We start from the raw sequence: 57,001 nt of genomic DNA on the forward strand, positions 1-57,001 counted from the left end.
CGGGCGGCGGGCGGCAACCTACGGGGTAGAGTCGACTGTCAGTCGACTATCGCGCGCAGCGCGGGCTTCCAGGCGGTATCGCCAACAGCAGTCGACTAACAGTCGACTCTACCCCGTCGGGTGCCCAAGCCAGACGAATGCCCCCCCCGTACACATGCTCCACAGGCATCACCTCATGCCCGCGCAGCATTCTGCGGCGCACATCACCACCCGTAGCATCAAGCCATGCCCAGCCCACCCGCCGATCCCACCGCACCGCTCGTCGCCATCGTTGCCTGCCACGGCCAGGGCCTGTTCGAGTTCGGCTGTGCGGTTGGCCTGTTCGCGCCGGTGCGGCCGGAACTCGGCGTGGCCTGGTATCGCACCCAGCTGTGCGCGGGTGAACCCGGTGCGCTGCGCATGCTTGGCGGAACGCAGGTGCAGCTTCCCTACGACCTCAGCACAGTTGATGACGCCGACATCATCGTCATTCCCGGTTGGCGCGAGCCCAGCGAGCGCCCACCGCAGGCACTGCTCGATGCACTGGTCCGTGCCCACGCACGCGGCGCGCGCATCGCCTCGATCTGCTCCGGTGCCTTCGTGCTGGCCTGGGCCGGGCTGCTCGATGGCCGCCAGGCCACCACCCACTGGCGCCTCACCGAAGCGCTGGCACGCGAGTTCCCACACATCGATGTGCGGGAGGATGCGCTGTACGTGGATACCGGCAGCATCATCACTTCGGCCGGCTCGGCCACCGGCATGGACATGATGCTGCATATGGTGCGCAAGGATTACGGTGCGCGCGTGGCCAATCTGGTGGCCGAACGGCTGGTACTGGCGCCGTGGCGTGATGCCGAACGCAGCCAGCGTGTCAGCCGCGCCATTCCCCATGGCGAGCCCACCCGCCTAGCAAAGCTGATGGAATGGATGCGCCGCAACCTGCGCGAGCCGCACTCGCTGGGCAGCCTCGCCGAGCAGGCCGCACTCAGCCAACGCACCCTGCAGCGGCAGTTCCTGGAGGCCACCGGCCTGTCGCCCATCGACTGGCTGATCCGCGAGCGCGTCGCCTACGCCCGCGAGCTGCTGGAAACCACCGATCGGCCGCTGCAGTGGATTGCCGAGCAGGCTGGATTTGGTTCGCAGGAATCGTTCCGTCGGCACTTCCGGGGCCAGGTCGATGCGAGCCCTACCGAGTACCGCAGCCAGCATCGCGGCGGTGTTGGCGCGGATCGGCTGGTGGGCTGCTGATCCAGCTCAGCGCTCTCCAGCGCCACGTGAGAAAAGGCTCACGGCGGACGGTGGAGACCCACGTATAGTGATGGGCGTCACACGAAGCCCCTTCCATGCTCCACGCATTTGCTTACTCCAGCCACATGTCGGCTGGGCTTTCCGATGAAACCCTCCGCCAGATCGTCTCGGGCTCTGCCGCGTTCAATCGCCGGGTGGACGTTACCGGAGCGCTGCTCGTCGACGGGCAGCGGTTTTTCCAGTACATCGAAGGCCCGCCCGACGGCCTGGAGGCGGTCAGGCGCCGCATCCAGGACAGTCGTTCGCACGCCGCCGTCACCCCGGTACTGGACATGGCAATCGGCGCACGCGCCGTACCCTACTGGGCGATGACCCGCATCGAGACCGGGCAGATCGTCGTGTCCGGGCTGGTCAATGCGCGATGGGACGAATTTGGCCATTCCGTTCCAGGCATGGATCAGCTCGTTGGCCTGCTGCGTCCGCATTTCCCACGCATCGGCACCGTCGAGCCGCCACGCGCCCCCGCCTGATACAGACTGAACCGACGCCTTGCGTGCGCCTGCCGACGCGGCCGTGCGCTACGTTCGGGCGTCATCATCAGGATCCTCCTTCCCGCTGTCTTCGCCACGCCCATCGCATGCCAGTACCCGCCCCACCTGCAATGGAAAAACGCGCATCGCCCGCCGACCTGTTCGAGATCGTGATCGTGCGTGCAGGCACCGCCCTGTTCGCGATTGACATCCAGGCTGCCGTCGAAATTCGCGGCCTAGAGGCATTCGGCCCTGCAGACCGCAACGGCAGGCCGACCCTGGAAGTCCGTGGGCAGCCATTACCTGTGGTCGACCTGCGCCGCATGAGCGGCCAAGCGGCATTCGACGGTGGCAGCCCGGCCATGCTGTTGATCAATGCCGGTACGGCAACGCTGGCGCTGGCCGTGGATGAGGTGCTGGAGATCGAGACACCGGACGCGAGCGCACGCGTCCCCGAGCGTGCCGCAGGCCGATCGTTCGGCTTCTGCAGCCGGCACATTCAACTTGACCCGGCGCGCTCGGCTGCACTGATCGAACCGGTGGCACTGCTGGGCGCACTTGCCGCGCCGGAGTGACCGGCGGCGTCTCAGGATCGTCCTGCCAAGGCACGGTTTCGCAGCCTCCAGCACTGCGCGGCCACGCCGATCACGAACACCACCAGGCAGACCAGCAGCGTGTGCAGCACCACCGGGGCCATCGGCGCGGCAGCAATCGGATGCGCTGCCGGCACGCGGGTCAGCGTTTCGTTGACGCCGGGCACCAACGACAGCAGGAAGCTGAAAGACAGCGCAAACGTCGATGCATAAGGTGCTGCGCTCCCCAGCCAGCGCAGCCGCGCGGCCAGCACGCCGCCGAATGCCACCAGCAGCACGATCACCCCGAATGCGTGGCCGGGGTTGATCCCGCCCGTGCTGGACACGGTGAACGAGGTGGCCACCGACAGCACCAGCCCCACCAGGTACAGCTTGCCCGCGCGCGTGGCGGGATCGATTGCGCGATGGCGAATGAAGGCATACAGGCCACTCAACACCGGGATCAGGCTGACAGCGGTATGGATTACGCCAAGTGCGGACAGAGGGTGGGACATGGGACACCTCCAGGGACAGAATGAACCTACTAGTAGGTAGGCATCGGACTCAAAAAGAAGGCCCGCGTCGCCGCAGGCCCACCACACATCTCTCAGGACGCCGCGCTCACCCGCGCGATCGCCAAGCGTGCCAGTGCCGCGAAGGTCGCCGCATCACCAAAACCGCGCGCGGCCAGCATCGCGCCATGCACCGACGACATGAACGCCCTGGCCTCGTCCGCAGGGGAACCCTGCAGGCGCAACTGGCCCAGCGCCGCGCCCTTCTCCAGCGTCACCGTCAGCCACCCGCTCAGATCCTCGAAATGCCCGCGCACTTCATCGGCAATCTCCGTAGGGATCATCGGCGCCTCCGCTGCCAGCATCGCGCAGATGCAGAACGACGACGTCCCCCCTGCAATGCAGCTGGACCAGTACTCCACATAGGCGTTGAGCTCCTGCAGCGGGTCGTCCAGCTGCCGGTCCAGCAGCGCCAGGCCTTCGCGCGCCTCGGCCCGGTACAGTTCAACCACCGTGCGCACCAGGTCCGCCTTGCTGGGGAAGTGGTGATGGATGCTGGCCTTGCTGATGTTCACCCGCGCGGACACGTCGGCGTAGCTGAAACCGTTGTAGCCACCGGCCTCCAGCAGCGAACGGGCATGGGTCAGGATCTCCTGGGCCTTGGGCGAGAGCGACTCTTTCATGTCGCCAACCTACTAGTAGGTTGAAACGCTGTCAACTACCCGCTGCCGGGCTCGCCGGGCATGGCCCGGCGCTACCCACGCCCCGCTCAGTCCTCCTGCACCAGCTTGAACTCGCGCAGCAGACCACCGATCTGGGTCTTGTCCAGCTTGTTCATCAGCAGGTTGCGCAGGAACGCTGGCCCGGGAATGTCCAGTTCCTTGCCATCACGCAGGCGCCCGGTCGCGGCCAGCAGCGAGCGCACGTCATACGTGGAATTGAACACCTCGGGTACGCCGCGTTCGATATCCAGCAGCGTGTACACCGCTTCCATCGGCGTCCGCACCGAGTACTCGGTAGTGAAGATGCAATCGCGCTGCTTCGATTCGGCGAACTGGCCGATGAAAGCGAAGTTCACCGCACCGTCCGGCACCACGTCCGGGCGATCACCGGCCTGGCGCGGCATGAAGAACGCGGTGATGTACGGCATCATCACCGGCACCGTCTTCGCGCCCGTCGCCGCCAGCTCGTCGATCTCCTCCACCGGCACGCCCAGGTGGTACAGCCACTCGCGGGTGATCTCCTCGCCGGTGCAGTCCTGCATCGGCTTCTTTACGTAATCGCCGGGCGTATCGACGAACAGCGAGTACACCCAGACCACGATCTGGTCCTTGGGCTGGTTCTTGAAATGTGGCTGGCGATTCACCGTCCAGCTCATCAGCCAGCGCGAGTCGCGCACGCTGACGATGCCGCCGGTCACCACTTTGCCGCTGAAGGGATCGCGCTTGGCGATCTTCTGGATGTAGGCCGGAATGCGCGCATCCAGCGTGGTCACCGTTGCCGATTCCCACTTGGTTTCTGGAATGTGCGCGCCGAACACATCCGGACGCCCGAACGCGTCATCCTTCGCGGCAATGCGGCGCCACAGGTCCCAGGCAGGCGCCGGGCCTTCGTTCAGGCGTGCCGCAGTGTGGTGGTCGCCATTATCCGAGTTCTCGGTCAGCGAACCGATGGTCATGAACAGCAGATCATCCGCGCCGAGATCCACGCCACCGGCTACACCGTCATGCATCCAATGGATGCGCGTGGCCTGCTTGCGGTCCGGCTGCAGATCAAAGTCGACGTCGGTCACCTCGGTACCGTACTGGAACACCACGCCCTGGTCCTGCAACCACTTCACCAGCGGCAGCACCAGCGATTCGTACTGGTTGTACTTCGTGAACTTCAGCGCCGAGAAATCCGGCAGGCCGCCGATATGGTGGATGAAGCGATGCAGGTACAGCTTCATCTCCAGCGCCGAATGCCACTCTTCGAACGCGAACATGGTTCGCCAGTACAGCCAGAAGTTGCTGTCCAGGAAATCACGGCCCAGTACTTCGTTGATGCGCTTGTTCTCCATCTCCTGACGGGTGGCCAGGAACAGCGCGATGATGTCCCTCTGTGCCTGCTCGGTCAGCGTGAACAGGCCATCGGTGTGTGCATCCTCGCCGCGATTGATGGTGGCGCGCTGCAGCGAATAGTTCGGGTCGTCCTTGTTCAACCAGTAGAACTCGTCCAGCACGCTGGCATCTTCGATCTCCAGCGACGGTATCGAGCGGAACAGGTCCCACAGGCACTCGAAATGATCTTCCATCTCACGGCCACCACGGATCACGAAACCCTTTTCCGGCACCTTCAGGCCATCCAGCGCACCGCCAGGAATCTGCTGCTGTTCAAGAATGATGATGCGTTCACCGGCCATGCGCCCATCGCGCACCAGGAACGCGGCGCCGGCCAGCGAGGCCAGCCCCGACCCCACAAACCAGGCGCGCTTGCCATCGACACCGGCTGGCTTGCGCGGGCGCGCGAAGGCTTCGTAGTTGCCACTGCTGTAGTACATGCGCTGCTCCTTCCAGGAGGGGGTGACCCCACTCTAGCGCCGAACCGATGTACCGATTCCTGCATGCATGCTGCGACCGAATGACGCAGCGGCGTCAGAGCTGGCGGCCCAGCAGCATGCCTGGCCAGCCGTCCACGTTGAACGGCGCAATTCGCGTGTAGCCGCAGGACTCGTAGAAGCGCACCAGATCACCGCTGCCTCCGCCATAGCAGTCCACGCGCAGATGGTCGAGGCCGGCAGCGCGCGCCTGCTCATCGGCAAACGCCATCAGGCGACGGCCAATGCCGCGCACGCGCGCATCACGCGAGGCCACCAATACCCGCACGTACAGCTCCGGCCCATCGGGCGCCGGCACATAGGGCATCGACTCGCCCAGCGCCAGGAACGCACGCACCTCACCCTGCTCGTTCTGGGCCACCCATGCGCCAGGCAGCGCGCACGCATCGGTCACCTGGGTGACCCGGCGCGGCACCGTGGACCACGGCTCGCTGCCCCATTGCTGCAGATTGCCAATGGACACGAACCATTCAATCACCTCATCGAACAGCGCCAGCACCGCAGGGGCATCTGCCGCACTGGCGCGGCGGATCGTCAAGGTGTCCTTTCCTGTTTCAGTCATGCACGTACTCCTGTCAACGCGTCAATCAGCTGTCACGAGGATGCCGGCCAGCGGCCGGCACTACCAGGGTCGGAAGTCCCTGGGCTGGATTTGACATGCAGGCATTTACCTGCATATAGTTCATCCCAAGGGCGGCACCTGCCTGCCCATGCGAGGAACCTGCAATGGTGGATATCGCACACAGGGTCGGCATCAAGGCCCCCGCAAGCCAGGTGTACCAGGCGCTGGCCACCCCCGAAGGCGTGGCCGCCTGGTGGGCAGAAGACGCCCACGGCGACTGCAACGTCGGCGGCACGGTCAAGGTCCGTTTCACCAATAACGGCCAGGAAATCGGTGCCATGGAAATGCAGCTGGAACAGCTCATTCCAGGCGAGCTCGTGCTCTGGCGGTTCATCGCCGGTCCCGCCGAATGGATCGGCACCCACGCGCGCTTCGTGCTGAAGCAGGAAGGCGATTACTGCATCGTCCTGTTCACCCATGAAGGCTGGAAGGAGCGCGTCGAGTTCACCTCCCACTGCAGCACAAAGTGGGCGGTGTTCCTGATGAGCCTGAAGGCACTGCTGGAGACCGGCAAGGGCCGACCCAACCCACACGACGTCAGGATCGACAACTGGAATTGAAGACATCCCCATGGTGGTAGACAACGTGCGCGACGCAGACAAGGTCTTCAAGGCACTGGCCGATCCCACGCGCCGGACGCTGCTGGACCTGCTCTGCGAGCACAACGGCCAGACCCTGGGCCAGCTGTGCGAGCACCTGGACATGGCCCGGCAATCGGTCACTCAGCACCTGGGTCTTCTGGAAGACGCCAACCTGATCAGCACTGTGCGCCGTGGCCGCGAGAAGCTGCACTTCATCAACCCGGTACCGCTGCATGAAGTCTACGAGCGCTGGGTACGCAAGTTCGAGCAGCAGCGCCTGAGCCTGCTGCATGACCTGAAACGCGAACTGGAAGGAGAATGACGATGTCTGCAGAGTCAACCCGCTTCATCCACGTGATCTACATCGCGTCCACGCCACAGAAGGTGTTCGAGGCCATCACCCGCCCCGAGATCGCCCGCCGCTACTGGGGCCACGAGAACGTCTCGGACTGGAAACCCGGCTCGCTCTGGCAGCACGTGCGCGCCAACGAAACGCGCTCGGTCGAGCTGGTCGGCGAGGTGGTGGAAAGCACCCCGCCCTCGCGGCTGGTCATCACCTGGGCCGCCGCCTCGCAGGCCGACAACCCGGATGCCTACAGCCGCGTCACCTTCGACATCGTGCCCTATCAGGACATGGTGCGGCTGACGGTTACCCATGAGGAGCTGGAACCGGGCAGCGGCATGGATACCGGCATCCGCCAGGGCTGGCCGATCGTGCTGTCGAGCCTGAAGTCGCTGCTGGAGACGGGCAAGGGGTTGGATGTGTTCGCGAAGCCGAGTTGACGCGGTGCTGGCGCGTGGCCACCCACGCGCCTACAGCGCCACGCTGCCAATCAAGCGGCACAGGAACGCCGTCGCGGCAAACGCGGCCGCAAACGAAAACAGCCAGTGGCTCTCCGCTGAAAGCAGCCGCTTGCCCACCACGTCCAGCAACCCGGCATCGCGGAGCCGGAACTGGCGGCGAAGCAGCAGCATGCACACCCCCATCAGCGTGAGCAGCGGCAGCCACGCGAATACCAGCATGGTCAAACTGCCCGCAGACGCGCGGCCCGCACTGTAACGGCCGATGAAGGCACTGAAAGCCGCCTGATTGTCGTGCGGCAGGAAGACGAGCAGCAACGTCGCAATACCCAGCACGTACAGCACCGCATGCCGCAGCCGCCAGGACCATGGCCACTTGATGGCCGGTACCGGCGCTGCACCCTCCGCTCCGAACCGGAAGGCCAACCGATCGCGCCCCTGCGCGCTACTTCGGAAGCCGCGCAGGAAGCCATAGTGCAGCGCCGGCAGCAGTACCAACGACAGCAGCAGCACGAAGGCGGCATTCAACGCCATCGCAGCGCCATCCTCGTTGTCGCCCAGCAGCATTGCCAAGCCGAACCAACCGGCGAAGAACACACCCAACCCGGTCACCAACAGCACGCCGGCAACCAGCCAGCGGCGCCAAGGGGCCACCGCCATCCATGTGTGCAATGAAGCAAGCGGCTCGGGCCTATCTTCCATTCCCTTCCTTCATTCACCGTGGCGCTCTGCAGGCGTACACCCTACCCGCTATTCGCTCTCTCTGCGCGCGCGCCCATAGCCCCCGTGCACATCCTGCTTGATCCAATCGGCCAGCAGGCGAAGATAGCCGTCGGTGATCCGCGTCGACACCCGGTTGCCCTCGGCATCGGTGCGGAACTCGACCATGCCGTGGTCGGTATCCGGGAACAGGTAGGTGTCGATCGGTTGCCCCGACGCGCGCAGGCGCGACAGGATCGAACGCGTGGCGGCAATCGGCGCGGCGCGGTCCTGCTCGGCCAGCACCCACAGCAACGGCACCTTCAGGCGGCGCAGCGCGGCCTCGGCGTCGTAGTCCCAGATCAGCTCCAGGTTGTCGAATCGCGCGCGGCCGATCCGGCGCAGGTCGGCTTCACTCATGCGCAGCATGTCGCCGCTGTATTCGCCGCTGATGTTCTTTGCCCACGGTGCGGCACCGATCTGCGTACGCACCTTCGCCAGCGCCTCGAACCCTTCATTGAAATGCGTGCGCATCAACTGCGCGGTCGCGTCTGAAAGCTGGCCGACCTGCTTCATCGCCGTTGCATCCAGCTGCATGCGGCGTGCCTCGTCGAACAGCTGCTCGCGGTCCTCCTCGATGGGCGACACCACCAGGCCGAAACCGATCGCCACGAAATCCGCCTGCGAGCGCGTCGCCGCCAGCGGCGCGATCCACCCGCCCTGGCTGCCACCGAAGTAGCCGGCGCGGCCGAACCGGCCTCTCGCCAGTTCGCGCGCCTTGGCAAGCGCCGCCGCCGCATCGTCAGCCAGCAGCTCGAAGTTCTGGGTGTACTCGCCTTCCGAATCGCCGGTGCCACGCTTCTGGTAGGCGAACACCGAAATGCCCTGGGCCACCAGCATGCGCTGGTAGATCGCCGCCACCGCCATCGTGCGTTCCGAGCCGTGCACCAACACCACCAGCGGCCGCGTCGGGTCGGCCGGCCCCGCCGGCTCGATCAACTGCCCGACCAGCTTGGTTCCGGCACTGATGAACGTTGCATCGGTATCGCGGGTCGGCAGTCGCTGCCAGCGCTGCGTGGCTCCCGCAGGCGTCCTGAAGCTGACCACATCGCCGCTGCAGCTCACCGGTGCGTTGGCATCGCCGGTGGCGCCACGTCGCCCGTCCAGCATCAGATAGCGCTGCCCCGTGGCCGGTGCCGCAGCGGGTGCGCCGAGCACCACGATGTTGCCCTGCCCGTCACCGTAGGCACTGGCCGTGCATAGCTCGGCGGCCGCGGCCGGCAGGCCAGAACACACCAGCACCGCCATCAACAACGAACGTCCTTTCCACCCTGCCATGCCCTTTCCCGGTATCGTGAACCCGCCCCGTGCGGGCGCCCGGCGCAGCCTAGCGCGTTCGTTCGCCAGATTCATGCTGCATCTGCCTACTGTCGGCCTCTCCCATGACCATACTGGGCGGACGATACGAACTTCAGAGCGCACGATGCACACACATGTCGAACAGATCGGCAGCACCCGCGTCCTGCGCAGCGCCGATACAGGCCCGCTGCTGGATGGCAACGCCCTGCGCGACCTGGTCGGCGATGCCCTTGGGCACCAGGCCGAGTGGATCGCCGTGCCGGTGCAGCGCCTATCGGCAGACTTCTTCGAGCTGCGCTCCGGCATGGCCGGGCAATGGCTGCAGATGCTGGTGAACTACCGTCTGCACTTCGCCGTCCTGGGCGATGTCAGCGCCTACCGCGCGCAGAGCGAATCGCTGGACGCGTGGATCACCGAATGCAACCGCGGCCGCGACGGCTGCTTCGTGGTCGACTGGGACGCCCTGCTGGCACGCCTGCCGGCCCCCGCCAGCGCCCGCTGAACGCCCCCACGCTCGCCCTCGCCAAACCTGGTTCCGACTGCACTCCGACGCCGCCCGCCACAGCATCACCCCCAGGCTCCCCAGGCGACGTTCGATGCGCGCTTCAGACGCAGATTCCCTGCACAGCAAAGTGGCGGCGGTCACCCTAGGCTTCTGGGTGATGAAGATCGCCGCCACCACGCTCGGCGAGACCGCGGGTGACCTGCTGTCGATGACGCTCAACCTGGGCTACGTGGCCAGCTCGGCCATCCTGCTGGCGATCTTCGCCGGCCTGCTGGGCATGCAGTTTTCGGCGCGGCGCTTCCACCCGGTCCTGTTCTGGTCGGTGGTGCTGGCGACCAGCACCGCCGGCACCACCCTGTCTGACCTGATCGACCGCACGCTCGGCCTGGGCTACGCCACCGGCGCCAGCCTGCTGGCCGGCTGCCTGGCGCTGGTGCTGCTGGCCTGGCGGATGTCGGAAAAGTCGATCTCGGTCAGCAACATCGCATCGCGCCGCGCCGAAGGCTTCTACTGGACCGCCGTGCTGTTCTCCAACACGCTCGGCACCGCGCTGGGTGATTTCCTCGCCGACGATTCCGGGCTGGGCTTCACCGGCGGCGCACTGCTGATCGGCAGCCTCATCGCGCTCACCGCGCTGGCCAGCCGCATCAAGGGCATCAACCGGGTCATCCTGTTCTGGATCGCCTTCGTGCTCACCCGCCCGTTCGGCGCCACCTTCGGCGACCTGCTCACCAAGCCGCTGGAAAAGGGCGGCCTGGGCTACGGCACGGTGGGCTCGTCGCTGGTGCTGTTCACCCTGCTCGCCACGCTGGTGGCACTGCCGATGCTGCAGCGCAAGGCGCAGCCGGCCAGCTAGCGCGCCGTCCAGCCCCCATCCACCGGCAGCGCCGTGCCGGTGATCTGCGCCGCAGCGTCCGAGGCCAGGAACACCACCATCTCGCCCAGCTGCTCGGGCGTCACGAACCGCAACGACGGCTGCTTTTCGGCCAGCAGCGCACGCGCGGCGGGCTCCTGATCCGTGCCTTCGCGCTCGGCCAACGCGGTGATCTGCTGCTCGACCAGCGCCGTCCGCACCCAGCCCGGGCAGATGGCATTGGCGGTGATGCCGGTGCCCGCATTCTCCAGCGCGGTCACCTTGGTGAACCCCACCACGCCATGCTTGGCCGCCACATAGGCCGACTTGTTCACCGAGCCCACCAGGCCGTGTACCGACGCGATGTTGATGATGCGGCCGGCGCCCTGCTGCTTCATGTGGGGCAAGGCCGCCGCCGTCGCATGGAACACCGCCGAGAGATTCAGCGCCAGGATCGCGTCCCACTTCTCGACGGGGAATTCCTCGATCGACGCCGTGTGCTGGATGCCGGCGTTGTTTACCAGGATGTCGATGCGGCCCATCGTTGCAACGGCGCGATCGATCATCCCGCGCACCGCCTCGCCATGGGAAAGGTCGGCGCCGTCATGCGCCACGCGCACGCCGAACTCGGCTTCCAGTTTGGAACGGATGCGTTCGATTTCCGCCGCATCGCCGAAGCCGTTCAGCACGATATCGGCACCTTGCCGCGCCAGCGCGGTCGCAATGCCAAGACCGATACCACTGGTGGATCCGGTAACTACCGCAACCTTTCCAGAGAACATGGGTGAGCTTCCATCGGGCATAGGCAGCCAGTGTAGCGCCACCGGCCGCCGCACCCACTTCCTACGCGTCAACGTCCAATGAATACGCCAACAGGAACTCCCTGGCGTACTCATTTCCACACTGCGCCGAAGCGCGGATCAGGTACACCGCACGTGGCACGTCGCTGGGGATACCCTTGCCATGGAACAGCGCCAGGCCAAACTCGTACATGGCCGACGGATAGCCGGCCTCCGATGCCCGCTCAAAATGCGCGGCCGCCCGCATGACGTCCTGCTCGACGCGGTCACCGGTCAGCAGGCAAAGCCCTACCGCATGGATCGCCGGCATATAGCCCTTCTCTGCGGCCTGCTTGAGGGTCGCGAAGCTGTCCGCCTCGGCATGTGCGTGGTCCTCCCCCACAGGCATCGAAGAAGAGAGGAACAACGCTTCAGCACAGCCGCGTGCAAGCTGCGGGGCCAACAGCCGCCGCGCCTGGGCAATGTCACCACGGTCGAGCACCGCATCGAAGTCGGTCGTGAGCTGGGTTGGCATGTTCGTCATGGCACAGGCTTCCTTCCTGTTTGCGGGCATCCGTTCGCCCCATTGGGATTATGCATGCGCAATGCCGTACATTCCTCCAGCCCACGAGGAATGGCGACCCAGTGATCTGACTCGTGGGCCAAATCGACACAACCCATTTGCCTATACGTTGTCGCAAATAGCATTGGACCCACCAAGGCATGTGGGGATATTCTCGAATCTACGTGGATCTGCCCAAAAGGTGACAATCTTGACCCTTTCCTCTCCGCCCGTTCCAGCCAAACTCCGGGAAATGCTCAAGGACTATCCGGAACATATCGAACGGCTGCAGGAAGTACTGAATCGATCAGCCGAGCGATCACGACAGATTCCTTTAATGCCGTTCGACGACGCAATCTCTGCATTGGAAGGCAGGCTCGGAACGTTCATCATGGAAGCACGGAGTGAGCTTGCCGCTGCTGAAGCGGCTGGGAATCCCCAGGATATTGCCAATGCACTTGAAAAAGAACGGTTAATGCTTAGGGCGCGCCTACAAAGCCAATGGATAGGAGATGAGTCTATGTACTCCTATTTTCAGGAGCTAGAGCGTTGAGTTCAGCCGATTGGAGCCTCGCGCCCCAGGCGCATGCGCAGGTGTTTGCGGAGAAGGTGCTTCCCCATAGTGGTCTGGACGGTACCACTCCTCAGGAGCACCCCAAGGCAATTGTACTCGCTGGACAGCCAGGCGCAGGTAAGAGCGGGGTTGCCGGTGCTGCGATTCGAGAGCTTGCTGGTGATGCCATTCCCATCGATCCCGACGCGCTGCGGGAGATGCACCGTGACGCTCCGCAGCTTGTCCAGCAGCACCCATACACCTGGTCAGGGCATACTCACAGCGATGCCAGCCAATGGGCAAAAGAGCTGCGATCCCTGGCAGTCGAGGGCCACAGGAATCTCATCCTCGATACGACACTAGGAAATGGCGACGCCGCAGTTAATCTGATCAAGAATCTCCGGGCCAAGGGCTACGAAGTGGAGATTCGGGGAGTTGTCGCACATCGGTTGGAAAGCGAGCTTGGTGTCGACCGAAGGTTTACTGACAAGCTGGACGACGAAGGCTTCGGCCGCTACGTCCCCGAAGACGTGCGCAAGCACGTTTACGATGCCCTGCCCGGAAATCTGGACAAGGTCCAGGCCGAGACCGGCATTCAGATTCGACTCTACGGACGCGAAGGCGCTCAGGTCTACGACAGCCATAGCGATACCCGTCTACCGGGCGCAGCGCTGGAAGCCGAACGCGAGGCTCGGCTGAAAGACCCCCGAATCACCCAATCATTGCGCGATGGCTGGCGCGCACAAGGCCGCTGGCACGCCGAGCTTACGGACACCCTGCCCCTCAACGACAAGGTCAGCCCACCAACAGCGGCAGCCGTTCTCGATGAGCGCGCAACGCTCAAGGTTGTTGAAGGCATTACGCCCAACATCCAGGAAGCACGCAGCGTCGACCACACCATCCGCGTGCGCCCAAACATGGTGCGGGGCGCCGTCATCGGTGGTGCCGCTGCGACGGTTGTTGAAGCTGCCTCAGAAGGAACAAAGATCGCCGATCTGTACGCACGCGACAACCGGACGGGCGCAGAAGCTGCGCTGTTGGACTTCGGTGCACGCAGCGTCGGCGGTTGGACCGGCGCAGCGGTGGGCGCCAAGGTCGGTACGCTGCTGGGCATCGAGTCCGGCCCCGGCGCCATTGTCACCGGCATCATCGGTGGCGGGTTGGGCGCCTGGGGTGGGGGTGAGATCGTCGATTGGATCGAAAAATACCAGATCAACAACCAGGCCGACAGCACCGGTAGGGTCTGGACGTTTGACCCGGCGCATCCCGAAAAGGGCTGGACGCACAGCGAGCGGGAGATCATAGGCACCGTCGGCACCCTGGCCGATCGCCCGATCTACGGCGCGACTACACTGCTCACGGCCGACGCCGAATTGACCCAGCAACTGAACTACCAGGCCTCAAGCCGGGCCGTCGGGCTGCGGCTGTCCGAGCCTGATCAACCGATCAACCCCTTCAGCATCGCCGGCGATGCCAGCGATACGCCCAGCGCCCTTCCGCGCTCCTGGGAGCGCAACCCGGAGAATGGCGAATGGCGGCGCGAGATCGTCTATCAGGTCCTCGAGCACAGCATCAAGAACACCACGGTCGAAGTAGCCGACGCCACCAAGGCTGCCCAGCTTGATGACGCCGCACGGGGCATCATGGCCTTCAACGCCGCCCGCAGCTCGGCGGCCTTTGCCAAGCAGTACGAGCAGGCCTACACCGCACAAGGCTGGTCCCAGTACGGACCGATTCCGGATGAAGTGATCTGGGCCCAAGACCATCCCGATCACGTACTGGCATCCGACGGACGCACCTATCAGCATCAGGGCGATGGTGAATGGCTGCATGACGGCTGGATCTACGATTCGCTGGCCGAGGGCAACATCCGCGACGAGTTGAACGGAACCTACTCACAGATCCGCGCCATCCAACAGATGGAGGCGCCCGTACCCGGCGCCCACGACCGCAGTATCGAGGCACTGACCGTCAACGAACGCGAAGCCCGCGACCAGGCCATGCAGGAAGCCAATCGACTGGGTGTCGCTGCACCGCAGGCGCAGCAGGTGGCCGCCGCTGCCGTGGCTGAGGTTCGCGGCGAGCACGCCGAAGAACGGCTGACGCCACAAGCCGTGATCGATACGCGCACCGTTGAGCATGCTGCACTGGCGCCCAACACATCACCCTTGTTACAGGAGCATCGCGCTCCTACGCCTGCAGTGCCGACGCCATCGAATCCTGCGGAACCCGTGCGGGAACCGGCTCGCCGCGAAGTATCCCAACAGGAGCCGATCGCTGCCTCTGCAACGCAACCTGCGCGGGATGAGTCAAGCGAGCGACAAGCGCATGCCGAGGCAAACCCTCCTGCGCACACGATGCCGGCAGCTCCTGTGCCGTCACCCAGGATTCCCTCCGCTGAGCGATCTCCCGCGCAGCCAGAAGTGAGTGCGCTACCGACGCCGGATATCGGGTACCCGGCTCCCGCGCAGGAGCCCGTTGCAACTGACCCACACTCCCCGGCCCCGCCAATCCAGACCGAAGTGGCTGAAGCCGTGCCGGCTACTGCCCGCCTCCACGAAGCCGAAGCGAAGTCGGCGCCGATCCAGCCGGAGTCAGACGTTCCAGTCGCCCTCGCAGCAGCCGAGCCAGCTACGCCCGCGCTGATGACAGACGCGGCGACCCAAGTCTCGCAGCACGAGCCTCCCTACACGCCACCACCCGTGGAGGCACCGGCGGCATCACCCTCAAGCGCAACGATCCAGGAACCCGAAGCGCCGCCCGCGCCCCTGCTGCCTACCCAGCCCGAGCATCCCGATCATGCGCTCTACCAACAGGTGCGCGAAGGCGTAGCGGCGCTGGACGCCAAACACGGTCGCACCTTCGACGAAGCCAGCGAGCGCATGACCGCCAGCCTGCTGGTACTGGCCAAGGACAACGACCTGGACCGCGTCGACCACGTACTGCTGAGCAACGCCACCGCAGACAAACCGGCCGGTCACACCCTGTTCGTGGTCCAAGGCGAGCCCAGCGATCCCGGCCACCAGCGCGCAGCGATGCCGACCGAACTGGCTGCGCAGACCACGGTTGAAGAATCCATGCAGCAGTTCGACGCCGTCAGCCGCGAAGCGCAGCAGCGCGCCATCGCCAACCAGCTTGAGCAGCAGCTGGAAGATCAGCGCGTGCAGCAGGATATCCAGATCCGCGCCGCCAGCATGGGCTGAGTGGGTGAAACACGTTCGAAATAATTCACAACAACCCGCCCTCCTGGCCCCTCTGTTTGCCAATCGGTGTCACTGCTATCGCCGCACAATCAAAAGAACAGACCGGCCCGATCAACGGTCGCCAGCGGATTGGCCTTCCGCACCGCCTCCAGGAACAGCAGGAAATCGCGGTTGAACAGCGTCAGGTTGTTGGTGAACGTCACGCACTTTCTGCCCGACGCTTTGCTGAAGCACACCCGCCAGACATAGCGTGAATAGATGACGTCGGACGTTCGTGTGACTGAGGTGATCTGCGAAAGCGGAACCGCCGTGGGCACCGGCCCACGCCGCAGGTAGAAGGATTCTGTATCAAAGAAATAGTGCTCGCGATCCTCTTTTCCATCCACCATCACCAAGGTCATGGACCTGCCGGAAATCCTGCGCGGGGCATGCAAATGCAGCCCCGATTTCACGTACGAGCGAGCAGTTGCTGACATCCGCCGAAGGGTGAACCAGAGGATCACCAACGGAAGGGCCGCGAGGACAATGAAACCTACAGTCTTCAAAACAGTTTCCAGCGTGCTGGGCACACAGATCTCCAGGATGAACTTTCAGGCGATACCCAAGTAGATCCACGTCACGCGTGGATGGCTCTCCCCCAACGCCCTTTCACTTCCAGTGATCCGGCCCCAGGAACGGCAGGCTCAACACAAACACCGGAACCGCCACAGGGATCAACGCCGCGCCGAGCACCTTGCCCGCCGCCGAACCCACACCCGGCTTGTCCTCCCTCTCCGGCAGGATCCGCTGCGCCCGCGCATTGATCGGCTGTGCCAGCTTCCCCTTCTCCGCCAGCGCCGCAGCATCCGGCAACTGCACCCGCTCGCCTTCGCCCTCGAACAGCGCGCTGTAATAGCTGCCGCCCTTCCTTGAAAGATTGCAGGCGCGGTCAAACGCCAGCGCGTAGCGGGTCCGGTCCATCGGCAGGTAGTAGCGCGACCGCTCCTCCACGGCCTTGGCCTCACGCGGGAGTACCTCAATCCGCTCCAGCTTGAACTGCGCGGCCTGTTCCGCCGTCACCTGCTCCGGCCGCAGCAGCAGCGCATAGCTGCCGTGCACCTTGGACTTGTTAGCCGGGTCGCGCCAATCCTCATGGAAGTACATCTGCGCGCAGGCCACCGCCTCGCGCAGCGGGCTGTCCATCAGCGCGCGGTACTCGCGGAACGGCGCGGCATTGAAGCGCATCGGCTCGTCATAGCGCGGCAACAGGTACAGCTGGCCGTCGTCGGCCACGAACGCACTGGTGATCTCGCGGCTTGAGGCGTGCTCCTCCGGGCCACTGGCACAGCCGGACAGCAGGCCAAGGCACAGGGCGGAGAAGGTGAAGAGGATGGACGTTCGCATGTCGTGTTGGTGGGCTTCCCTGGGAAAACGGCCCCGGCCGGAAGGACGAGGCCAGCCCATCATGGTGCCATGCCGGCCTTGCCCTGCCCAATCAAACTGCTGGAGATCGAGCGGGTTCAAGCCGCTGGCGCTGGTCGGCGTGATATATTGAGTGCGCCTGGACATGCATGTTCAGTGACGTTCCTGGATCAGTCTGGAACGAGCGCCACAGGCATATCCCCGTTCGGCCTTTCCGTAGCGCGTTGGGATTATCCAATCACCAGCGCGCCAGATTGCTCCTTGGTTGGCGAAATGAGCCAGTGGCTGGGGCCATGCGTCTTGGCCAACGGCCAGAGCAGCCACTCGGCATGCCTTTGAAGAATCGCCGCGATATATACCGCATTTCAAGCGTGCCGATTACGGCATCTGCCGGGCGGCATCGCCGTGAGGCGATGCCCATCTCAGTTTCAATTCTGGTTGGTGGTGCCCGTATTGTGTTGTTACGGCGCGGTGCACCGTCCCGCTGCAGCAGCGCCTGATGGACTCAAGAGGCACTCTGGCGTTCCGCATTGGTGGGGTTGCAGGCCATCACTCTTTCGCCCTGGACCGACGCCAGCGGCATCGCGATTGCTGCCATGTCTGTCGCAATTGCCAAGCACTTTGCCCCGCTACTGGGGAACCGATGAAGAAGAAAGCCCACTCTTGAAAGGAGAACGCGCAAATGAACGCTGATGATGTGAAGACCATGCCGGTGATGGACCCGCTCGCCAACCAACACATAGATGGATCGAGTGCATCCAGACGCACCATCTACGTAGACCTTGATGGTGTCATGGCCGACTTCGACGCGGCATTCCCCGCCGTGTTTGGCCTGGACCACCGCGTGCTTGCCGACGATGAAATGTGGGGGCACATCAACAACCACCCGTCATTCTTCCGCGACCTTCCGCCGATGCAAGGTGCAGTGGAGTTTTTCCACAGCATCCACCACTTGAACCCGGTGATTCTCACGGCCTGCCCGAAATCAAACTATCCGCTCGCTGCCATCCAGAAGCGGCTGTGGGTTCGCGAACACCTGTCAGCGACCTGCCTGGTGCTGCCTGTGCTTGGCGGGAGGCACAAGCCGCTCTTCATGCACCAGCCGGGCGATGTTCTGATCGACGATTTCGAAGCGAACTGTGATGCCTGGACAGCGGCCGGAGGTGTGGCGATCAGGCACGCCGGCGATTGGACCGCGACGCGTCACGCGCTTTCCCAGATTGAAGATCTGTCAGGAGCAGCGCTCGCGAAGGGCTGATGCCCTCTCTGCCGACCACGTTGAGACTTCCGTAGTCAGGCCGAGGCGCTGGCCCTTCGGCCCGCAAGGCTGGCAGCCTGCTGTGCAGCCCCCCCCCTACTTCAACCGCTCCACCAACCGCTGCCCCACCTCCAGCGCCGACGCCGGGTTCTGCCCGGTAATCAGCTCGCGATCCACCACCACATACCCGGTCCACGGCGTGGTGTTGCTGCTGAACTTCGCGCCCGCCTTCTGCAGCGCCGTCTGCGGGTAGAACTTCATCTCACCGCCGCCCAGCAGCGGCTTGGCCTGCTCCTCTTCCTGGTTGCTGATCACCGTCATCTGGTAACCGCTGTAGATCCACTTCGGCGTAGCCGGCGTCGCACCTGCTTCCAGCTTTGCCACGAAACCACCGGCATCCGGCAGCGTGGACAGCAGCGCGATCGGCCCGTGGCAGACCAGCGCGGTGGTCTTGTTGCGCTGGTGGAAGTCGGCCAGCAGCCGGCCCAGCGCCGGGCTCTTCAGCAGGTCCTGCATCGGCGCGTGGCCACCGGGAATGTAGACCGCATCGAATCGCGCGTAGCCTTGCTGCTCCACGCGCGCCAGGCTGACCACCGGCGAGGCGGTCGGCGAGGTCAGCGCCAGTTTCTCCAGCAGCTCCTTGTGCAGCGTCAGCTGTGCGGCATCGTTGCCGAAGTACGCCGGCGTCACCGAGGATGCATCCAACGTCGGCGCCCGCCCCTGCGGCGTGGCGAAGGTCACCTCGTGGCCCGCGTCCAGCAGCAGCTTGACCGGCTGCATCAACTCATTGAGATAGAAGCCGGTGGACAGCACCTTGCCGTCCTTCAGGTCCAGGTGGTTTTCGTCGGACAGCACCACCAGCACGTTGGCGGCCTGCGCGCCGGTGGCGGCCAGGGTCAGGGCCAGCGCTGCGGCCAGCCGGGTCATCAGGTTCATGGGGTCGCTCCTATCAGGGAATGGCGGCCACTTTATTCATCGCCCCAGCGGCGATAAATTGGCCTCATCGCAAAACATCTGTTCCCCGGAGAGCCAAATGAGCCGCAAGTTCGACTACCTGGGCGATGTGGAGGTGTTCCTGGCGGTGGTCGAGCACGGCTCGTTCACGGCCGGCGCGGTGGCGCTGTCCACCACGCCCTCGGTGCTGAGCCGCGCGGTCACCCGCCTTGAAGCGCGGCTGGGCCGGCAGCTGCTGCAGCGGACCACCCGCCGCGTGGGCCTGACCGACGCCGGGCGGCTCTACCTGGAACAGGTGCGCACCGCCTTCGGCCTGCTGGACGACGCCGAGCGCGACGTACTGGCCCAGGACGGTGCGCTGGCCGGCCGCGTGCGCCTGAGCGTGCCCACCACCTATGGCCACTACCGGCTGCCGCCCGTGCTGGCGCGCTTTGCGCAGCAGTACCCGCAGGTGCAGGTGGAACTGAACATCACCAACCGCAACGTGGATCTGGTGGCCGAAGGCTTCGACCTGGCCATCCGCCTGGGCCAGCTGCCGGACAGCGGGCTGGTGGGGCGAAAGCTGGAAGACGCACCGCTGCTGCTGGTGGCCGCGCCGGACTACCTGCAGCGCCGTGGCACGCCGCAGACGCTGGACGATCTGCAGCAGCACCTGTGCCTGCCGTTCGTGATGCCGCGCACCGGGCGGCTGGCGCCCTGGATCTTCCGCGACAGCGGACGCGACGTGGACTGGCTGCCGCGTTCGTCCATCGAGACCTCCGACGATGTACTGGGCGTGGTATCGCTGGCCGAACAGGGCATCGGCATCTGCCAGAGCTATGAGTTCATCGTGCGCGAGCGGATGCAGCGTGGGCAGCTGGTAGAGGTGCTACCGCAGCTGCGGGGGAGATCGCGGCCGTTCTCGGTGATCTATGCGCCGCATCGGCGGCAGTCGGCAGCGGCACGGGCGATGATTGAGTTGCTGGTGGGGAATGCTGCTGAGAAGGGCGCCGGTTGAAGCCGGGGGCTTGTTAACGGTGTCGGGTTTGAACCGATTTTCGAGGTGTGTAGCTGATCGCGCGCCGTTGCTTGGCGAGGCGAACTAAGAACTGTTGCAAAGAAGGCCGTCGCGCTATTCGCTTGTGGCATGGGCGATTGCGCCAGTTTGAATCGCAATCAACAGATCAACTCCGCGAATGCGTCTGCTGGCGTCGCGTGCTGCACGAATGGTGCATGCAACAATAGTCCTCTGCTCTCGGATTCCGCGTTTCCTTCGCGAATTTCTATTGGCATTCGAGGCGGCTGCGTAAACACCATGGCGCGCCACCGACAACGGGTGGCAGCGGGCGTCCAAACCCGAGACAGATAGTTGTTTACGCTTGCCCGTCGGCACCGTCCTTAACCGGTGCCGGCGGGCAATCCGTCGGCCTTTATGGCGGGCGGTGCGTGGGGGTCTTCGGACCCGCCGGTTATTGACAACTGTCTGTCCCGGTTTGGAACCCGCACCGTCCGCCACCTCTTCGCGGTGGCGCTGTTAAGCACAGCCACGGAAGCCGACGCCATGAATGAATCCGACACCTTCTCCTCGTACACCGTTGTTGAGCCCATCAACGACGACACTCCCCTGCCCGACTTGAACTCCCTGCTCGGCATCCTCAAGCGCATGCGCGGCTGCGAAGGGGCCGATGGGCACCCCTGGCCAGAAACCGATGTGTCACCCGGCCGCCGCGTGAGCCTGGCCAGGAGCGAGCGTGCGATGGTCGGGGCGCTGACGGTGCTGGAGCTGCTGCACGCGGCAGACCGCTGCCGGGTGGCAGCGGACCCGGAGCGGCATTTGGATGAGGGGGTGGTTGATGGGTTGTTTCTGGCTTGCCGGGGGCTGGTAGAGTGGGCTTGTCGAGAGGTTAGGCCAGAGTGACTGAGTCCCCGCGAGCAAAAGAGGGGCAGATTTGATACGCCGAGGTGTCACTCAAGGTCCGCTTCCGGCCAAAAGCCGACGCTCGCACAATCGACTTTAATTGACTACTCCGCCTCAATTCGACCCGCCCGAAAGAGAGCGAAAACCTTTGCGCGAAACTCAGGGCTACAGAATTCATCCATACCCATCATTTCAATGATCGTATCAATCTGCGCCGCGCTGCGATGCTCTAGGGCGAGAACTCTCTCGACTTGGCGCTTGCTCAGATATCGACCCAAATGCGCAAATGGATTGATGGACTCCGAGCGACGGGAGATCAGCATATTCCAGTAATACTTCTTTTGAAGTCCATCATAGAGGCGCCTATGCTCCAGATATGGCTGATACACGCTTGCATACTGGTCAAGAACTGCGCCCCTATGCCAAGAGTAAAAATCATGGACTGATCTTCGATACTCCGAAAAAATACGATGGATATCCAGAGGATCGGAAGCGCGCGCAATGTAATCGCTGGCGCGCCTACACCATCCAGACCATCTCTTTAGCTCCTTCGTCGAAATGACAAATCGAGCTTCTCTAGCGCCGGTTCCAAGATCCTTGCTTATCCTCCAATTTGCTTCCGCTACACGCCAATGTGTATTGTAGTTGCGAAAGCCTTGAAGAAAGTTGTGGAGCCCAGGAGTAGAAAAGCACTTGTCCCGCTGAGCGTTGCACCCATCCACCGGATATGACTTTTCGAAATTCCTCGCATGATCGACCAAGGCCATAATAGAGGAAGTAGTATTAAAGATGTATTTTTTCACATTTCTCGCATGTGCATCGGCCTCACAGAAATCGCCCTCATGCCAGAAAGCAGGGTCAAGACTTCGGTCAGCGAATAGGCTTATTTCGTCTAGCAAATTGGTTACCGATTGCTGGAATATCCATAGACTGTCTTGCAGATCCGCCAACGAATGCCAAAGGCTGCCACCTGGTGTTTCCTCGATAGATTCCCGTGCTTCAGAAAAATTCTCAAAGATGGCCCTCTCGATCTCCTCGCGAGTCCATGGGTGAGGCAGAGAATCAAGATAGCGACTCATAGTGCTCCAATCTCGGGAACGTTCCATATGGCTAGGCAGCGCCGGCGAACTTTACATGGTAACCATAAATCCATTCGCCAATGAAGCTCTCAGATCAACCTTGGCCTCCATGGAGCCTACTTTATAGACATAAGAAACGGTCTCACCTCTGGCAGCATCGATCAGATCAACTAGAGCTTCAATGGCGCGTACAACCACAGACTGCAGGGGCTCTAACGGATAACTGCTTAGTACGCCAGGCTTCATATGAGCGACTTGCTCGTGGCGAATTTTCACAACCGGCTCGGACAAAGATAGAAACTCCTGGCCCGCTTGCGCAACCAGCTCCGCTCGCTCTCCGAAATTGCTTCGCTTAAGAAGCAATGATACCGAGCGAGTTCCTTTCGTCTTGTCTGCCATGCGAGCGACCCTAATCACAAGCATCTCTGCCAAGGAATTAGCGGAAACAATGTGATTTGCCATCTCGTATCGGGTGGCACTCTTTGCCGTCGATTCTGCAATCCTTTGATAGGTATAGAGCGCAGTCAGGATATGCCAGACCTCCTGTTGCATCTCGTCTAAAATTGTCACAAACGCTCCAAGCTGGGCAATCACCAAAGAAATGGATCCCGTGTCCGATTAGACGACGTATCCGCAAAGTACCATACGAGGCGCTCCAGACCGCTCGATCATAGGGCGACCAAGTCCGGCTAACAAGCTACCGTATGACCGGCGAAGATCTGGGGCGCAGCGAGGTGCTCCCACGGCCAGCGTCCGCTTACGGCCAGGAGCGGACGTTCTCAGCTCTGGAATTGAGCCGACCCACGAAGCGAGCTCAGCATAAATGAACTATTAGAAAGCGCTAGCGGAATGCTCCCAGCGCCGTGATGATGCCTTGAAAGACCGCTGAGCTGGCAACGCCCTCAAGAATTGCACGTGTGCTTCGCAAGCTCTCCCTTATCACACTCACGTTAGGGCTAGGCGCTGCCAACTGGGTTTCAACGCAGGCGACTTCAGACTTGATTTGAGCACCCGCATCGCCCTCCAAGTTCACCTCATCCATACGACTGCGCAGCTCTCTGATAACTCTAGCAACAGCCTCTAGATCCAATCCTTTGCTATAGCCCTGTGTTGAACTTGTTGTGTCTTGCTGGATCTGAGAGTCCTGCATTGATCCGATCAAATTTCCTAGATTCCCCACGTTAAGCGTGACGTTTCCAGCCTGCTTTTGATCCTCCGCTGAGAAGCTCATGCCCTCCCCCATGATGCCTTGCTCTTCTAGGCCAAGCGCCCACTCCAGCACTATGCTCCGCACTTTATCCACAAGTCCGTGGATCTGGGTGTGAGATAGAATTACTGCGGGCTGCAAGGGGAATTCCATGCCGCTCATCAGGTTATTCTCGATGCTTCGAGGCAGGCGGACATACGCCGTACTACTGCCCCCATTGGCAATCTTGTCTAGCTCCGAAATGGCTTGAGAGGTTCCACGTTTAGAGAGTATCTCCGCATGCTCCGGGTTTGACATTATGAGCGGAACCCAGCCGTTATACGGATTATGAACTTTTAGCTCACCTCGAAGCTTCCTGTACTCAGGAACGTCCGCACCTTCCGGATACCCGTTAAGTTCATATGTGAGCCAATCAACCAGATCGGTAACTTTGAGTTTCCTCGCAACAACCAGGGCCTTGCGAAGAAGATCAGCAGCACTAACTGTTCTATCGAGCGCATCCCTTTGCAACTCAAGTACTAACGAACCCATATTCCCCCCCTAACGCTCAGCAGCCCCCGCCAAGAAATCAGAAAATAGCGAAGCACGACGCGCGCCCACGGCGTACCTACTAATAATCCAAAAGCTAAATAAGGCATTCGTAAAGTTCGCCCATGACGCCCCCCCCAAATTAAGCCGAGGCGAAAAGCGGCCTAGGCTTGACGAACTTTAGGCATCAGCCGAAGATTGCCAGCAAAGGGGGAATATATGTTGCTAGTTGGGCTCCGATCGCACCAGACGCAGCACCCTCGCACAGGCGACCAAGACTCGAAAGTCCATCCTTGATGATCGAACGCTTGGGGTTTGGGGAGTTGGATTGAGCCCGTAGCGTTTCAACTTCTGACTTCAATTCCCTCCACAGATCAGAATCGGATTTATTCGACTCTAGAATATTCGTGGCAAATTCGACGAACTTTGCCAGAGACTCGCTTTCACCTATATCTACTTTGCTCGTCAGCGTCTGCACGCTCGAGGAGGTTCCTTGCTGAATTGCGGAGCCGATCATCTGGTTAACGTAAAGCATGTTGACCGGCATGAAGTGCGAAGTTGCTTCATCTGGCTTAGCGAAGGCGCCCTCTACCTCGACGATACCTTTATGCTTGATACGTAACATCCCTGGCAAGCCCATCATCACTCGTTTCACCTCAACAAGGCCTTGCCCCTCCAAGTAGTCAACTGCCGACTTGAACACTGCCTCGTCCCCACCTCCGCAGGCGTGGAATAGCGCACCACCGTTAACGAACTTATGCACATCACTGCCACTCAGCTCGTAGAGTTTGTGAAGAACCAGTAGACGAAGTTTGTGCTTCTGCTTTAGCGCTTCTTGCATGACGCGTCCTGAAAGTGATCGATGAGGGCTCACTACCTAATAGCCAGACCCGAGAGCCCGGCTATACGATCTATCCACAAAAACCACCTGATGGTCTTTTCCTTGGATACGGCTCGATCTTAGGGCGACTGCGCTCGGCTAACAAGCCCACAAGTAACAGTCCCTCCGCAGGTTCCGCGATCACCGCAAACTCGCGCCAGCAAAAGTGAGGAAGTCTGCTTTCGGTCAGAAGCGGTCGCCAGATATGGCTGAACACAGCACTACTCAGCTGGCGGCACGAACGAAGCTTGGCTTGGCGTCCCCATGACTTTCTGGACCAGCTCGTAACCAGAAACCTCCTCGTATCGCGAGGGTATTCTTGCCTTGAGCCCATGGAGGCGTCGATTCGCCGTCATTGCAAGCTGGTTGTATGTGGTCGCCGTCACCCGACCGCGCTGAACGCCGTTGTACTCCCGGCTATTGACAGTCGGTATATTGGACGCGACCGAATGGCCTACCACGAAGGTATGGAAGAAGGGACTTCCCTGTATGCCCCCGCTGGAGACAAGTTCATCGACATACTCTGCCGCCTGATTCATCTCTTTGCGACCGATTTCAGAACGACCTTTCTTCAGCTCGATGAGCAGGACATCGCGCATCATCACGAGCTGATCCTTGGCGGTATCAAAACTCTCCGTCCCAACGATTGAGAGGGTGGCATCGGAGAGGACGACGATGTCGGGGCGCTTCGCTGCATTAGCAAAGCTCTGATTTTGCTTTCTTGCTTTGAATAGACTGGTGGCGACCGTGCGCAGCGTGTTGTTCGACGCATACTCCGAACTATCAAACTCCGGCCCAAACAGCCAACGTGCCTGCGTCACGAGCGGATGGAGGGTGTGCAGTTCGTCGGCTTCCGCGTCGCCGCTGAGCTTCTCCATGGCGGCGATGATGGATAAACGACTGTCGATCTCATCCAGAACCGTGAGCGCATCCTCCACAGTCCACTGTCCCAGCAATCGATCCAGCCCGTCGATGTCGTGCTCATCCAACTGCATCAGCTTGTCGAGGAAGCTTGAGCCGCTTCGCGCCTTCTGAATCTTGATAACCGCTTTGACGACCTTGTTTAGGGTCTCCGGCGGTATGCCTGGCTGATCATGCACCACGGTCTTCGTGAACTGGGCTACTTCAAGCATAGACCGCCTAGGCAGCGTCCGGAGATCCTCTCGATTCTTGTAGAGCGCATCCTCTGAGTTTTCTTCAATCAGGTGGGCCGACAACTTCTCGACCATTTCTTGGGCATACCCGTTGGCCGCTTCGAAAAGATGATCGGTTCGCTCAGTGGTCTTGAACTTCGACCAATCTGGCTCGATCTCCGAAAGCCACTCCGCCCCGCACTCAATCACGATGGCATAGCGCTTGGCAAAGCGCACCCGCCCATCCAGAACGGCCATCGGGCCCACGGTCCAGCTCGGCAGCCCCACCAACCGGTTGCTCACCCAGAACGCAACGCCTTGGTAACGGGTGGATTTCGCCGTGCGTGTTGTGTCCAACACGTACGCAGTGACCCCAAAGCCGGGTTCGACCTGAATCTTGCGCTTCTCCAGAAGACCCTCATGCTCAGACAACGGGACGGACTGGCCGTTCACCGAAACGAGGAACTGCGGATCGTGCAGGAAGCGTCCCGACAGGACCGTCCTGATCCGATCTGGATCGGGGCGGTGGCGTTCAACCTCCACCAACAACCGGGTGCCATGGCCCGAACGGGTGCCTGTCTCATGGCTTTGGATGTAGAACGGGGATGGCTGATTTCGGGTGCCGATCACAAAGGTAGAAAGAACGCCCTTCGCCCAGGTTTCGACCGTGTAATGATCAGAAAAGCACAACAAGCCATGGCGACCAATACCGTTGCGCCCGAAGGCCATGCGCACCCAATCGTCGCGTTCGGAAGGAAACTGAACGTTCGCCCCTTGGCTTCGATGACGGTTGTATCCCAAGGTCATCCAGCGCTTGCGAAACTGGTCCTGGGTCATCCCATGGCCATCGTCTTCGACCGATAGCAAGCCACCCGTTTCCTCCGGGATGATCACGGCAACCTTGGCCGCCCCCGCATCCCACGTGTTGGCCACCAACTCAGTGAGCGCCATGTCTGGGTCATAACCAATCCGCCCCAGCGACCGCAGCACATAGTTTTCTTCAAAGAGAGCTTCGTTGGCTACCTTGCCCTTCTTAGCCATGGGGACGTCCGCCCAATGCTTGTTTGGTAATGTGTGCATGACTATGCCGCCTTCTGCCGAGTTTGGCAAAAGCTAAGCCCAGGCCATCTCAATTGCCGCGACGCCATTCGGCGTGTGCGCTATTGAGGGAGCGCCGTCCGGTCTCACGCAGGCTTCGCTTGCCTCACCCCGTCACCACCGCCAGCACGCCGACAAGGAATGCACCGTACAGACAGCCAATGCGCGAAAGCTCAACGTCTGCAGCCCCGTGAACATCAAGCTCCTATAGTAGGCAACGCTCCGATGCAGGGTGGCAGCCAAACCGGAGCGCCATATGGATGAGGGGATCATTAACACGCTCTTTCTGCATTGCCGAGGGCTCGTTGAGTGGGCCTGCTGCCCCCTCCCCCCTCAATAGCAGGGTATCCCCAACAATTGGGGACCCCCTGAACAACAAATTCATACTCTAGCTATCAGAACTTTTTTACGCATTCCGCCACTAGAAAATTTAGCGGAGAGCCCTTGGAAAAGTACGTCAACAAGTGGTTCCGCTCTGATGCGATCAATGTTCTCGAGCCCATGGCGGCTGCCCACGACAACCAATCTGATTGACCTGTCTTCAGGTAATCAAGCCTCAGCTCCTTGAATCCATAATTTTGCACGGGTATCTCAAGAATTTTTGCGCGAGCAATCTTGTGGTCACCGGTAAGCTCGTAGAGCCGGATCAGCAGATCGCCGCTGTCGACATGGTCAAGTATGTGATCCTCGACTATTTTTACAAGCCAGAACAATTGATATTCAAGATAGGAATCGTCTTCTGCGAGATATTGGGAAATGACGTTTCTCAGGGAATGCTTGTCCTCCACATTTGCACATACCGAATAAATATGCTTGATAAGATTCGGGAATCGAGAAAGGAGCTCAGGAATGACTTCCAAAAGATGCTCACTCTCTGCGTGATTGCTCAGAAAACCCAGAATCATGTCAGCATCTGACTCATCCGCCTCATCGTTCTTGAGTAAATCAATGAGCGTACGCACTTGATCGGCATCAAGCGGGTTCTCAATCTCTATTTCATTGACGACCACATCGACTGTGGATGCACCATAGATCGGCTCAAAGTCCTCAATGATCTCAGAAAGGGCTTCTTTAATTTCGTTCAGCTTCCCCGACACGTCGCCGATCCTTGCATCATGCCGAGTCTTCGATGGATTAATATTCAATCCATACTGCCCAAGTATCTGCTGAATCTTTTGAAAATCTTTGCGCAAGGTGACTGCGGAAGAATCATAAAGCGTAAAGTCATCCATAAATCTAACCAACTTTGCGCTTTTCAAATTACTAGACACGTCCACTAATTTTAAGAACTCATTGCCTAGCATTTTGCATGGATAGAGACCTTGAGGGAGGACATCAACACTCCTCCCCACATTTATTTCCCGCAGAAACCTTCCAAATGATTGACAATCATCTTCAGACTGAATCTTTGAACAGAACCAGTGAACAAGGTCGTGATGGTAAATACTATTGAAATATGATGCTATGTCAAAACTAAGACTATGACTGTAGTTCTCAGAGCACTCTTGAAGAGCTTCCTTATACTCACGATACGCTGCGTGGACTGCTATGTGACTGCCCGATGAGAATCTATAACCAAATGAACGACGAGCATCGCTGACCTGAGCCCGAAATATCTGTCTGTTTCGGTAGACGACGTCATATATGTAAAACTCAGCCACCGGGTCTAACTTGAATGTCCTACGGAGATGGCCGTTCGGCTTGGTCGAGTAGACACGCTGCTGCGATAGAAAGTTGTCCGACGATTCAGACTCATTGAGGACTTTTTGATAGATATATTCAGAAAGCTCTTGGTTATGCCTCTCCACCATCAGCCTACTGGTAGAAAGCGGGAAGAGTGTGGAGCTGTGATCTGAATTGAAAAATGCCTCGGTCGACATCAAATTCCCCCTTTGGAAGCCATCTGGCCAATGCCCCTGAATCCGATAGAACGCCGGCACCCCTTGCTACAGGCCGATCTTAGAGCGGCTGAGTCAGGCCATCAAGCGAATGCATAACCGAGTTTGGCGATCCGCTCCACAATCGAACCAGACTATATTTATCACGCATGCAGATATCCGCTTACGGGTCGAAATCCGATATTGCCATCCCGCGATGACTCCAACTAGGCGGAGAACCCACTACCGCCCAGACGCAAATCCGCACTCTCCCCCATAGCACAGGCCAATCACTACGTCCTGCGCCATTGCTCGCGAGCACGGCCGCGAGAGTTGACTCATTCCTAGGATAGCCGGGGCCCACGGATATTGATCATGCTGCAACCGCAGCACGATGCACGATAAGACTCGCGACGGGAACGCCTGAGTATGCTCCGCATACAACGAGGGCGCCTTTCGGCGCCCTCGTTCTTTCAACTCATTCCCATTCAATAGTCGCCGGCGGCTTCCCCGAGATGTCATAGACAACCCTCGACACCCCCCGCAGCTCATTGATGATCCGGTTGCTCACCGTACCCAGGAACTCATACGGCAGATGCGCCCAATGCGCCGTCATGAAGTCAATCGTCTCCACGGCCCGCAGCGCAATCACCCACTCATAAGCCCGCGCATCGCCCACCACGCCCACCGACTTCACCGGCAGGAACACGGCAAACGCCTGGCTGGTCTTGTCATACAGGTCCGCCTTGCGCAGCTCATCAATGAAGATGGCATCGGCCTTGGCCAGCAGCTCGGCGTATTCGCGCTTCACTTCACCCAGGATACGCACGCCCAGGCCCGGGCCCGGGAACGGATGGCGGTAAACCATGGTGCGCGGCAGGCCGAGCTCGACGCCCAGGCGGCGCACTTCGTCCTTGAACAGCTCGCGCAGCGGTTCCACCAGGCCCAGCTTCATGTGCTCCGGCAGGCCGCCCACGTTGTGGTGGCTCTTGATCACATGCGCCTTGCCGGTCTTGCTACCGGCCGACTCGATCACGTCCGGGTAGATGGTGCCCTGCGCCAGCCACTTGGCGTTGCTCAGCTTGTTCGACTCTTCATCGAAGATCTCAACGAACAGGTTGCCGATGATCTTGCGCTTGGCTTCCGGGTCACTCACGCCTTCCAGCGCGGCGAAGTAACGGTCGGCGGCATTCACGCGCACCACCTTTACGCCCATGTGCTCGGCGAACATCGCCATCACCTGGTCGCCTTCCTGCCAGCGCAGCAGGCCGGTATCCACGAACACGCAGGTCAGCTTCTCGCCGATGGCCTTGTGCAGCAGCGCAGCCACCACGGACGAATCGACGCCGCCGGACAGGCCCAGGATCACTTCGTCATCGCCCACCTGTTCGCGCACGCGGGCGATCTGGTCGTCGATGATGTTGGCGGCGGTCCACAGGGTCTGGCAGCCGCACACGTCCACCACGAAGCGGCGCAGCAGCGCCTGGCCCTGCAGGGTGTGGGTCACTTCCGGGTGGAACTGCACGCCGTACCAGCGCTTTTCTTCGTTGGCCATGGCGGCCACCGGAATGCGGTCGGTGGTGGCGGTGATGGTGAAGCCCGGCGGCGCAACGGAGACGTGGTCGCCGTGGCTCATCCAGACATTCAGCTTCGGCTCGCCGCCATGGTCGCTCAGGCCCTTGAACAGTGCATCCGGGTTGATCACGTTCACTTCGGCGTGACCGAATTCGCGCTGATCCGCCGCTTCGGTGGCACCGCCCAGCTGCGCGGCCAGGGTCTGCATGCCGTAGCAGATGCCGAAGATCGGCAGGCCGCTGTCGAACACTTCCTGCGGCGCGGCCGGTGCACCCGGCAGCGTGGTCGATTCCGGGCCACCGGACAGGATGATGCCCTTGGCGCCGAACGCGGCGATCTCGGCCGGGTTGTGGTCCCACGCCCAGATTTCGCAGTAGACGCCCAGCTCGCGGATGCGGCGGGCGATCAGCTGCGTGTACTGCGCGCCGAAATCGAGGATGAGGATCTTGTCGTTATGGATGTTGGTCATGGCGCCCCGGCAATGCAGTAGGGAAAACGAAATCAGATTTACGGCGGCAGATGGAGAAAGAGGAACGGGAAGTGCTTCCCCGTTCCTCTTTGCTCGGCCCGCGTCAGGCGCGGTAGTTCGGCGGCTCTTTGGTGATCGTCACGTCGTGGACGTGGCTCTCACGCTGGCCGGCGCCGCTGATCTTCACGAACTTGGGCTTGCTGCGCATGTCTTCGATGGTGGCGCAGCCCACGTAGCCCATGGTGGCGCGCAGGCCGCCCATCAGCTGGTGGATGATGCCGCCCACCGGGCCGCGGTACGGCACGCGGCCTTCGATGCCTTCGGGCACCAGCTTGTCGGCGGTGGCAGCGTCCTGGAAGTAGCGGTCCTTCGACCCCTTTTCCATGGCAGCCAGCGAACCCATGCCGCGGTAGCTCTTGTACGAACGGCCCTGGTACAGCTCGGTCTCGCCCGGCGATTCCTCGGTACCGGCCAGCAGGCCGCCGACCATGATGGTCGAGGCACCGGCGGCCAGCGCCTTGCCGATGTCGCCCGAGTAGCGGATGCCACCGTCGGCGATCAGCGGGATGCGGTCCTGCAGCGCTTCGGCCACCAGATCAATGGCGGTGACCTGCGGCACGCCGACGCCGGCAACGACGCGGGTGGTGCAGATCGAGCCCGGGCCGATGCCGACCTTGACTGCGTCCGCGCCGCTGTCCAGCAGCGCCAGTGCGGCTTCGCCGGTGCAGATGTTGCCACCGATGACCTGCACGTTCGGGAAGTTCTTCTTGACCCAGCTGACGCGGTCCAGCACGCCCTGCGAGTGGCCGTGCGCGGTATCGACCACGATCACGTCCACGCCGGCGGCGACCAGCGCTTCCACGCGGCGATCGGTATCACCACCCACGCCGACGGCGGCGCCGACCAGCAGGCGGGTCGACAGATCCTTGGCAGCGTTCGGGAAGTCGGTGTTCTTCTGGATGTCCTTGACGGTGATCAGGCCACGCAGTTCGAACGAATCGTTGACCACCAGCACCTTTTCGATGCGGTTGCGGTGCAGCAGCTGCAGCACTTCGTCGGACGCGGCGCCTTCCTTGACCGTGATCAGACGATCCTTCTTGGTCATGATGTGGCGGACCGGATCGTCCAGCTCGGTCTCGAAGCGCATGTCGCGGTGGGTCACGATGCCGGCCAGCAGGCCGTCGCTGCCCACCACCGGCACGCCGGAGATGTTGTGCGCCTGGGTCAGGGCCAGCACGTCGCGGATGGTGGTTTCCGGGCCGACGGTGATCGGGTCGCGGATGACACCGGCCTCGAACTTCTTGACCTTGGCCACTTCCGCGGCCTGCTGTTCCAGGCTGAGATTCTTGTGGATGATGCCCATGCCGCCGAGCTGGGCCATGGCGATGGCCAGGCGGGCTTCGGTGACGGTATCCATGGCTGCGGACAGGATCGGAAGCTTCAGCTTCAGGTCGCGAGTCAACCGCGTTTCGAGGTTGACGTCCTTGGGCAGGATGGTCGAGTGGGCGGGGACGAGCGAGACGTCGTCGTAAGTGAGTGCTTCAGCCTGGATGCGCAGCATCGGCATACCCGAGATGTGGGGAAGCGCGACATTTTACCCTGTTTTCGCGCCGCGTGGCAGGGGGTAGATGCGACGCAGTGTCGCGCGGGCGGCGATTGGTTCAGGGCGGCTTGGGTGGGTGCCAACCTTGGTTGGCACTATCCATCCGGCACCAGGACCCCAGATGGGGCCAAGGCCTCTGCCTGTTTGTGCCAACCAAGGTTGGCACCTACCAGGAGCGGGGCATCACCCTGCCCCGGCATTGTGCCGACCAACGGTCGGCACCCACCAACAGCAGATCTCCCCAATCGCAGGTCAGCTCAGCGCTTCCGCGGCTTCCAGGGTGTTCTGCATCAGCGTGGCCACGGTCATCGGGCCCACGCCACCCGGCACCGGGGTGATCCAGCTCGCCCGCTGGGCCGCCGCTTCAAACCCGACGTCGCCCACCAACCGGCCGTCATCCAGCCGGTTGATACCCACGTCGATCACCACCGCGCCCGGCTTCACCCACTCGCCCGGCACGATGCCCGGGCGGCCCACCGCCACCACCAGAATGTCGGCGTTGCGCACGGCCTGCTCCAGCACGTCCTTGGGGGTGAACTTGTGGCAACTGGTCACGGTGCAGCCGGCAATCAGCAGCTCCAGGCCCATCGGCCGGCCGACATGGTTGCTCACGCCAACGATGGTGGCGTTGCGGCCGCGTACCGGCTGGTCGGTGTGGCCCAGCAGCGTGGTGATGCCGCGCGGGGTGCACGGGCGCAGGCCGAACTCTCGCAGGGCCAGATGGCCGACGTTTTCCGGGTGGAAGCCGTCCACGTCCTTGCGCGGGTCGATGCGCTGGATCAGCCGGCGCGCATCGGGGATGCCCGGCAGCGGCAGCTGGATCAGGATGCCGTTGATCTTCGGATCGGCGTTGAGCTGGTCGATCAGGTCGAGCAGCTCGGCCTCGGTCGTACCGGCCGGCAGGTCGTAATCGTGTGCCTCGATGCCGACCTTCTCGGCGGCGCGGCGCTTGTTGCGCACGTATACGGTCGAGGCCGGGTCACCACCGACCAGCACCACGGCCAGGCCCGGGCGGCTGCCGCCAGCGGCCACGCGGGCGTCGACGCGCACCTTCAGGCTGTCGAGCAGGTCCTCGGCGATGCGGCGGCCATCAAGGATGCGGGCAGGATGCGGGGCGGCGGAATCAGTCATCGGAGGCAGGCGTGGAGCGGCGGGGACGCTATTGTCCCTGATTCAGTCCCCCTCGCCCACCGCAGGATGCGGTCCTGACGGGGTCGTGCCAACCGCCGGCTTCGGCAATTCCCCACACGGTAGTGCCGGCCGCTGGCCGGCAACCCCATGACGTCGGAACGTTCGCGCATCTGCCGGCCAGCGGCCGGCACGACCAACCGCCGGCTTCGGCAATTCCCCACACGGTAGTGCCGGCCGCTGGCCGGCAACCTCATGACGCCGGAACGCTTCCATATCTGCCGGCCAGCGGCCGGCACGACCAACCACCGGCTTCGGCAATTCCCACACGGTAGTGCCGGCCGCTGGCCGGCAACTCCATGACGTCGGAACGTTTCCGTATTTGCCGGCCAGCGGCCGACACTACCAACCGCCGGCTTCGGCAATTCCCGACCCGGGTAGTGCCGGCCGCTGGCCGGCAACCCCATAACGTCGGAACGTTTCCGTATCTGCCGGCCAGCGGCCGGCACTACCAACCGCCGGCTTGGGTAATCCCCACACGGGTAGTGCCGGCCGCTGGCCGGCAACCTCATGACGTCGGAACGTTTCCGTATCTGCCGGCCAGCGGCCGGCACTACCAACCACCGGCTTCGGCAATTCCCCACACGGTAGTGCCGGCCGCTGGCCGGCAACCTCATGACGTCGAAACGTTTCCGTATCTGCCGGCCAGCGGCCGGCACGACCGGGCTCTACTCTTCCTCTTCCGGCACATCCTGCGGGTTCAACGTCTTGCTCTCGCGCTTCGGCGCGGTGAACGGCGTTGGCGTCGGCACGCCCTGGCCGGAGTTGCCGAACACCATCTTGGCGCCGGCATTCAAACCACCACCGGCAATCTCCAGCTCGAAGCGCTCGGCGTCGCGGCGGCGGATCTGCTCGGCAATCTCCACCGCGTCGTCCTCATCCGCACCCAGCTCCACCAGCGCGGCCTGACCGAACAACACCGCCGATTCAAACGTCTCGCGGATCTGGAAATCGACACCGGCATGGATCAGCCGCAGCGAATGCTCGCGGTCGAACGAGCGCACCATCAGCTTGGCCTGCGGGAACTCATGCGCCACCAGTTCAACAATGCGATCGGCGGCTTCAGCCTTGTCCACGCACACCGCAATCGCACGTGCTGTGGCCGCACCCGAAGCATGCAATACATCCAGACGCGTACCGTCGCCGTAATAGATCTTGAAACCGAAGCGCGCCGCGCTCTGGATCATCTCCACATCGTTGTCGATGATGGTCACGTCCACGTCGCGCGCCAGCAGCGACTGGCTGGCGACCTGGCCGAAGCGGCCGAAGCCGATCAGCAGCACGCTGCCGGACAGGCCCTCGGCCTCGTCCACGCCGTCCATGTTCACCGTCGGCTTCGGTGCGATGCGCTTGTAGACCAGCACCACCAGCGGGGTCAGCGCCATCGACAGCACCACCACGGCGGTGAAGTTGGCATTGATCTCCAGGTTGATCACGCCGGCCGAGGCGGCAGCCGAGAACAGCACGAAGGCGAACTCGCCGCCCTGCGCCATCAGCACGCCGCGATCCAGCGCCTGCGCGTGGTCGCTGCCCATGATGCGCGCCACCACGTAGATGCACAGCGCCTTGGCCGCCATCAACGCCAGCACCAGGCCCAGGATCAGCTGCCAGTTGCCAGCCACCACGCCCAGGTCCAGCGCCATGCCCACGCTGAGGAAGAACAGGCCGAGCAGGATGCCGCGGAACGGCTCGATGTCCGCTTCGATCTGGTGGCGGAAGGTCGATTCGCTCAGCAGCACGCCGGCCAGGAACGCGCCCATCGCCATCGACAGGCCGGACAGCTGCATCAGCAGCGCCGCACCCAGCACCACCAGCAGCGCGGCGGCGGTCATCACCTCGCGCGCCTTCGATTCGGCCAGCACGCGGAACAACGGATTGAGCAGGAAGCGGCCGACCAGCACCAGGCCGACGATGGCACCCACGCCGATCGCTACCGACAGCCAGCGCGAACCCTCGCCATCGGCGCTGCCCGCGCTCGGGCCCATCCAGGCCACCAGCGCCAGCAACGGCACGATCAGCAGGTCTTCGAACAGCAGGATCGAAACGATCTTCTGCCCCGACGGCAGCGCGATGTCACCGCGCTCGGCCAGCAACTGCATCACCACTGCAGTGGAGGTCAGCACGAAGCCGGTGGCACCGATGAAGGCCACCTGCCACGGCAACCCGAACAGTTTGGCAATGCTGGTCAGCACCAGCGCACAGGTGACGATCTGCAGCGTGCCCAGCCCGAAGATTTCCTTGCGCAGGCTCCACAGGTGCGACGGCCGCATTTCCAGGCCGATCACGAACAGGAACATCACCACACCGAGCTCGGCGGTATGCAGGATGGCCTGCGGGTCGGAGAACCAGCCCAGCCCGAACGGTCCGATCGCCAGGCCAGCGGCGAAGTAGCCCAGCACCGAGCCCAGGCCGGCCCGGCGGAACAAAGGCACCATCACCACCGCCGCGCCCAACAGGGCGACGACCTTGACCAGCTCGCTGGTCGCTGCTTCTACCGCCATGCGGTGTTTTCCCCAAGATCCAGAATCGGGTTCAACAATAGAGCAATGCCGATGACGGCAATAGCACGCATGTTGCGCCGGATTGTCTTGGAGGTGGAACGATGTAGGGAGCTACCCCCATCATCATCCCGAAACCATGCATCCGCGTCGGTGGGTGCCGCCATGCACCCGCTTCGGTAGGTGCCAACCTTGGTTGGCACGAAAACGCCGACCAAGGTCGGCATCTACCAAGGCATTCCCCGGCCAGCCTCACCCACCCCGGCAGAACGCGGCGTAATCGATATACCCCGGGAATGGCACACCCGGCGCGCACACCGGGCACTGCGGGTCCGGCCGGATGCCGGTCTCGCGGAAGCGCATGCCCAGCGCATCGAAGCGCAGCAGGCGGCCGACCAGTGGTTCACCGATGCCCAGCAGCAGCTTCAGCACCTCGGTCGCCTGCAGCACACCAGCCAGCCCGGGCAGCACCCCCAGCACGCCGGCCTCGGAACAGTTCGGCGCGAACTCCGGCGGCGGCGGCTCGGGGAACAGGCAGCGGTAGCACGGCGCCACGCCACGCTGGCGGCCGGCGTCAAACACGCTTACCTGGCCATCGAAGCGCTCGATGGCGGCGTACACCAGCGGTATCGCGTGCTTGATGCAGGCGTCGTTGAGCAGGTAGCGCAGCGGGAAATTGTCCGATCCATCCAGCACCACGTCCACGCCGTCCAGCAACCCATCCACGTTCTCGGACGTGACCCGCTCGGGCACCGCCTCGACCTCGATCGACGGGTTCAGCGCCAGCAGCCGCTCGCGTGCGGAATCGACCTTGAGCTGGCCCACGCTGGCTTCGGTATGCACGATCTGCCGGTGCAGGTTGCTGCGCTCCACGCGGTCATGGTCGGCGAAGCGCAGGTGCCCCACCCCAGCCGCAGCAAGGTAGAAGCCGGCCGGCGCGCCCAGCCCACCCGCGCCCAGCACCAGCACGCGCGACTGCTGCAGCCGGCGTTGGCCGACCTCGCCCACCTGCGGCAGCAGCAGGTGGCGCGAATAACGGTCGTAGAAATCGCGGTCGGCAGCGCTGGCCACCGGCTGCACCAGTGGCAGCGACTGCTCGCGCCAGGCCACGGTACCGCCCGTCACGGAAGCGACGTGGGTGAAGCCGGCCTCCCGCAGGAACTGCGCGGCATCGGCCGAGCGCTTGCCACTCTGGCAGATCAACAGGATTTCCTGGTCGTGCTGCGGCAGGTGTGCGGTCGGGTCGGCCTGCAGCTCGCCCTTGGCCACGCCTCGCGCGCCCTCGGCCATCCCGCCGGCCCGTTCGTGCGCTTCGCGCACATCGATCAGCACCGCGCCATGGGCCAGGCGCTCGCGTGCCTGCGCGGGGGAAAGCTCTTGGATGCTCATGGCGGCATTATCGCGCAGACACCCTCGACGCGCCCTGCCCCGAACATGGCACCATGCGGGCGTTGCCCCCTGCATCCCGGAACCGCTGCATGCGCTCTGCCACCGAATTCTGGCGTGACCCGCGCGTGCCCTTCGTCGAAAGCCGACGGGCGTGCGACAGCCGCGCCTGCCATCGCCCGCACAGCCATGACACCTTCTCGATCGGCGCCGTGGACGCCGGCAGCAGCCTGTTCACCGGCGCCGCGAAAGGGCCGCGCCTGCTGAAGCCCGGCAGTCTGGTCGGCGTGCCCGCAGGCCGCGTGCACGCCTGCAACCCCCTGCCCGGCCAGGTCTGGAGCTACCAGATGCTGCATCTGGACCCGCGCTGGATGGCCGAGGTCCGCGCCGAGTATGACGACCTGCCCGAACCCGACTGGCAGCAGGAACCGATCCGGATTTCCAACCATCGCCCGCGCTACCAGCAGTACTGCCAGCTCAACGAGACGCTGTTCTCCGACGATCCAGTCAGCGTCAAGGAAGCGGCCCTGATCGCGTTCGTCGGCGATCTGGATGAACACGATGGTGTTGCCGTCGCCGGCCCGCTTGAAGATGCCGCGTTACAGCAGCGCTTGCAGCCGGTGATGGACGTTCTGCGCCAGCGGCTCGAACACACCCCGGCCCTGCAGGAGCTGGCATCGCTGGCGGGCATGAGCCGCTACCAGCTGATCCGCGCCTTCCGACGCGCCACGGGCCTGACACCGCACGCCTGGCAGATCGACCAGCGCATCCAGGAGGCCCGCCGGCGGCTGTGCGAAGGGCAGGCACTGGCCGTGGTCGCGCATGCGCTGGGTTTTGCCGACCAGAGCCATTTCCAGCGGGTCTTCAAGGCCCACGCCGGTGCGACCCCGGGCCAGTACCGGCGCTGAGCCTGCAATAACGTTCAATACCATCGCGCGGCGCATCCCCAGACTGGCGCCCCAGCCAGCCGCCGCCGGACCCGATGGAACAGTTCCTGGTCATCGCCACCGTACATTTTCTCGCCCTGCTCTCACCCGGCCCCGACTTCTTTCTCGTTGCACGCACCGCGATCACCTCGGGATGGCGCACTGCCAGTGGCGCCTGCGCAGGCATCGCCCTCGGCAATGGCGTCTTCATCGTAGCCGCTTTCACCGGAACGGCCATGCTGCGCCCAGGCCGCGCAGGGTTCATCGCGGTGCAGTTGGCGGGCTGCGGGTTCCTGCTGTACCTCGGCACGCTGTTCCTGCGCCATGCGGGTTCGACGACGTTGCAGGCACCTGAAGCTGCCGCCGGATCGCCAGCGCGTGGGGCCCACGGATGGTGGAGGGCGGCTGGGCTGGGCGCCCTGTCTGCGCTGCTGAACCCGAAGAATGCGCTGTTCTACGCAACGCTGGCGGCGATGCTCAACGGTCCGCAGGCCAGCGCCGCAACGAAGTTCTTCTATGGCGCGTGGATGTTCGGCATCGTCCTGCTATGGGATCTGCTGGTTGCCGCGCTGGTCGGCCACCCATGGGTGCTGGGTCGATTCGCGCGTGCCCTGCCGTGGCTGGAACGGGCCGCAGGGCTCCTGATGATTGCGCTGGCGCTCTGGATCGCCGTGTCGCTGTGGGTCGGCTGATGCCAGTGATTCGCGCCAACCGCAATAGCGTTCAATACGGCGCGTCCGCCGCAGCCCACACTCGGCACTTTCTGTAGTTTGGTGGCAGGTTTTCGTGCAGCAGTTCTTCATCGTCGCGGTGCTGTACGGCTTCGCCATGCTCCTGCCTGCGTCGAATCACGCGAAGATCCTGCGCACCGCGATGGGCGCGGGCGGGCACGCCGCCATGGCCGCATCGTTCGGTATCGCCATCGGTACGGGCACCATCTGCGCCACGGCCTTCGTTGCGGCGGGCATGCTGGGAAACCGCGGCCTGTGGACGCTGGCGATGGAGTGCGCGGGCTGCCTGCTGCTGCTGCGCCTGGCGGGCATGTGCCTGCGCGACGCCGGGCTGACCTCCCTCTCTCCGCTTTCCCTGCAGATGCCCCGGGGCCTGAAGGCCCGCTCCCGTTGGCCGCACGCCGAGGCTGGATGCCTGTTGGCGCTCGCCAGCATCAACAACTGGACGCTGCAGTTCGCGGTTGCAGCCCTGGTCAGCGGCCTCGTTGCCGACATGGATACAAAGGCCGCTTACGTGGCCTGCCTGGGCGGCGTCGCGCTGTCGCTCGGCCTGCTGATGGCGTGGCTTGGCAGCCATCCACGCTGGGCACAGGGGTGTTGCCGATTGCTTCCGTGGCTGGAGCATGCCGCGGGCCTGGTGATCGGCGCAGTGTCGGTGGCGTACCTGGCAGGGGTACTGGGTACCACCCTGGTCTGGGCAAGCCTCACGGGGCAGGCGCAGCTGCCCGAATCGATGATGGCCGCGCCCCGCAGCGCCCCATGCGCGTTGCCGCATTGCCGCGCTCGTCGCAACAGTTCGCCATGATCGAGGACTGTAGACGTAGGGGTAGTGCCGGCCGCTGGCCGGCAACCCGATGATGCCTGGCGTGTTCACGAGGTTGCCGGCCAGCGGCCGGCACTACCACAGACAAGAAAGGCGGCCCTGCGGCCGCCTTCCCGTGAATCACTTGCCCTTGACGTGCTTCATCAAGCGCCGCTTGGCCTTGACCTGCCGCTCGGTGAGGACGTTCTTCTTGCCCTCGTACGGGTTGGTGCCCTCGCGGAAGATGAAGCTCACCGGCGTGCCGATCAGCTTGAAGCGCTTGCGGAAGAAGTTCTCCAGGTAGCGCTTGTACGACTCCTGCAGTTCCTTCAGGCGCGTGCCGTGCACGATGAAGGTCGGCGGGTTTGCGCCGGCCGGGTGCACGTAGCGCAGCTTGGAGACGTGGCCGCGGATGGTCGGCGGTGGGTTGGTCTCGTAGGCCACTTCCAGCGCCTTGTTCACTTCGCTGGTGGTGAAGGTCTTGTTCGCCGATTCGTGCGCGCGGTGCACCGCACGGAACAGCTCGCGCAGGCCCGAGCCGTGCTTGGCCGAAATGCGAACCGATTCGGCCCAGGGCACGAAGCCCAGCTTCAGCGACAGCATGGTTTCAGCCTGTTCGCGCTGGTACTCGGTCAGGCCATCCCACTTGTTGATGGCGATCACCAGCGCGCGGCCGGCATCGAGCACGGCACCGAGCACGGTGGCGTCCTGGTCGGTCACGCCTTCGGTGGCGTCCAGCATCAGCACGGCGACCTGGCACTGCTCGATCGACTGCATGGTCTTGACCACCGAGAACTTCTCGACGACCTCGTCCACGCGCGAACGGCGGCGCAGGCCGGCGGTGTCGATCAGGCGGTACTCACGTCCATCGCGCTCCAGGTCCACCGCGATCGAGTCGCGGGTGGTGCCCGGCACGTCGGAGGCGATCATGCGCTCCTCGCCGAGGATGCGGTTGACCAGGGTCGACTTGCCCACGTTCGGGCGGCCGACGAAGGCGATGCGGATGCGGTTCGGATCGTTGTCCAGCTCTTCGCCGCTGCCTTCTTCCGGCAGGCGCTGGATCACTTCGTCCAGCAGGTCATCCAGGCCCTGGCGATGCGCGGCCGACACGGTCAGCATCTCGCCGAAGCCGTAACGGGCGAATTCCGAACGCACGCTGTCCTCGTCGGTGCCGTCGATCTTGTTGATCAGCAGCAGCGTCGGACGCGACAGCTTGCGCAGCCAGGCCAGGATCTCGTCGTCCAGCGCCGAGGTGCCCTCGCGGGCGTCGACGACGAACAGGATCAGATCGGCTTCGGCCGCCGCAGCCCGGGCCTGGCGCGTGGTGGCACCCGCCAGGCCTTCGTCTTCCCCGGCAATACCGCCGGTATCCACGACGAGGAAATGGTTGTCCTCGTCGAGGCGGCAGACGCCGTAGTTGCGGTCACGGGTGACGCCGGGCTGGTCATGGACCAGCGCGTCGCGGGTGCGCGTAAGCGCATTGAAAATAGTCGACTTGCCGACATTCGGCCGTCCAACCAGGGCGACCAAAGGCAGCATCGCGATTACTCCAATTTTTAATTTGCCAACCGGAAGGCGGTCAGCTTGCCATCCACGTTCTGCACCAGCAGCACCCCGTCGACGACGACCGGCTGGGCCAGCAGGGCGTCACCGCCGCTCTTCGCCCGTGCCGCCATCGCACCATCGGAGGTCTTCAACCAGTGCACGTATCCCTTGTAGTCGCCGACGACCACGTAATCACCGTGCAGCGCCGGGCCGGTCAGCGAACGACGCGCCAGCTCGGTCTGCGACCACATGGCAGCGCCGGTCGCCTTGTCCAGGCCGAACACGCCACCCTTGTTGTCGGTGACGAACACATTACCCGACGACACCGCCACGCCACCTGCACCGCCATGGTCGCGCGCCCACAGCGGGCGACCGGTCGGGCCTTCGATGGCCATGGTCTGGTTCTTGAAGCTGCTCACGAAGAGGGTGTTGCCCTCCAGCACCGGGGCACCGTCGACATCGGCCATGCGGTCCAGCTCGGTACGGCCTTCGCCGTTGCCAAGGTTCTGTTCCCACAGGGTACGCCCATCCTGCATGGCCAGCGCGGCAACCGCGCCTTCGTCCTTGCCGATGAACAACACGCCCGGACCGGTGACCACCGGCGCGTTGCCGCGCACGGTCAGCGCCGGCAGTTCGCTCGGGTTGAACCACTTCTGCGTGCCGTTGCCGGCATCGAACGCGGTGACGCGGCCGTCGTTGCTGCGCACGAACACCAGGCCCTGGGCCACGGCCGGCGCGGCAATGACCTCACCCGGAACACGGGCGCGCCACTTCTCGCTGCCGTCATTGATGTCCAGGGCGATGACCTGGCCATCGAGCGTGCCGATCACGACCAGGTTCTCACCGACACCCGGGCCGCCGGACAGGCGCAGCTTCGGCTTCTTCTTTTCCTTCTGCGGCTCCCAGGTCCAGACCTTCTTGCCGGTCTGCAGGTCGATGGCGTGCACGCCGCCGGTGATCGCCGCAGCGAACACGTGGCCATTGGCAACGGCCGGGCCCTGGCGCACGCCGATGCGGCGCTCGCCCTTGCCGAGGTTGACCGACCAGGCCTTGTTGACCTTGACGCTCGGCTCGAACTTGACCAGCTCAGCCGGCTCCTGGGCCTTCTTCGCTGCCGCGTCCTTGCCGGCGAACCAGCCCTTCATGGTGCTGCAGCCGGTCAGGGCCATGCCCATCAGGAGCACGGTGGCGACGCGGGTGATCATGACCTTCTGACTCATCAAACCGACTCCGCAGGGGCGGCGACCGTGCCGCCGGCATCCATAACCTTGGTTTCCAGCAGGCGCCGCTGCGGCGCTGCCACGTCCAGCGACTTCAGCGCCTTCTCGTACTGTGCGCGGGCGTCATCGCGCTTGCCCTGCGCCATCAGCGCATCGCCATGGATTTCCAGGCTGCTGCTGTCGGTGGCGCTGCCCAGCAGCTTGATCGCCTCGTCGCTCTTGCCGGTGGCCACCAGCAGGCGGGCCACACGCTGGTCGACCACGCGCTGCAGGTCGCTTTCGACCTTCACGGCGCGCAGGGTGGCCAGCGCTTCTTCGTTCTTGCCGGCGTCGACCTGGGCCTTGGCCAGCTGCAGCGCCGCGAGGTCGCCATAGATGCTGGACGGGCCCGCTTCGAGCGCCTTCACTGCCTTGGCAGCGTCGTCGAGCTTGTTCTGCTGAAGACCGACCAGGGCCTTCTGGTATTCCACGTTGGCCGAGGCCAGCTTGCCGCCCTGATCCTTCTGGTACCACTGCCAGCCGGCAATGGCACCGATCGCGATGGCTACGCCACCGAGGATGCTGGCGCCATTCTTCCGCAGCCAGCTGCGGACGCGTTCACTTTGTTCGTGCTCGTCGAGCAGATCGTCGATCGCCATGCGTACTCTCGCCCCGCCCATCGGGAGGGACCATTGGGTTTAATCGAAGGTGGTGAAACCGCGCCTCAGTGCGAAACCGGGACTACGGAGCCTTCAGAGGATACCTGAAAGCGTGCCACGTTGGCTCGCTGGTAGGGGGTCAGATCGACGATAGCGCCGTTCTGCTGAACCTGGACCGCCGAGGCGTTGCCCAGGGTCACCCGGGTCACCTGGCCCGGCGTGAAGCTGCGGCTCTCGCCGGACTTGATCAGCGCCTTTTCGACCGTAGCGCCGTCCGGACCACCGATATCGACCCAGCTGTCGCCGCTGAACTGCATCTCCAGCGTATTGGCGGCTGGGGGCGCAGCGGGTGCCGAACGCGGCACCGGGGACAGCGAAGCGACATACGGGGTTGCGGCCGGCTTGCTGGCCGGGGCGCTCGCGACTTCAGCCGGGGCTGCCGGCTCGACACCCGCAGCGGACGGGGCCACCGGCACAGCGGCCGGGATCGCGTCCAGCGAGGCCGTGTTCGGCGACGGGGTGGCGCTGCCATCGAAATGGCCGCGGGTGGCGAACCACACCGGCACGGCCAGCACGGCGGTGATGCCGACGTACAGCACGCGCCGGCCGAGATTCTCGGCAATGCGGCGCGCACGCGGGGTATGGGTATGGCTGACCAGGGTGGGCGGCACGACAGGACCCACCTGGGCCTGCTCCAGCAGCTGGCTCACATCGACGTCGAGCAGGCGCGCGTAGCTGCGCAACTGGCCGCGCACGAAGACGGGCGCGCCCAGCTTCTGCCACTGCTCTTCCTCCAGCGACCTGACCACCTGGACCGGCATGCGCAGGCGCGAGCCGACATCCTCAAGGGTCAGTCCGGCCGCTTCACGGGCCTGGCGCAGGCGGGTGCCGCAGCCGGCCGCAGTCTCGAGAGCGCTCACAGTCTGGTCATCAATCACAATGCATCAACCCTGGAGTTAGGAGCCCGCTTCCTGCGGAAATTCCTGTCGAATGCGCTGAAGATAGCGGTCAGATGCCGCCCGATCACCCAGCCGCGCTTCGATTTGAGACGCAAGTTGTAACACGGAACGCGTTGCGGGTGCAGCCGCAATCCTACGTTCGGCGAAGGCCCGGGCCTCCATGTAGCGGCCCTGGCGGAAGCTGAGCTGGGCCATGGCCTCCAGCGCGACCGGGTTTCCCGGCAGCGCCGACAGCGCCGCGCGCAGGTCGCGCTCGGCACGCTCGAACTGGCCTGCATCCAGCGCACAGCTGCCGGCATTGGACTGCGCTTCGGCGACGGCGGGATTGCCCGGCGCCCGCTGGGCACGATCGAACCACACCAGCGATTCGGCCGCCTGGCCCTGCTGGCACAGCCAGGCACCATAGTTGTTGAGCACGTCGCCACGTTGCGGCGCCAGCTCGGCGGCCTTGCGGAAGTTCTCGCCGGCCTGCTGGCTGCGGCCGCGACGCTCGTCGATGCCCGCAAGCAGGACCAGGCCGTCGGGGGCCGTCGGCACCAGCTTCTGGGCTTCGCGCGCCTTGCGCTCGGCAGCATCGAGATTGCCGACCTGGATGTCGCGGCCGGCCAGGGTCAGCAATTCCTGCCAGCGCACCTGCTGCCGCACCCCTTCCGGATCACGGACGGAGTAGACCGGCGCCTCGCTCGGGCCAAGCTTGGCCTTGGGATGGGATTTGCAGCCGCCGACCGCGAGGGCCAGCGTGCCTGCGAGCAGAACCAGCCAGAGGCGGTCAGGCCGCGGCATCGCTCCCCTTCCCCGCCTGCAGCGTCTTGTTGAACTCCGCCTGGCGGCGGGTGCGGTCCATCACCTGGCCCTTGAGCTGGCCACAGGCGGCGTCGATGTCGTCGCCACGGGTACGGCGGACCATGGTCAGCACGTTGCTGTCGAGCAGGATCTTCTGGAAGGCGCGGATGTGCGCCTCTTCCGAACGCTCGTAGCGGGTACCCGGGAACGGGTTGAACGGAATCAGGTTGACCTTGCCCGAATCCTTGGCCTGCACCGCGTTATCGAACTGGCGCATCAGGCGGGCCAGCTCGCGGGCATGCTCGGGCTTGTCGTTGATGCCCTTCATCAGGGTGTATTCGAAGGTGACCGATTCGCGGCGCTTGTTGGCGCGCAGGTAGCGTGCGCACGAGGCCATCAGCTCGGCGATCGGGTACTTCTTGTTAAGCGGCACCAGGGTCTCGCGCAGCGCGTCGTTCGGTGCGTGCAGCGACACCGCCAGCGACACGTCGCTTTCGGCAGACAGGCGGTCGATCTGCGGCACCAGGCCGGAGGTCGACAGGGTCACGCGCTTGTTGGCAAGGCCGTAGCCCAGGTCGTCGCGCATCACGCTCATGGCGCGCACGACGTTGTCGAAATTCATCAGCGGCTCGCCCATGCCCATCATCACCACGTTGGTGAGGCGGCGCATCTGGTGCGGGACGTTGCCCAGGTGGCGCGCGGCAACCCACACCTGGCCGATGATCTCGGCGGTGGTCAGGTTGCGGTTGAAGCCCTGGGTAGCAGTGGAGCAGAACGTGCAGTTCAAGCCGCAACCGACCTGCGAGGACACGCACAGCGTGCCGCGGGTCTTGTCCGGGATGTACACGGTCTCGATGGCGTTCTTGCCATCCACGCCCATCGCCAGCAGCCACTTGTGGGTGCCGTCGGCGGAGGGCTTGTCGAACACGATGTTGGGAACCAGCACCTCGGCATGGGCCTGCAGCTTGGCGCGCAGGACCTTGCCGAGGTCGGTCATTTCATCGAAGTCGGTGACGTAGCGATGGTGGATCCACTTCATCACCTGATGGGCACGGAACTTCTTTTCGCCGAGAACCTCGACGAAAAACTTCTCCAGGCCCGCGCGATCGAGGTCGAGCAGGTTCTGCTTGCCAGCCGTGGGTGCCGACTTCGGCAGCGGCTGGATGGCGGGGGACTGTACGACCTCGTTCACGGCATTACTCTCAGCGCGAAACGACTTCGGTGGCGGCGAAGAAGTAGGCGATTTCAATCGCGGCATTCTCGACCGAGTCCGAGCCGTGGGCGGCGTTGGCATCGATGGATTCGGCGAAGTCGGCGCGGATGGTGCCCGGCGCGGCTTCCTTCGGGTTGGTGGCGCCCAGCAGGTCGCGGTGGGCCAGGACGGCGTTCTCGCCTTCCAGGGCCTGGATCATCACCGGGCCGGAGATCATGAACTCGACCAGCGCGTTGAAGAACGGACGCTCGCGGTGCACGGCGTAGAAGCCTTCGGCTTCACGACGCGACAGCTGCTTGTACTTGGCGGCCACGACCTTCAGGCCGGCCTTCTCGAAGCGGGCGTAGATTTCGCCGATGACGTTCTTGGCAACGGCGTCCGGCTTGATGATCGAAAGGGTGCGCTCCAGCGCCATGGGATGTCTCCAATGGAATCGGGCCGCTGATGGCCCGAAGGGTAACATGAAAAAAACCCGCGTCGGGACGCGGGCTTAGCCTGATAAACGTAGGCGAATTGTAAAAGATAAAGCGGCGGCATGGTAGTGCCGGCCGCTGGCCGGCAAACCCTCACGACAGGGGTCGGAGCCCCTGCGGGGATCCGACCCCACCCCACCCATTCACCCACCTGAGTGAAATCTGACCGGACCGGCCGATTTTGCTGCACTGCAAAATGCCATACGGTACCGTCTGGTCCTAGTATCAAACAATCGTTTGATTAAGGTCCGCCCACTGATGGCCAAGCCCGCCCACTTCTCGACCAAGGACCGGATCCTCGGCGCGGCCGAGGAGCTGTTCGCCCAGCACGGCTTCGCCGGCACCTCGCTGCGCCAGGTGACCAGCCAGGCCGACGTCAACATCGCCGCGGTCAACTACCACTTCGGCTCCAAGGAAAACCTGGTCAACGAGGTGTTCCGCCGCCGCATGGACGAGATGACCGGTGCCCGCCTGTCGCAGCTCGAGCGCGCCCGCGCCGAGCACCCGGGTGAACTGCGCCCGGTGCTGGCTGCCTTCGTCGAGCCGGCCCTGGCGCTGGCCCAGGACCGCCAGAACGGCGGCGCCTTCGTGCGCGTGATCGCCCGCGCCTACGCCGAGAAGAACGACAACCTGCGCAAGTTCCTGTCCGACCACTACGGCCACGTGCTGCGTGCGTTCGGCAAGGCCATCGGCGAGTGCGTGCCGGACCTGAGCAAGGAGGAGCTGTACTGGCGCCTCGACTTCCTGGCCGGCTCGCTGACCTATGCGATGGCCGACTTCGGGCTGATCAAGCGTCCCGCCGGTGTCACCGAAGCGGCGCATCGTGCCCATGCCGCCCACGAACTGATCCATTTCGCCGAAGCCGGGTTCCGCGCCGCCGCACGCGCCAGCGCCCTGCCCGCTTCCCTTTGATTCCACCCAGTAACTGCTGACCAACAAAGGCCCTACACCATGTCCAATTCCCTGCTAGTCCGCCGCGCCGCCGTGCTGGGTGCCGGCGTCATGGGTGCCCAGATCGCCGCCCACCTCACCAACGCTGGCGTCGACACCGTGCTGTTCGACCTGCCTGCCAAGGAAGGTCCGGCCGACGGCATCGTGCTGAAGGCGATCGCCAACCTGGGCAAGCTGAGCCCGGCGCCGCTGGCCAGCAAGTCGCTGGCCGAAGCCATCACCCCGGCCAACTACGAGTCCGGCCTGGAGCAGCTGAAGGACTGCGACCTGATCATCGAGGCCATCGCCGAGCGCATGGACTGGAAGCAGGACCTGTACAAGAAGATCGCCCCGTTCGTGGCCGACCACGCGGTGCTGGCCTCCAACACCTCGGGCCTGGGCATCAACAAGCTGGCCGACGTGCTGCCCGAGCAGCTGCGCCACCGCTTCTGCGGCGTGCACTTCTTCAACCCGCCGCGCTACATGCACCTGGCCGAGCTGATCCCGGCCACCACCACCGATGCCGCCGTGCTGGAGGGCCTGGAAGCATTCCTGGTCACCACCCTGGGCAAGGGCGTGGTGTACGCCAAGGACACCCCGAACTTCATCGGCAACCGCATCGGCGTGTTCTCGATCCTGTCCACCATCCACCACACCCAGCAGTTCGGCCTGGGCTTCGATGAAGTGGACGGCCTGACCGGCCCGCTGGTCGGCCGCCCGAAGTCGGCCACCTACCGCACCTCCGACGTGGTCGGCCTGGACACCATGGCCCACGTCATCAAGACCATGGGCGACACCCTGCCGAATGACCCGTGGCATGAATTCTTCAAGTCGCCGAAGTGGCTGGACGCGCTGATTTCCAAGGGCGCGCTGGGCCAGAAGACCGGCGCCGGCATCTTCCGCAAGGTCGGCAAGGACATCGTCGTGCTGGACCTGGAGAAGCAGGACTACCGTCCGGCCGACCGCACCGCCGCACCGGAAGTGGTCGAGATCCTGAAGATCAGGAACCCGGCCGAGAAGTTCGCCAAGCTGCGCGAGAGCCAGCACCCGCAGGCGCAGTTCCTGTGGGCGACCTTCCGCGACCTGTTCCACTACAGCGCCTACCACCTGGCCGACATCGCCGAGACCGCCCGCGATGTCGACCTGGCCATCCGCTGGGGCTACGGCTGGTCGCTGGGCCCGTTCGAAACCTGGCAGGCCGCCGGCTGGAAGCAGGTGGCGCAGTGGATCGCCGATGACATCGTCGCCGGCAAGAGCATGAGCAACGCCCCGCTGCCGGATTGGGTCTTCGATGGCCGCGACGGCGTGCATGCCGCCGAGGGCAGCTACAGCCCGTCGCGCAACGCCAAGCTGCCGCGCTCGTCGCTGCCGGTGTACCAGCGCCAGCGTTTCCCGGATCCGCTGCTGGGCGAGACGTTCGCGCCGGGCGAGACCGTGTTCGAGAACGACGGCCTGCGCATGTGGCACGACGGTGATGGCATCGCCGTGGTCAGCTTCAAGACCAAGATGAACACCGTGTCCGACCAGGTGCTGGACGGCCTGCAGGAATGCGTGAGCCGCGCCGAGAAGGACTTCCAGGGCCTGGTGATCTGGCAGCAGAAGGAGCCCTTCTCCGCCGGTGCCGACCTGGCCGGTGCATTGGGCCTGCTGCAGGCCGGCAAGGTCGACCAGTTCGAGGAAATGGTCGCCAACTTCCAGCGCACCAGCCAGCGCATCAAGTACTCGCTGGTGCCGGTGGTGGCAGCGGTGCGTGGCCTGGCCCTGGGCGGCGGCTGCGAGTTCCAGATGCACAGCGCCAAGACCGTGGCCTTCCTGGAAAGCTACATCGGCCTGGTCGAGGCCGGTGTCGGCCTGCTGCCGGCCGGTGGCGGCCTGAAGGAACTGGCCGTGCGTGCCTCGCAGGCCGCAGGCCCGGGCGGTGACGTGTTCGCCGAACTGAAGAAGACCTTCGAGACCGTGGCGATGGCCAAGGTGTCCAACTCGGCGGTCAACGCCAAGGAACTGGGCCTGCTGCGCAGTACCGACAAGGTGGTGTTCAACAGCTACGAGGCCCTGCACATCGCCAAGGCCGAAGCCCGTGCACTGGCCGAAGCGGGCTACCGTCCGCCGCTGCCGGCACGCCGCATCCAGGTGGCCGGTGACGTGGGCATCGCCACCTTCAAGATGATGCTGGTCAACATGCTGGAAGGCCGTTTCATCAGCCCGTACGACTACGAGATCGCCGAACGCATCGCCACCGTGCTGTGCGGTGGCAAGGTCGACCGCGGCACCCTGGTGGACGAAGAGTGGCTGCTGACCCTGGAGCGCAAGCACTTCGTCGAACTGGCCCAGCAGGAAAAGACCCAGGCCCGCATCGCGCACATGCTGAAGACCGGCAAGCCGCTGCGTAACTGATTGATGGCGGGTGCCGACCCCTGGTTGGCACTCCTCTGCCTCTGGTGGGTGCCGACCGTTGGTCGGCACTCCGGCTAAAAAATTCGAGAGATCACTGCAATGACCAAGCAAATCCAGGACGCCTACATCGTCGCCGCCACCCGTACCCCGGTCGGCAAGGCGCCCAAGGGCATGTTCCGCAACACCCGCCCCGACGACATGCTTGCGCACGTGCTGCGCAGCGTCGTCGCCCAGGCCCCGGGCGTGGACGTCAACCGCATCGATGACGCGATCATCGGCTGCGCCATGCCGGAAGCCGAGCAGGGCATGAACGTGGCGCGCATCGGCGTGCTGCTGGCCGGCCTGCCCAACACCATCGCCGCACAGACCGTGAACCGCTTCTGCTCCTCCGGCCTGCAGGCCGTGGCGCAGGCCGCCGACGCGATCCGCCTGGGCAACGCCGACCTGATGCTGGCTGGTGGCACCGAGTCGATGTCGATGGTGCCGATGATGGGCAACAAGATCGCCATGGCGCCGAGCGTGTTCGACAACGACCACGTGGCCATCGCCTACGGCATGGGCATCACTGCCGAGAAGGTCGCCGAAGAGTGGAAGGTCTCGCGCGAAGACCAGGACGCCTTCGCCCTCGCCTCGCACCAGAAGGCCATGGCCGCGATCCAGAACGGCGAGTTCAAGGACGAGATCAGCCCGTACGAGATCGTCTCGCACCTGCCGGACCTGGCCGACGGCCAGCGCATCATCACCCGCAACAAGATCGCCGACACCGACGAAGGCCCGCGCCCGGATTCCTCGGCTGAAGGCCTGGCCAAGCTGCGCCCGGTGTTCCGCAACGGCCAGTTCGGCGGCACCGTCACCGCCGGCAACTCGTCGCAGATGAGCGACGGCGCCGGTGCCGTGCTGCTGGCCTCGGAACAGGCGATCAAGGACTACGGCCTGACCCCGCTGGCCCGTTTCGTCAGCTTCTCGGTGGCCGGCGTACGCCCGGAAGTGATGGGCATCGGTCCGATCGCCGCGATCCCGAAGGCACTGAAGCAGGCCGGCCTGACCCAGGACCAGCTGGATTGGATCGAGCTCAACGAAGCCTTCGCCGCGCAGTCGCTGGCAGTGATCCGCGATTGCGGCCTGGACCCGAGCAAGGTCAACCCGCTGGGCGGCGCGATTGCCCTGGGCCACCCGCTGGGTGCGACCGGCGCGATCCGTACCGCCACCCTGCTGCACGGTCTGCGTCGTCGCCAGCAGAAGTACGGCATGGTGACGATGTGCATCGGCACCGGCATGGGCGCAGCGGGTATTTTCGAGGCGCTGTAAGGTTCAGAGCGTTGCCGGCTGGAGTGTCGGTTGGCTGTGGGGCCCGGGTGGGTGAGGCTGCCCGGGACACGCCGTAAACCCCCAGACCGGCCCAGCCGCTGGCGGCTGTGCGTTCGGGCGCTTGCGAAGCAGTGCTTCGCAAGCAAAGCGCCCTCACCCATGGGGGCTTGGCAGCGGCTTGCTAGCGTGCGCAATCCTGCGCACGCAGCAAGGCCGGGGTTGGGCGTCCTGCCCAACCCGCCAGGCGCATGCGCCTGGCCCATGCCGCTGACAGTCCCGGTCAGCCTCACCCACCCGTGCCATCCATCATTCCGCGCGGCGGAGGGATGAGCAAAGGCAGGGCAAAAGCAAAAAAAGGCAGCCATAGGCTGCCTTTTTTGCTTTTGCTCTTGCCCTTGATTCCGCCCTTCCCGTCCGCGCCCGCAGGAAACCTGGCAGGCGGGACGGGTGGGCCTTTGCAGGACCGTTGGCGCCATGGATGGCGCCATCGAGCCCCCATGGATGGGTTTACGGCGTGTCCTGCAAAGGCCCACCCGTACCGCCCACCACGTATCAATCAAGGCGCCGCGAACGGAGCGCTTGATAAACCTTATTCCGCCAACATCGCCGTCAGCTTCTCCCGCGCCGGCCCTGCCAGCTTCGGGTTGTCCAGCGCGAAGCGGATCGTCGCTTCCACCAGCCCCAGGTGCGTACCGCAGTCGAAACGAGTGCCCTCGAAACGGTAGGCATCCACCTCTTCGGTCTTCAGCAGCTGCGCGATCGCATCGGTCAGCTGGATCTCGCCGCCGGCACCGCTGCCGGTCTGCTCCAGCAGCTCGAAGATCTTCGGGCTCAGCACGTAGCGGCCGACCACGGCCAGGTCGCTCGGCGCGTCCTCCGGCTTCGGCTTCTCCACGATCTGCGAAATACGGCCCTTGCGGCCATCGAAGGCCTCGGTCGCGACGATGCCGTAACTGGCAGTCTTGTCGTGCGGCACATCTTCAACGGCAATGACGCTGGCGCCGCTGGCTTCGTTGAGATCGGCCATCTGCTTCAGCGCACTGTCGCCGCGGTTCCAGATCAGGTCGTCCGGCAGCAGCACCGCGAACGGCTCGTCACCGATCACGGCCTTGGCACACAGCACCGCATGGCCCAGGCCCAGCGCCTCGGCCTGGGTCACGAAGATCGCGCGCACGCCATTGGGCAGCACGTGACGGATCAGCTCCAGCTGCTCCTGCTTGCCGGCGCGCTCGAGCTTCTGCTCCAGCTCGTAGGCCTTGTCGAAGTAGTCGGCGACCGCGTGCTTGTAGCGGTTGGTGATGAACACCAGCGTGTCACAGCCGGCCTCGATTGCTTCATCCACGGCGTACTGGATCAGCGGCCGGTCAATGATCGGCAGCATCTCCTTCGGCACGGTCTTGGTTGCTGGCAAAAAACGCGTCCCCAAACCCGCTACGGGGAAAACTGCCTTGCGAATTCGCTTGCTCATTGGTGCCTGTTGGCCTCGCGTGCGGGAAAGGGCACGACTTTAGCGGATGAAATGTAAGCATCCTGTTCGATTGGCGAGAACTCGGGCATCGTCGCGAACAGGACTTCCTTTATGGTTTCGGTGTCGTAGCTGCACACCGCCTCACGCAGGCGCGGGACGTTGCCCAGCACCAGATCGCGCGAGAACATGCGCACGCCGGCCTCGAGGACCTTCGGATGCGCGGTTGCGCGGTAGTCCTCATCCGAATAGAACAGCGTCTCGTGCAGCTTCTCGCCCGGACGCAGGCCGGTATAGATGATCTGCACATCCTTGTACGGCTGCTTGCCCGCCAGACGGATCATCTGCTCGGCCAGCAGCCGGATCGGCACCGGCTCGCCCATGTCGAGCGTGTAGATCGCACCGTGCGAGGCCGAGGCCGCGGCCTGCAGGATCAACTGGCAGGCCTCGGGGATGGTCATGAAGTAGCGGGTGACTTCCGGATCGGTGACCGTGACCGGACCACCGCGCAGGATCTGCTCGCGGAACAGCGGCACCACGCTGCCGGCCGAGGCCAGCACGTTGCCGAAGCGCACGGTAACGAAACGGGTGTGCGTGGACTTCTGGTCCAGGCTCTGGCAGATCATCTCGGCATAGCGCTTGCTGGCACCCAGCGCGTTGACCGGATCGACCGCCTTGTCGGTGGAGATGAACACGAAATGCTCGACGCGCGCTTCCAGGCAGGCACGGGCCACGTTCTCGGTCGCCAGGATGTTGTTGCGCACGGCTTCGCGCAGCTGCCGTTCCAGCACCGGTACATGCTTGTACGCTGCGGCATGGAACGCGGTGTCGACCGGATGCAGCGACAGCGCATGGCGGATCACCGCAGGATCGCCACAGTCGCCCAGCACCGCTTCGATTTCGATATCGGGGAAGCTGCGACGCAGCTCACCCTCGATGGTCAGCAGCAGCAGTTCGCTGATCTCCAGCAGGATGATGCGGCCGGCACCGTGGCGCGCGCACTGGCGGCACAGCTCCGAGCCGATCGAGCCACCGGCACCGGTCACCATCACGGTGCGACCGCCCAACCAGCCACGGATCAGGTTCCAGTCCGGGGTGATCGGCTTGCGGCCGAGCAGATCCTCGATCGCCACTTCCTTCAGTTGGCCGGGCAGCGACTGCCCCTGCAGGATGTCGCTCAGCTTGGGCACGGTGCGGAACGGCACGCCGGTGCTTTCGCAGATGGCGACCACCCGCTGCATGCCTGCGGCATCCAGCGAGGGCATGGCGATCACCAGCAACTTGGCCGCAGTCTCGCGGACCACCGCCGGGGCATCATCGAGGCTGCCCAGGATCGGCAGGCCCTGCAGCTTGGCGCCGCGCAGGTGCGGTGCGTCGTCCAGCAGGCCGACCGGTTCGAAGTTGCCGGAGCGGCGCAGATCGCGGACCAGCGTCTCGGCGGCTTGCCCCGCACCGAGGATCAGCACGCGGCGCGCGCTCGAATCCGACTGCAGTGCCTGGTAATCCTTCCAGGCCCGGTACAGCAGGCGCGGGGCGCCCAGCAGCGCCGACAGCGCGAACGGATAGATCACCAGCACCGACATCGGCACGCCGTCGAAACGCTTCCACATCAGCACCAGCACGATGCCGACCAGGCCGATGAAGCTGGCCTTGAAGATGTTCAGCAGGTCGCTGACGCTGGCGAAACGCCACAGCCCGCGATACAGGCCCACGCGCCAGAACACCAGGCCCTGCAGCAGCAGCACCAAGGTGGTGTCGACATTCCAGAGCGGAAGCGAAGGCGCGTTGGGGAGGATCGAGTACCGCCCGGCGTGGAGCAGCTGCCAGCATGCCCAGACCATGAACAGGTCGTGGCAGACGATGGCCGAACGCGGCATCAGGCCGAGGATTCTGTCCCGCCAGGGTGAAGCCATAAGTCAGGTATTTCCTTGTCGGTGACGCAATCCATTGCGCAGGAGGATCCAGAGGACGCTCAGCGCGAGAAACCACGCGACCGCCAGGACAGCCTCCCACCTCGGCTGCAAATTGGAGCAGACATTAAGCACTGTAATACTGAACAGGCCCAAAGCAAAGTACATCCCTGTCACCTGGGCGTGGCTGGCTCCTGCCTGCACCGCCCGCTGGTAGACGTGCTGGGTATGGGGTTCCATCCAGCGTTGTCCGGAGATGATGCGCGCCGCCAGTGTGAAGCCCGCGTCCACGAGGAACGCCGAAGCCGGCACCAGCAGCAGGATCCAGTTGATATCGGTACGCACCGCAGCGATGGCCAGGACGACGGCGACTGCATAGCCCAGCGCGCCACTTCCGACATCACCCATGAAGATCCGGGCCCGCGGGAAATTGAACGGCAGGAAGCCCAGGCAGGCCAGGCCCAGCGCCACCGCGGCCAGCGAATACGGCCAGGGCAGCACCGGCGCCAGGCCCAGCGCAACAACAATGGCCTGGCTGGCGGCAATACCGTTGATGCCATCCATGAAGTTCCAGATGTTGATCAACGAGGCGGTGAATACCAGCACCAGCCCGGCCAGCAACCAGCTTCCACCATGCACCTTGACCAGGGCGGCCAGCAGCGCGGCGGCAATGAAGTGCACCAGCAGGCGGCGCATGGCCGGCAACGGCCGGTGGTCGTCCCACCAGCCGATGCCCGCCACCAGCACCAGGCCCACGCTGGCCACCAGCAGGCTCGGTGTCGATTCAGGCCAGACCCACATCGCTGCACCGGCGGTGACCAGCAGGCTGATGACGATGGCGATGCCACCACCGCGCGGCGTTGCCACGCTATGGCTGCGACGCTCGCCGGGCTGGTCCAGCAGTTGCTGGCGCAGGGCATAACCCCGTGCCGCCCAGGTCAAGCCCGCACTCAGCAGGGCCAGCCCCAGCAGCGCGCCCATCACGAGCCACGGCATGGATCAGAGCACCGCGTAGTTCAGCAGTGGCTTGACCGTGCCCCATTCCTTGCAGCTCGGGCACTGCCAATGGTGGGTACGTGCACCGAACCCGCAACGGGTGCAGCGATAAGCGGGATTGCGCACCAGCAGCTGGTCGGTGATGTGCTTGAGGTCATGCAGGGTCGCTGTGGAATCGGCGCCCTCGGCCAGGGTCAGGTCGATCAGCGCCGATTCGCCACGCACCGACGGACGATCCTTGAGCTGGCGGCCAAGGTAGGCTCGGGCCGGAGCCACGCCCTCCTGCTCTTCCATCAGCCGGGTCAGGGCCAGCACCGGGGCGATGCCACGGTAGTGCTCGGTCATTTCCGACAGGAACGCACGTGCGCCTGCCAGATCGCCTACCTTGCGGTAGTTTTCCATCAACGCCGGCAGCAGCTCCGGCAGGTACTCCGGGTCGTTGCGCGCGGCGCGCTCGAAGGCACGCACGGCCGCTTCCGGATTGCCGGCATCGGTTTCCAGGCGACCCTCAATGATGCCGGCACGCACCGACATCGCATCGGCCTGGTAGGCCCGGGCAATCGCTGCCCTCGCCTCTTCCAGCTTGCCGGCGCCGCGGAAGCGTTCGGCCAGTTCGCACTCGAACTGCCCGATCAGCTTGCCCATCGGCTCGCCGGTGACGTCTTCGAAGCGGGTGGCGTTGTCGATCGCCTTTTCCCAGTCACGCTCGGCCTGGTAGATGCC

The 57,001-nt window shown here is 63.8% G+C and carries 52 protein-coding genes (1 of these 52 cut by a window edge); 19 read left to right on the forward strand and 33 right to left on the reverse strand.

The window, feature by feature from the left end:
- Positions 1 to 225: 225 nt before the first annotated feature.
- The 3 genes from ftrA to AC5P99_RS17940 all read left to right on the forward strand — a co-directional run bounded on the left by ftrA (position 226) and on the right by AC5P99_RS17940 (position 2,332).
- The gene (ftrA, locus tag AC5P99_RS17930) at positions 226 to 1,227 is read left to right on the forward strand and encodes a transcriptional regulator FtrA (RefSeq protein WP_099605263.1); all 1,002 of its coding nucleotides are present in this window, start codon (positions 226 to 228) and stop codon (positions 1,225 to 1,227) included.
- Between the two features lie 95 nt (positions 1,228 to 1,322).
- A complete protein-coding gene (locus AC5P99_RS17935) occupies positions 1,323 to 1,757 on the forward strand; it encodes a BLUF domain-containing protein (RefSeq protein WP_012479978.1) in 435 nt (144 codons plus the stop codon).
- Positions 1,758 to 1,780: 23 nt separating this feature from the next.
- Complete coding sequence (locus tag AC5P99_RS17940) at positions 1,781 to 2,332, forward strand: chemotaxis protein CheW (protein ID WP_224481844.1); 552 nt, start codon at positions 1,781 to 1,783, stop codon at positions 2,330 to 2,332.
- 11 nt (positions 2,333 to 2,343) lie between these two features.
- Here the strand turns inward: AC5P99_RS17940 and AC5P99_RS17945 are convergent, their stop codons facing one another.
- From AC5P99_RS17945 to AC5P99_RS17960, 4 genes are all read right to left on the reverse strand, one after another.
- Positions 2,344 to 2,844, reverse strand: a complete 501-nt coding sequence (locus tag AC5P99_RS17945) for a hypothetical protein (RefSeq protein WP_329753088.1) — start codon at positions 2,842 to 2,844, stop codon at positions 2,344 to 2,346.
- Positions 2,845 to 2,936: 92 nt separating this feature from the next.
- The gene (locus AC5P99_RS17950) at positions 2,937 to 3,524 is read right to left on the reverse strand and encodes a TetR/AcrR family transcriptional regulator (RefSeq protein WP_049459931.1); all 588 of its coding nucleotides are present in this window, start codon (positions 3,522 to 3,524) and stop codon (positions 2,937 to 2,939) included.
- Positions 3,525 to 3,610: 86 nt separating this feature from the next.
- On the reverse strand, positions 3,611 to 5,380 hold the full coding sequence (locus tag AC5P99_RS17955; protein WP_262091447.1) for an oleate hydratase: 1,770 nt from the start codon (positions 5,378 to 5,380) through the stop codon (positions 3,611 to 3,613).
- 94 nt (positions 5,381 to 5,474) lie between these two features.
- Positions 5,475 to 5,999, reverse strand: coding sequence for a GNAT family N-acetyltransferase (locus tag AC5P99_RS17960; protein WP_123958500.1), 525 nt, complete (start codon positions 5,997 to 5,999; stop codon positions 5,475 to 5,477).
- Between the two features lie 164 nt (positions 6,000 to 6,163).
- Here AC5P99_RS17960 and AC5P99_RS17965 point away from each other — a divergent pair, with 164 nt between their 5' ends.
- The 3 genes from AC5P99_RS17965 to AC5P99_RS17975 are packed head-to-tail and all read left to right on the forward strand — an operon-like array spanning position 6,164 to position 7,423.
- On the forward strand, positions 6,164 to 6,619 hold the full coding sequence (locus AC5P99_RS17965; protein WP_123958499.1) for an SRPBCC family protein: 456 nt from the start codon (positions 6,164 to 6,166) through the stop codon (positions 6,617 to 6,619).
- Between the two features lie 10 nt (positions 6,620 to 6,629).
- Positions 6,630 to 6,962: an ArsR/SmtB family transcription factor gene (locus tag AC5P99_RS17970; protein ID WP_049449666.1), complete on the forward strand. Its 333-nt coding sequence runs from the start codon at positions 6,630 to 6,632 to the stop codon at positions 6,960 to 6,962.
- A 2-nt stretch (positions 6,963 to 6,964) separates the two neighbouring features.
- Complete coding sequence (locus AC5P99_RS17975) at positions 6,965 to 7,423, forward strand: SRPBCC family protein (protein ID WP_049449668.1); 459 nt, start codon at positions 6,965 to 6,967, stop codon at positions 7,421 to 7,423.
- A 30-nt stretch (positions 7,424 to 7,453) separates the two neighbouring features.
- On the opposite strand, the gene AC5P99_RS17980 is transcribed toward AC5P99_RS17975, so the two are convergent.
- Together AC5P99_RS17980 and AC5P99_RS17985 are read right to left on the reverse strand one after the other, a co-directional pair.
- Positions 7,454 to 8,062 carry a hypothetical protein gene (locus tag AC5P99_RS17980; protein WP_262091448.1) on the reverse strand — a complete coding sequence of 203 codons (609 nt, stop codon included), beginning with the start codon at positions 8,060 to 8,062 and terminating at the stop codon, positions 7,454 to 7,456.
- 129 nt (positions 8,063 to 8,191) lie between these two features.
- Positions 8,192 to 9,478: an alpha/beta hydrolase family protein gene (locus tag AC5P99_RS17985; RefSeq protein ID WP_262091449.1), complete on the reverse strand. Its 1,287-nt coding sequence runs from the start codon at positions 9,476 to 9,478 to the stop codon at positions 8,192 to 8,194.
- Between the two features lie 145 nt (positions 9,479 to 9,623).
- Here AC5P99_RS17985 and AC5P99_RS17990 point away from each other — a divergent pair, with 145 nt between their 5' ends.
- Both AC5P99_RS17990 and AC5P99_RS17995 read left to right on the forward strand, forming a co-directional pair.
- Positions 9,624 to 10,001 (forward strand): DUF4180 domain-containing protein, encoded by a 378-nt coding sequence (locus AC5P99_RS17990; protein WP_099605269.1) that lies wholly within the window; start codon positions 9,624 to 9,626, stop codon positions 9,999 to 10,001.
- A gap of 94 nt (positions 10,002 to 10,095) precedes the next feature.
- Complete coding sequence (locus AC5P99_RS17995) at positions 10,096 to 10,860, forward strand: COG4705 family protein (RefSeq protein ID WP_099605270.1); 765 nt, start codon at positions 10,096 to 10,098, stop codon at positions 10,858 to 10,860.
- On the opposite strand, the gene AC5P99_RS18000 is transcribed toward AC5P99_RS17995, so the two are convergent.
- Complete coding sequence (locus AC5P99_RS18000) at positions 10,857 to 11,639, reverse strand: 3-hydroxybutyrate dehydrogenase (RefSeq protein WP_495213391.1); 783 nt, start codon at positions 11,637 to 11,639, stop codon at positions 10,857 to 10,859. The genes AC5P99_RS17995 and AC5P99_RS18000 overlap by 4 nt on opposite strands.
- Positions 11,640 to 11,700: 61 nt before the next feature.
- Positions 11,701 to 12,180: a tetratricopeptide repeat protein gene (locus AC5P99_RS18005; RefSeq protein WP_495213392.1), complete on the reverse strand. Its 480-nt coding sequence runs from the start codon at positions 12,178 to 12,180 to the stop codon at positions 11,701 to 11,703.
- 229 nt (positions 12,181 to 12,409) lie between these two features.
- On the opposite strand from AC5P99_RS18005, the gene AC5P99_RS18010 reads away from it, so the two are divergent.
- Entirely contained in the window at positions 12,410 to 12,751 is a 342-nt protein-coding gene (locus AC5P99_RS18010; protein WP_143572903.1) for a hypothetical protein, read from the forward strand.
- Positions 12,748 to 15,954, forward strand: coding sequence for a zeta toxin family protein (locus AC5P99_RS18015; protein ID WP_495213393.1), 3,207 nt, complete (start codon positions 12,748 to 12,750; stop codon positions 15,952 to 15,954). The genes AC5P99_RS18010 and AC5P99_RS18015 overlap by 4 nt, the downstream gene beginning before the upstream one ends.
- Positions 15,955 to 16,043: 89 nt before the next feature.
- Here the strand turns inward: AC5P99_RS18015 and AC5P99_RS18020 are convergent, their stop codons facing one another.
- The gene (locus tag AC5P99_RS18020) at positions 16,044 to 16,523 is read right to left on the reverse strand and encodes a hypothetical protein (RefSeq protein WP_232015543.1); all 480 of its coding nucleotides are present in this window, start codon (positions 16,521 to 16,523) and stop codon (positions 16,044 to 16,046) included.
- Positions 16,524 to 16,602: 79 nt separating this feature from the next.
- Positions 16,603 to 17,337, reverse strand: coding sequence for a hypothetical protein (locus AC5P99_RS18025; protein ID WP_057501460.1), 735 nt, complete (start codon positions 17,335 to 17,337; stop codon positions 16,603 to 16,605).
- 700 nt (positions 17,338 to 18,037) lie between these two features.
- Here AC5P99_RS18025 and AC5P99_RS18030 point away from each other — a divergent pair.
- Positions 18,038 to 18,613 (forward strand): 5' nucleotidase, NT5C type, encoded by a 576-nt coding sequence (locus AC5P99_RS18030; protein ID WP_495213394.1) that lies wholly within the window; start codon positions 18,038 to 18,040, stop codon positions 18,611 to 18,613.
- A 96-nt stretch (positions 18,614 to 18,709) separates the two neighbouring features.
- Here the strand turns inward: AC5P99_RS18030 and AC5P99_RS18035 are convergent, their stop codons facing one another.
- Positions 18,710 to 19,549 carry a type 1 glutamine amidotransferase domain-containing protein gene (locus tag AC5P99_RS18035; RefSeq protein ID WP_108270139.1) on the reverse strand — a complete coding sequence of 280 codons (840 nt, stop codon included), beginning with the start codon at positions 19,547 to 19,549 and terminating at the stop codon, positions 18,710 to 18,712.
- A 97-nt stretch (positions 19,550 to 19,646) separates the two neighbouring features.
- Between AC5P99_RS18035 and AC5P99_RS18040 the strand changes: the two genes are divergently transcribed.
- Positions 19,647 to 20,564: a LysR family transcriptional regulator gene (locus tag AC5P99_RS18040; protein WP_495213395.1), complete on the forward strand. Its 918-nt coding sequence runs from the start codon at positions 19,647 to 19,649 to the stop codon at positions 20,562 to 20,564.
- Between the two features lie 543 nt (positions 20,565 to 21,107).
- Positions 21,108 to 21,464, forward strand: a complete 357-nt coding sequence (locus AC5P99_RS18045) for a hypothetical protein (RefSeq protein ID WP_046430208.1) — start codon at positions 21,108 to 21,110, stop codon at positions 21,462 to 21,464.
- A gap of 104 nt (positions 21,465 to 21,568) precedes the next feature.
- Here AC5P99_RS18045 and AC5P99_RS18050 read toward each other — a convergent pair whose 3' ends face one another.
- From AC5P99_RS18050 to moeB, 11 genes are all read right to left on the reverse strand, one after another.
- Entirely contained in the window at positions 21,569 to 22,543 is a 975-nt protein-coding gene (locus tag AC5P99_RS18050; RefSeq protein ID WP_495213396.1) for a hypothetical protein, read from the reverse strand.
- A 51-nt stretch (positions 22,544 to 22,594) separates the two neighbouring features.
- A complete protein-coding gene (locus tag AC5P99_RS18055; protein WP_495213397.1) occupies positions 22,595 to 23,137 on the reverse strand; it encodes a hypothetical protein in 543 nt (180 codons plus the stop codon).
- A gap of 247 nt (positions 23,138 to 23,384) precedes the next feature.
- A complete protein-coding gene (locus tag AC5P99_RS18060; protein WP_495213398.1) occupies positions 23,385 to 24,281 on the reverse strand; it encodes an AbiTii domain-containing protein in 897 nt (298 codons plus the stop codon).
- Positions 24,282 to 24,465: 184 nt separating this feature from the next.
- Entirely contained in the window at positions 24,466 to 25,119 is a 654-nt protein-coding gene (locus tag AC5P99_RS18065; RefSeq protein ID WP_495213399.1) for a hypothetical protein, read from the reverse strand.
- Between the two features lie 260 nt (positions 25,120 to 25,379).
- Positions 25,380 to 27,332, reverse strand: coding sequence for an ATP-binding protein (locus AC5P99_RS18070; protein ID WP_495213400.1), 1,953 nt, complete (start codon positions 27,330 to 27,332; stop codon positions 25,380 to 25,382).
- A 452-nt stretch (positions 27,333 to 27,784) separates the two neighbouring features.
- The gene (gene drt5 / locus AC5P99_RS18075) at positions 27,785 to 29,269 is read right to left on the reverse strand and encodes an antiviral reverse transcriptase Drt5 (RefSeq protein ID WP_495213401.1); all 1,485 of its coding nucleotides are present in this window, start codon (positions 29,267 to 29,269) and stop codon (positions 27,785 to 27,787) included.
- A 475-nt stretch (positions 29,270 to 29,744) separates the two neighbouring features.
- Positions 29,745 to 31,310: a glutamine-hydrolyzing GMP synthase gene (guaA, locus tag AC5P99_RS18080; protein ID WP_014646866.1), complete on the reverse strand. Its 1,566-nt coding sequence runs from the start codon at positions 31,308 to 31,310 to the stop codon at positions 29,745 to 29,747.
- Between the two features lie 103 nt (positions 31,311 to 31,413).
- Complete coding sequence (gene guaB / locus AC5P99_RS18085) at positions 31,414 to 32,871, reverse strand: IMP dehydrogenase (protein ID WP_005409308.1); 1,458 nt, start codon at positions 32,869 to 32,871, stop codon at positions 31,414 to 31,416.
- Between the two features lie 294 nt (positions 32,872 to 33,165).
- Positions 33,166 to 34,044 (reverse strand): bifunctional methylenetetrahydrofolate dehydrogenase/methenyltetrahydrofolate cyclohydrolase FolD, encoded by an 879-nt coding sequence (gene folD / locus AC5P99_RS18090; RefSeq protein ID WP_005416247.1) that lies wholly within the window; start codon positions 34,042 to 34,044, stop codon positions 33,166 to 33,168.
- A 725-nt stretch (positions 34,045 to 34,769) separates the two neighbouring features.
- Entirely contained in the window at positions 34,770 to 36,602 is a 1,833-nt protein-coding gene (locus AC5P99_RS18095) for a monovalent cation:proton antiporter-2 (CPA2) family protein (RefSeq protein WP_495213402.1), read from the reverse strand.
- A 249-nt stretch (positions 36,603 to 36,851) separates the two neighbouring features.
- Positions 36,852 to 37,988 (reverse strand): molybdopterin-synthase adenylyltransferase MoeB, encoded by a 1,137-nt coding sequence (gene moeB, locus AC5P99_RS18100; protein WP_495213403.1) that lies wholly within the window; start codon positions 37,986 to 37,988, stop codon positions 36,852 to 36,854.
- A gap of 89 nt (positions 37,989 to 38,077) precedes the next feature.
- On the opposite strand from moeB, the gene AC5P99_RS18105 reads away from it, so the two are divergent.
- From AC5P99_RS18105 to AC5P99_RS18115, 3 genes are all read left to right on the forward strand, one after another.
- On the forward strand, positions 38,078 to 38,893 hold the full coding sequence (locus AC5P99_RS18105) for a helix-turn-helix domain-containing protein (protein ID WP_495213404.1): 816 nt from the start codon (positions 38,078 to 38,080) through the stop codon (positions 38,891 to 38,893).
- A 74-nt stretch (positions 38,894 to 38,967) separates the two neighbouring features.
- A complete protein-coding gene (locus tag AC5P99_RS18110; RefSeq protein WP_049450119.1) occupies positions 38,968 to 39,603 on the forward strand; it encodes a LysE family translocator in 636 nt (211 codons plus the stop codon).
- 94 nt (positions 39,604 to 39,697) lie between these two features.
- Positions 39,698 to 40,447 (forward strand): hypothetical protein, encoded by a 750-nt coding sequence (locus AC5P99_RS18115; RefSeq protein WP_049450117.1) that lies wholly within the window; start codon positions 39,698 to 39,700, stop codon positions 40,445 to 40,447.
- Between the two features lie 138 nt (positions 40,448 to 40,585).
- On the opposite strand, the gene der is transcribed toward AC5P99_RS18115, so the two are convergent.
- The 7 genes from der to ndk all read right to left on the reverse strand — a co-directional run bounded on the left by der (position 40,586) and on the right by ndk (position 47,217).
- Positions 40,586 to 41,983 (reverse strand): ribosome biogenesis GTPase Der, encoded by a 1,398-nt coding sequence (gene der, locus AC5P99_RS18120; RefSeq protein ID WP_012479950.1) that lies wholly within the window; start codon positions 41,981 to 41,983, stop codon positions 40,586 to 40,588.
- Positions 41,984 to 42,000: 17 nt separating this feature from the next.
- Positions 42,001 to 43,209, reverse strand: coding sequence for an outer membrane protein assembly factor BamB (bamB, locus tag AC5P99_RS18125; protein ID WP_005409300.1), 1,209 nt, complete (start codon positions 43,207 to 43,209; stop codon positions 42,001 to 42,003).
- Positions 43,209 to 43,847 (reverse strand): YfgM family protein, encoded by a 639-nt coding sequence (locus tag AC5P99_RS18130; protein WP_005409299.1) that lies wholly within the window; start codon positions 43,845 to 43,847, stop codon positions 43,209 to 43,211. Before AC5P99_RS18130 ends, bamB begins: the two co-directional genes overlap by 1 nt.
- A 65-nt stretch (positions 43,848 to 43,912) precedes the next feature.
- Positions 43,913 to 44,785 carry a RodZ domain-containing protein gene (locus AC5P99_RS18135; RefSeq protein WP_262091462.1) on the reverse strand — a complete coding sequence of 291 codons (873 nt, stop codon included), beginning with the start codon at positions 44,783 to 44,785 and terminating at the stop codon, positions 43,913 to 43,915.
- A gap of 18 nt (positions 44,786 to 44,803) precedes the next feature.
- The gene (locus tag AC5P99_RS18140) at positions 44,804 to 45,589 is read right to left on the reverse strand and encodes a tetratricopeptide repeat protein (protein ID WP_187757303.1); all 786 of its coding nucleotides are present in this window, start codon (positions 45,587 to 45,589) and stop codon (positions 44,804 to 44,806) included.
- Complete coding sequence (gene rlmN / locus AC5P99_RS18145; RefSeq protein ID WP_005409296.1) at positions 45,576 to 46,781, reverse strand: dual-specificity RNA methyltransferase RlmN; 1,206 nt, start codon at positions 46,779 to 46,781, stop codon at positions 45,576 to 45,578. Before rlmN ends, AC5P99_RS18140 begins: the two co-directional genes overlap by 14 nt.
- A gap of 10 nt (positions 46,782 to 46,791) precedes the next feature.
- Positions 46,792 to 47,217, reverse strand: a complete 426-nt coding sequence (gene ndk / locus AC5P99_RS18150; protein ID WP_005409295.1) for a nucleoside-diphosphate kinase — start codon at positions 47,215 to 47,217, stop codon at positions 46,792 to 46,794.
- Between the two features lie 316 nt (positions 47,218 to 47,533).
- On the opposite strand from ndk, the gene AC5P99_RS18155 reads away from it, so the two are divergent.
- From AC5P99_RS18155 to AC5P99_RS18165, 3 genes are all read left to right on the forward strand, one after another.
- On the forward strand, positions 47,534 to 48,187 hold the full coding sequence (locus tag AC5P99_RS18155) for a TetR/AcrR family transcriptional regulator (protein ID WP_005409294.1): 654 nt from the start codon (positions 47,534 to 47,536) through the stop codon (positions 48,185 to 48,187).
- A 39-nt stretch (positions 48,188 to 48,226) separates the two neighbouring features.
- Positions 48,227 to 50,599: a 3-hydroxyacyl-CoA dehydrogenase/enoyl-CoA hydratase family protein gene (locus AC5P99_RS18160; RefSeq protein WP_285311440.1), complete on the forward strand. Its 2,373-nt coding sequence runs from the start codon at positions 48,227 to 48,229 to the stop codon at positions 50,597 to 50,599.
- Positions 50,600 to 50,698: 99 nt separating this feature from the next.
- Positions 50,699 to 51,907 (forward strand): acetyl-CoA C-acyltransferase, encoded by a 1,209-nt coding sequence (locus AC5P99_RS18165; RefSeq protein ID WP_005409292.1) that lies wholly within the window; start codon positions 50,699 to 50,701, stop codon positions 51,905 to 51,907.
- Positions 51,908 to 52,496: 589 nt separating this feature from the next.
- On the opposite strand, the gene galU is transcribed toward AC5P99_RS18165, so the two are convergent.
- The 4 genes in view from galU to lapB are tightly spaced (at most 3 nt apart) and all read right to left on the reverse strand, a layout consistent with a single transcriptional unit that may run on beyond the window.
- The gene (gene galU, locus AC5P99_RS18170; protein ID WP_005409291.1) at positions 52,497 to 53,375 is read right to left on the reverse strand and encodes a UTP--glucose-1-phosphate uridylyltransferase GalU; all 879 of its coding nucleotides are present in this window, start codon (positions 53,373 to 53,375) and stop codon (positions 52,497 to 52,499) included.
- The gene (locus AC5P99_RS18175; RefSeq protein ID WP_005413043.1) at positions 53,372 to 55,285 is read right to left on the reverse strand and encodes a polysaccharide biosynthesis protein; all 1,914 of its coding nucleotides are present in this window, start codon (positions 55,283 to 55,285) and stop codon (positions 53,372 to 53,374) included. The genes galU and AC5P99_RS18175 overlap by 4 nt, the downstream gene beginning before the upstream one ends.
- Before the next feature lie 3 nt (positions 55,286 to 55,288).
- A complete protein-coding gene (locus AC5P99_RS18180; RefSeq protein ID WP_043035154.1) occupies positions 55,289 to 56,278 on the reverse strand; it encodes an MraY family glycosyltransferase in 990 nt (329 codons plus the stop codon).
- Positions 56,279 to 56,281: 3 nt separating this feature from the next.
- Positions 56,282 to 57,001, reverse strand: partial view of a lipopolysaccharide assembly protein LapB gene (gene lapB, locus AC5P99_RS18185; RefSeq protein WP_005413041.1) — the 3' portion only. It continues 459 nt past the right edge of the window; only the last 720 of its 1,179 coding nucleotides appear in the window; its start codon lies off the right edge, out of view; it ends in the stop codon at positions 56,282 to 56,284.

The sequence above is a fragment of the Stenotrophomonas sp. YJH_SMC_80 genome (assembly GCF_059372495.1).

What these genes read in the sequence shown, in the direction of transcription:
- ftrA (WP_099605263.1), top strand. Translation starts at nt 226, where the DNA reads ATGCCCAGCCCACCCGCCGATCCCACCGCACCGCTCGTCGCCATCGTT.
- AC5P99_RS17935 (WP_012479978.1), top strand. Translation starts at nt 1,323, where the DNA reads ATGCTCCACGCATTTGCTTACTCCAGCCACATGTCGGCTGGGCTTTCC.
- AC5P99_RS17945 (WP_329753088.1), bottom strand. Translation starts at nt 2,844, where the DNA reads ATGTCCCACCCTCTGTCCGCACTTGGCGTAATCCATACCGCTGTCAGC.
- AC5P99_RS17950 (WP_049459931.1), bottom strand. Translation starts at nt 3,524, where the DNA reads ATGAAAGAGTCGCTCTCGCCCAAGGCCCAGGAGATCCTGACCCATGCC.
- AC5P99_RS17955 (WP_262091447.1), bottom strand. Translation starts at nt 5,380, where the DNA reads ATGTACTACAGCAGTGGCAACTACGAAGCCTTCGCGCGCCCGCGCAAG.
- AC5P99_RS17960 (WP_123958500.1), bottom strand. Translation starts at nt 5,999, where the DNA reads ATGACTGAAACAGGAAAGGACACCTTGACGATCCGCCGCGCCAGTGCG.
- AC5P99_RS17965 (WP_123958499.1), top strand. Translation starts at nt 6,164, where the DNA reads ATGGTGGATATCGCACACAGGGTCGGCATCAAGGCCCCCGCAAGCCAG.
- AC5P99_RS17970 (WP_049449666.1), top strand. Translation starts at nt 6,630, where the DNA reads ATGGTGGTAGACAACGTGCGCGACGCAGACAAGGTCTTCAAGGCACTG.
- AC5P99_RS17975 (WP_049449668.1), top strand. Translation starts at nt 6,965, where the DNA reads ATGTCTGCAGAGTCAACCCGCTTCATCCACGTGATCTACATCGCGTCC.
- AC5P99_RS17985 (WP_262091449.1), bottom strand. Translation starts at nt 9,478, where the DNA reads ATGGCAGGGTGGAAAGGACGTTCGTTGTTGATGGCGGTGCTGGTGTGT.
- AC5P99_RS17990 (WP_099605269.1), top strand. Translation starts at nt 9,624, where the DNA reads ATGCACACACATGTCGAACAGATCGGCAGCACCCGCGTCCTGCGCAGC.
- AC5P99_RS17995 (WP_099605270.1), top strand. Translation starts at nt 10,096, where the DNA reads ATGCGCGCTTCAGACGCAGATTCCCTGCACAGCAAAGTGGCGGCGGTC.
- AC5P99_RS18000 (WP_495213391.1), bottom strand. Translation starts at nt 11,639, where the DNA reads ATGTTCTCTGGAAAGGTTGCGGTAGTTACCGGATCCACCAGTGGTATC.
- AC5P99_RS18005 (WP_495213392.1), bottom strand. Translation starts at nt 12,180, where the DNA reads ATGACGAACATGCCAACCCAGCTCACGACCGACTTCGATGCGGTGCTC.
- AC5P99_RS18025 (WP_057501460.1), bottom strand. Translation starts at nt 17,337, where the DNA reads ATGCGAACGTCCATCCTCTTCACCTTCTCCGCCCTGTGCCTTGGCCTG.
- AC5P99_RS18030 (WP_495213394.1), top strand. Translation starts at nt 18,038, where the DNA reads ATGAACGCTGATGATGTGAAGACCATGCCGGTGATGGACCCGCTCGCC.
- AC5P99_RS18035 (WP_108270139.1), bottom strand. Translation starts at nt 19,549, where the DNA reads ATGAACCTGATGACCCGGCTGGCCGCAGCGCTGGCCCTGACCCTGGCC.
- AC5P99_RS18040 (WP_495213395.1), top strand. Translation starts at nt 19,647, where the DNA reads ATGAGCCGCAAGTTCGACTACCTGGGCGATGTGGAGGTGTTCCTGGCG.
- AC5P99_RS18045 (WP_046430208.1), top strand. Translation starts at nt 21,108, where the DNA reads ATGAATGAATCCGACACCTTCTCCTCGTACACCGTTGTTGAGCCCATC.
- AC5P99_RS18050 (WP_495213396.1), bottom strand. Translation starts at nt 22,543, where the DNA reads ATGAGTCGCTATCTTGATTCTCTGCCTCACCCATGGACTCGCGAGGAG.
- AC5P99_RS18060 (WP_495213398.1), bottom strand. Translation starts at nt 24,281, where the DNA reads ATGGGTTCGTTAGTACTTGAGTTGCAAAGGGATGCGCTCGATAGAACA.
- AC5P99_RS18065 (WP_495213399.1), bottom strand. Translation starts at nt 25,119, where the DNA reads ATGCAAGAAGCGCTAAAGCAGAAGCACAAACTTCGTCTACTGGTTCTT.
- AC5P99_RS18070 (WP_495213400.1), bottom strand. Translation starts at nt 27,332, where the DNA reads ATGGCTAAGAAGGGCAAGGTAGCCAACGAAGCTCTCTTTGAAGAAAAC.
- drt5 (WP_495213401.1), bottom strand. Translation starts at nt 29,269, where the DNA reads ATGTCGACCGAGGCATTTTTCAATTCAGATCACAGCTCCACACTCTTC.
- guaA (WP_014646866.1), bottom strand. Translation starts at nt 31,310, where the DNA reads ATGACCAACATCCATAACGACAAGATCCTCATCCTCGATTTCGGCGCG.
- guaB (WP_005409308.1), bottom strand. Translation starts at nt 32,871, where the DNA reads ATGCTGCGCATCCAGGCTGAAGCACTCACTTACGACGACGTCTCGCTC.
- folD (WP_005416247.1), bottom strand. Translation starts at nt 34,044, where the DNA reads ATGACTGATTCCGCCGCCCCGCATCCTGCCCGCATCCTTGATGGCCGC.
- AC5P99_RS18095 (WP_495213402.1), bottom strand. Translation starts at nt 36,602, where the DNA reads ATGGCGGTAGAAGCAGCGACCAGCGAGCTGGTCAAGGTCGTCGCCCTG.
- moeB (WP_495213403.1), bottom strand. Translation starts at nt 37,988, where the DNA reads ATGAGCATCCAAGAGCTTTCCCCCGCGCAGGCACGCGAGCGCCTGGCC.
- AC5P99_RS18105 (WP_495213404.1), top strand. Translation starts at nt 38,078, where the DNA reads ATGCGCTCTGCCACCGAATTCTGGCGTGACCCGCGCGTGCCCTTCGTC.
- AC5P99_RS18110 (WP_049450119.1), top strand. Translation starts at nt 38,968, where the DNA reads ATGGAACAGTTCCTGGTCATCGCCACCGTACATTTTCTCGCCCTGCTC.
- der (WP_012479950.1), bottom strand. Translation starts at nt 41,983, where the DNA reads ATGCTGCCTTTGGTCGCCCTGGTTGGACGGCCGAATGTCGGCAAGTCG.
- bamB (WP_005409300.1), bottom strand. Translation starts at nt 43,209, where the DNA reads ATGAGTCAGAAGGTCATGATCACCCGCGTCGCCACCGTGCTCCTGATG.
- AC5P99_RS18130 (WP_005409299.1), bottom strand. Translation starts at nt 43,847, where the DNA reads ATGGCGATCGACGATCTGCTCGACGAGCACGAACAAAGTGAACGCGTC.
- AC5P99_RS18140 (WP_187757303.1), bottom strand. Translation starts at nt 45,589, where the DNA reads ATGCCGCGGCCTGACCGCCTCTGGCTGGTTCTGCTCGCAGGCACGCTG.
- ndk (WP_005409295.1), bottom strand. Translation starts at nt 47,217, where the DNA reads ATGGCGCTGGAGCGCACCCTTTCGATCATCAAGCCGGACGCCGTTGCC.
- AC5P99_RS18155 (WP_005409294.1), top strand. Translation starts at nt 47,534, where the DNA reads ATGGCCAAGCCCGCCCACTTCTCGACCAAGGACCGGATCCTCGGCGCG.
- AC5P99_RS18160 (WP_285311440.1), top strand. Translation starts at nt 48,227, where the DNA reads ATGTCCAATTCCCTGCTAGTCCGCCGCGCCGCCGTGCTGGGTGCCGGC.
- AC5P99_RS18165 (WP_005409292.1), top strand. Translation starts at nt 50,699, where the DNA reads ATGACCAAGCAAATCCAGGACGCCTACATCGTCGCCGCCACCCGTACC.
- galU (WP_005409291.1), bottom strand. Translation starts at nt 53,375, where the DNA reads ATGAGCAAGCGAATTCGCAAGGCAGTTTTCCCCGTAGCGGGTTTGGGG.
- AC5P99_RS18175 (WP_005413043.1), bottom strand. Translation starts at nt 55,285, where the DNA reads ATGGCTTCACCCTGGCGGGACAGAATCCTCGGCCTGATGCCGCGTTCG.
- AC5P99_RS18180 (WP_043035154.1), bottom strand. Translation starts at nt 56,278, where the DNA reads ATGCCGTGGCTCGTGATGGGCGCGCTGCTGGGGCTGGCCCTGCTGAGT.